The following is a 57,671-nucleotide window of genomic DNA, read 5'->3' as shown; positions in this document are numbered from 1 at the left end:
CCTCGCGGCCTTGGACAGCAACCGCGATGGCATCATCAATGCCGCCGATCTGGATTTCAGCAAACTGCAGGTCTGGATCGATGCCAACCAGGACGGCATCAGCGGTGCAGGCGAACTGCGGTCGCTGGCCGAGCTGGGCATCCTGTCGCTGGACCTCAACGCGAAGACCGGCACGGACATGGACAACGGCAACCTGCTGGGCCTGGTGTCGAGCTACACCAAGGTCGACGGCTCCACCTACGCGATGGCCGACGTCTGGTTCCACCGTGACACCACCGTGTCGCAGGATGGCTTGGCGGGCCTGAGCACAGAAGATGTGCTGGCCGGGCCGGGTCAATCGGCGGCACTGGATGCCTTGTCATCGTCCGTGCCGAGTACCACGGCCACCTCCGGTGCGGCCACAGGTACGGCGGCGCAGGCGAACACGACCACATCCACAGCGGGCGGCACGGCAGAGCCCTCGCATGCAGCCGACACCACGACGACGGCGGCAGCGAGCACGACGACCACGGAGGCATCCTCGGTCAACGTGTCGCTGGCGGTGGATCCGACCAAGGGATTGCTGGATGACAACAACCAGAACAATCTGCTGATCTGAGTCTGCGGCCGGTTCACACCGGCCGGCCCTCCGTGCCTCGCGCCAGCGGGGCAGGGGGCTGGCAGGCGGGCGCTACTCCTTCGGGAGAGCGCCCGCTTGTGTTTTCAGGCCCAGCCACGCGTGGGCCACCTGGGCCAGGTGTGCTGGATCGGCGCTGGACCACAGCCGCACGCCGCCGGTGCTGGCCCCTGTACGCGCGGGGTGGTTGGCGGGCAGGTCCCGCACCAGGCGCACGGTCTGCCGCGCCACGGCCTCGGCGGTGTCGATGATGCGCACCCCATCGCCCAGGGCCTGCTGGAACAGCGGGGCCACGAAGGGGTAGTGCGTGCAGCCCAGCACGGCGGTGTCCACGCCCGCGTCGGTGAGCGGCTGGCTGAATTGACGAACCAGTTCACGCAGCGCAGCTGAATCCAGCTCGCCCTGCTCGATCTCCCGCGCCAGCCCGGGGCAGGGCTGCAGCACGATGTGGGCCTGCCCGCCATGCCGTTCGAGCAAGGTGCGGAACTTCTCGCTCTGCAGGGTGAAGGGCGTGGCCAGCACGCCGATGCGCTGGTTGTGCGATTGCGCCACCGCGGGTTTCACGCCGGGCTCCACGCCCACCACTGGCAGCTCTGGCCAGCGTTGGCGCAGGTGGTGCACGGCCGCCGCCGTGGCCGTGTTGCAGGCCACCACGACCACCTCGGCCCCCTGCGACATCAAAAAGCGGCAGATGTGCTCCGAGCGCTCGCCGATGAACTCATCGGATTTCTCGCCATAGGGCGCATGTCCGGAATCGGCCACGTACAGCAGATCCGCCTGCGGCAGATGGCTGCGGATGGCGCGCAGCACCGACAGCCCGCCCAGCCCCGAATCGAAGACACCGATGACGGCGCCACGCCCTTCGGCACCTGTGGCATCAGCGCCACCGGCGCCGCTGTGTGGAACGCTCATGGGTGTGGGGGAGGGCAAATCGGCTTGAACAGGCATGTCACCACCAGGGAAAACAATATTTTCTCCTCAAGGCAGGTGGATTGTTGTAGGGTGGCGCACGAAGTCGCGCTAGAATCGAACGATCGTGCTTTTTTAGGCGCGCACTCTTTAATCAACTCTTCCTCATGACGCAGGAGAACATCGCATGAAGGTTCTGGTTCCGGTCAAGCGGGTTGTGGACTACAACGTGAAGGTTCGCGTGAAGTCCGACGGCTCTGGTGTCGACATCGCCAACGTCAAGATGAGCATGAATCCCTTCGACGAAATCGCCGTCGAAGAGGCCACCCGCCTGAAGGAAAAGGGCGTGGTCACCGAGATCATCGCTGTCTCCGTCGGCCCCACCCAAGCCCAGGAAACCCTGCGCACGGCCATGGCCATCGGTGCCGACCGTGGCATCCTGGTGGAAACCGCCGATGAGGTGCAGCCCCTGGCCGTGGCCAAGGTGCTCAAGGCCCTGATCGACAAGGAAAAGCCTGATCTGGTCATCCTGGGCAAGCAAGCCATCGATGACGACAGCAACCAGACCGGCCAGATGGTCGCCGCCCTGGCCAACCTGCCCCAGGGCACGTTCGCCTCGAAGGTGGAAGTCGCTGGTGGCAAGGTCAACGTCACGCGTGAAGTCGACGGTGGTCTGGAAACCGTGTCGCTGAGCCTGCCGGCCGTGATCACGACCGACCTGCGCCTGAACGAGCCGCGCTACGTCACGCTGCCCAACATCATGAAGGCCAAGAAGAAGCCCCTGGAAACGGTCAAGCCTGCCGACCTGGGTGTGGATGTGGCCCCCCGCATCAAGACCCTGAAGGTCTCTGAGCCGCCCAAGCGTTCCGCTGGTATCAAGGTGCCCGATGTGGCCACCCTGGTAGCTAAGCTGAAGAACGACGCCAAAGTGATCTGAGGAGACAACGAATCATGACCGCTCTCGTCATTGCTGAACACGACAACAACAGCATCAAGTCGGCCACCCTCAACACCGTGACGGCCGCCAAGGCCCTCGGTGGCGATGTGCACGTGCTGGTCGCTGGCGCCAACGCCGGTGCCGCAGCAAGCGCTGCTGCTCAAATCGCTGGTGTGGCCAAGGTGCTGCACGCCGACGGCGCCCAACTGGCCGAAGGCCTGGCCGAGAACGTGGCTGCCCAAGTGCTGGCCATCGCTTCCAGCTACAGCCACCTCGTGTTCCCTGCCACAGCCGCCGGCAAGAACGTCGCTCCGCGCGTCGCCGCCAAGCTGGACGTGGCCCAGGTTTCGGAAATCACCAAGGTGGTCTCGCCCGACACGTTCGAGCGCCCCATCTACGCCGGCAACGCCATCGCCACCGTGCAATCGGCTGATGCCGTGAAGGTGCTGACCGTTCGCGGTACCGCTTTCGACACTGCTGCCACCACCGGTGGTTCCGCCGCTGTTGAAACGCTGGCTGCCGTGGCCGACTCCGGTTCCTCGTCGTTCGTGGGCCGTGAAGTGACCAAGTCCGAGCGTCCTGAGCTGACCGCCGCCAAGATCGTGGTGTCGGGTGGCCGCGCCCTGGGTTCCGCCGAGAAGTTCAACGAAGTCATGTCGCCCCTGGCCGACAAGCTGGGTGCCGCTCTGGGCGCCTCGCGCGCCGCCGTGGACGCTGGCTACGCCCCGAACGACCTGCAGGTCGGCCAGACCGGCAAGATCGTCGCGCCCCAGCTGTACATCGCTGCCGGCATCTCCGGCGCGATCCAGCACTTGGCCGGCATGAAGGATTCGAAGGTCATCGTGGCCATCAACAAGGATCCCGAAGCCCCGATCTTCCAAGTGGCTGACTACGGCCTGGAAGCCGACCTGTTCACGGCCGTGCCGGAACTGGTCAAGGCACTGTGATTTGAGAAGAAAAACATTTCATGCAGACCTCTGATGTCTGACTGAAATCACTTCCGGGGGCGTCTTTCGAGACGCCCCCTTGTCGTTTCCCGGAGATATTCATGACTTACCGCGCCCCCGTCAAAGACCTGCTGTTCTGCGTCAAGGAACTGGCTGGCATCGACCACGTTGCCCAACTGCCCGGCTTCGAAGATGCCGGCTTCGAAACTGCCCAGGCCGTGATCGAAGAATCCGGCAAGTTCAACGATGGCGTGGTGGCCCCCCTGAACTGGGCCGGTGACCAGACCCCGGCCAAGTGGAACAACGGCGTGGTCACGACCACGCCTGGCTTCAAGGAAGCCTACAAGTCGCTGGCCGAAGGTGGCTGGCTGGGCGTGCACCAGCCCGTCGATTTCGGCGGCCAGGGCTTGCCCAAGACCATCGGCGCGGCCTGTATCGAAATGCTGGTCGGCTCGAACCTGAGCTTCTCGCTGTGCGCCATGCTGACCGGCGGCGCCGCCGAAGCACTGATCACCGCTGGCAGCGAGGAACTGCAACAGCGCTACCTGCCCAAGATGATCGACGGCACCTGGACGGGCACGATGAACCTGACCGAGCCGCAGGCCGGTTCGGACCTGGCCCTGGTGCGCTCCAAGGCCGTCAAGCAAAACGATGGCACCTACCGCATCAGCGGCCAGAAGATCTTCATCACCTACGGTGAGCACGACATGTCCGAGAACATCGTGCACCTGGTGCTGGCCCGCACGCCCGACGCGCCCGAAGGCGTCAAGGGCATCAGCCTGTTCGTGGTGCCCAAGTTCCTGGTCAATGACGACGGCTCCGTCGGCAAGCGCAACGACGTGTTCTGCGCCTCGCTGGAGCACAAGCTGGGTATCCATGGTTCGCCCACGGCCGTGCTGGTCTTCGGCGACGGCAAGGGTGAAGTCGGCGAGGGCGCCATCGGCTACATCGTCGGTGAAGAGAACCGCGGCCTGGAATACATGTTCGTGATGATGAACGCCGCCCGCTACGACGTGGGCTTGCAGGGCATCGGCCTGTCCGAGCGCGCCTACCAGAAGGCCGTGGCCTACGCGCGTGACCGCGTGCAGTCGCGCCCTGTGGACGGCTCGCAGCCTGGCTCTGTCGCCATCATCCATCACCCCGATGTGAAGCGCATGCTGCTGACGATGCGCGCGCTGACCGAAGCCGGTCGTGCCATGGCCATGGTGGGCGCCGCCGCCTACGACTTCTCGCACAACAGCCCGGACGCTGAAGTGGCCAAGCAGAACAAGGCCTTCTACGAGTACCTGGTGCCCCTGATCAAGGGCTACGGCACCGAGAACAGCGTGGAAGTGGCCTCGCTGGGCGTGCAGGTGCACGGCGGCATGGGCTTCATCGAAGAAACCGGCGCGGCCCAGTACTACCGCGACGCCCGCATCCTGCCGATCTACGAAGGCACGACCGCCATTCAGGCCAACGACCTGGTCGGCCGCAAGACCGCCCGTGACGGTGGCGCCGTGGCCAAGAACATCGCTGCGCAGATCGCCGATCTGGAAGGCGTGCTGAACGGCCGCGACAGCGCCGCCGGCAAGACCCTGGCCAAGCGCCTGAAGGCAGCCCGCGAAGATTTCCTGGCCGTGGTGGATTTCGTGGTCGCCAACTTCAAGGCCAACCCGAACGCCGCCTTCGCTGGCTCGGTGCCCTACCTGTTCCTGGCCAGCCACCTGGTCGGCGGCTGGCAAATGGCCCGCGCCCTGATCGTGGCCGAAGACAAGCTCAAGGCCGGCGAAGACACCGAGTTCTTCACCGCCAAGGTAGCCACGGCCCGCTTCTTCGGCGACCACATCCTGACGCGCACCAGCGCCCTGCGTGCTGCCGTGCTGGAAGGAGCCGACAGCGTGACGGCCCTGCCGGCGGATCTGTTCTGATCCGCGTCATCGTCTTCGCGATGACCGCCTGACGACACACCGAGATCGGCCGCTTCATGCGGCCGATCGTTCGTCAGCCCCTCACACCCGTCATGCCGGTTGACGCAACTTCACCGGCTGTTTTCAAGAGAAGCAAAGGTTACGAAGTCATGTTGCCTCCCGTTTTGCAGAACGTTCCCTTCCCGGTGATCGCCTCGCCCATGTTCATCCTCAGCAACCCCAAGCTGGTGATCGAGCAGTGCAAGGCCGGCGTGGTGGGCTCCATGCCCGCGCTGAACGCCCGCCCCGCGGCCTTGTTCGAGGACTGGCTGGCCGAGATCACCGAGACGCTGGCCGCCTACAACGCCGCCAACCCGGACAAGCCGGCCGCGCCGTTTGCGATTAACCAGATCGTGCACAAGAGCAATGACCGTCTGGAGCACGACCTGGCCCTGTGCGTGAAGTACAAGGTGCCGGTGATCATCACCTCGCTGGGTGCCCGCACCGACGTGAACGAAGCGGTGCACAGCTACGGCGGCGTGGTGCTGCACGACGTGATCAACAACAAGTTCGCGCAGAAGGCGATCGAGAAGGGCGCCGATGGCCTGATCGCCGTGGCGGCCGGTGCAGGCGGCCATGCCGGCACCACCAGCCCCTTCGCGCTGATCCAGGAGATTCGCGAGTGGTTCACGGGGCCGCTGGCCCTGTCCGGTTCGATCGCCACGGGCCGCGCCATTCTGGCCGCGCGCGCCATGGGGGCTGATTTCGCCTACATCGGCTCGGCTTTCATCGCCACCGAAGAAGCGCGTGCCGCCGAGGCCTACAAGCAGATGATCGTCGACAGCAACAGCGCCGACATCGTCTACAGCAGCAAGTTCACCGGCGTGCCGGGCAACTACCTGCGTGGTTCCATCGTGGCGGCCGGGCTGGATCCGGAAGCGCTGGGCAACGGTGATCCGAGCCAGATGAGCTTCGGCAGCGGCGAGAGCAGCGCCAAGGCCTGGAAGGACATCTGGGGCAGCGGCCAGGGCATTGGCGCGATCAAGAAGATCGTGCCCACGGCCGAACTGGTGGCCCGCCTGAAGGCCGAATACGCCGAGGCGCGCGCCAGCCTCTGAGCCCCAGGCTCAACGTCGGCCGGAGGCCCGCCATGCCGAGAATCGGTTGGCGGCCCGCTGATCCTGCGCCTGCAGCATCTGGCTGACGGCGATCACGGCCTGGGTGCGCGAGCTCACGCGCAGGATGCGCAGCACCGAGGCGACGTGGTCCTTGATGGTCTCGACCGACAGCTCCAGCTCGCGGGCGATCAGCTTGTTGGGCTGGCCTTGCAGCAGCAGCGCCAGCACCTGCGTCTGGCGTTGCGTGAGGCCCAACTGGGCCAGCGATGCGGTCTGGAAGCCCGCGGCATTGGCCTCTTGCTGCACCGAGCCCGCGGCGCCAGCCAGCGTGGTGCCCATGCTCAACGGGGGCACGTACACGCCTCCGGAAATCACCTGCCGCAGTGCGTCCACCAGGGTTTCGTTGCTGGCACGCTTGGGCACGAAGCCCATCGCGCCCAGGTCGATCGCGCGGATGACGTCAGACGTGCGGTCCGAGGCCGACACCACGACCACTGGCAGACCCGGGTAAGCGCCGCGGAACTCAGTCAGCAGATCGAAGCCGTCGGCATCGCCCAGGTGCAGGTCCAGCAGGACCAGATCGAACGTGCTGTCGGCCTGGAGCATGGCCCGCGCGCTGGCACCGCTGGCGGCCGCCGCAACCTCGACATCATCACCCAGCCCCTGGATGACGGATTGCAGGGCCGCCAGGATCAGAGGGTGGTCGTCGATCAGCAAAACCTTCATCACAGCTCCTAGATTGTCTATACCGGGGGGTTTTCCGTGCTTATTTGACGCTTGGGCGCCCGTACAGTGTTGATGATAGGGCAGTCCCCCTGTATGTAACGCGCTGCGGGATCAATGATTGAAGGTCGATTTTCTTTTGCCTGACGAAATGCCCATCCCGACCCCCCGACCGTTGAGCGGCGCCACCACCATGGCAGCGCAGCCTACGGCTCAGACGGCCGCTGCCAGTGCGTCGCTCAATGCGGAGTCCGTGGCGGCGGTGCTGGGCTGCCTGCGCACGGCGCTGGACGCAAAGGATTGGCAAGGCAGCGCGGCAGAAGTGGTGTCCGAGATCGGGCAGCGGCTGAAATGCCTGCGGGTGTCGATCGGCTGGGTGGCGGCGGGGCAGTTGCGCATCGTTGCTTTGTCCGATGGGGTGGTGCTGGCCGAAGGGCAGGCCATTCCCGAACTGAACCAGGCCATGCTGGAGGCTGTGCACCAGCACACCACGCTGTCGTGGCCCCAGGCCACGCGTAATGCCGTGCGCATCACCCTGGCCCACCAGAGCCTGTTCAAGTTGCAGGGCCTGGGTGGCGTGGTCAGCGTGCCGCTGGCACACAAGGGCCGTGTGATCGGGGTGATCACCTGCGAGCGTTCCGTCACGTCCGATCCGCTCGCGGTGCGGGTGATCGACGAGGTGGTGCGGGTGGCCTTCGAGCCGCAGGAAGTCCGCTGGCTGGAGCAACTGGCCGAAGGCCTGGCGCCCTTGCTGTACTTGCGCTACAAGCTGGATCGGCCCTTGTCGGAGCGTGTGCGCGCCAAGGCCATCGTGTTGAGCTATCGCCTGAAGGATCCGTCCGAGCGCCGCCTGCGCTGGTCGATGCTGTCGGCCATCTTTTTGTTGACGGTCGGGCTGCTGTGGCCCATGCCTTATCACGTGAGCGCGACGGCCCGCCTGGAAGGCGCTGTGCAGCGCGTGCTCAGTGCCGCCCAGGATGGCTACCTGCGTGAGGTGCACGTGCGCCCGGGGGATGTGGTCAAGGCGGGCCAGGTGCTGGCCGAACTGTCCGACGATGAGTTGCAGACCTCCCGCCGAGCACGGCAGGCCGAGGTGGCGCAGCAGGAGAACTCCTTTGCGGAGGCTTTCGCGCGTGGTGACCGCGCCCAGGCGGCCCAGGCCCAGGCCAAGCTGGCCGAAGCCAAGGCGCAGTTGGGACTGGTCGAGCAGCAACTGGCGCGCGTGCGCCTGGCGGCGCCGTTCGATGGTGTCGTGATCCAGGGGGATCTGCGCCAGCAACTGGGTGGCCCCGTCAAGCGCGGCGAGACCCTGCTCACGCTGGCCCCTGGTCTGGATTGGCGCGTGATTCTGGAGGTGAGCGAATCCGACGTGGCGCAGCTCGAGCGAGGCCAGCCCGCGTCGCTGCGCCTGGCGGCCATGCCAGGGCAGCCCATCGCGCTGGTGCTGGCCCGTGTCACACCCGTGGCCCACAGCACCGCCGATGGCGTGCGCTACGAGGTCGAGGCCTGGCCGGCAGGCAAGGGCGCTGGCCTGGCGGGGCTGCGGCCCGGCCTGGAAGGGGTGGCCAAGGTCGAGCTGCCTGCGCGGCCTTTGCTCACCCGCTGGTTCATGCGCGCCTGGGATTGGCTGGGCATGCTGACCTGGTCGTGGTTCTAAGCCGCGGGGCGCATCATGCAGGACACCCTCCTGTCTCCCTACTGGTACCGCATCTCGGCGCTGCACCCGCGGCTCAAGCCGCACGTGTCGGTGCGCATGCAGACCACGCGCGGCCAGGCCTGGTACGTGATGTTCAACCAGGCCACCGGGCGTTATCACCGCGTCAATGCCCAGGCGTATGAGCTGGTCGGCCGGCTCGATGGCCGGCACAGCGTGGATGAGGTCTGGAGTGTGTTGCTCGATCAGTTGGGCGACGAGGTCCCTTCGCAGCACGACGTGATCCGCATCCTCGGCCAGATGACCGATGCTGGCCTGATCCAGGCCGAGGTGGCGCCCGATGTGCGGCAACTGGTCAAGGATGGCCACGAGCGCCATCGCAAGGAAAAGCGCGCCCGCCTCAACCCCTTGTCGTTCAGGCTGGGACTGTTCAACCCTTCGGCCATGCTCGAGCGCCTGGTGCCGCTGGGCAGGCTGTTCTGGAACAGCTGGGCCACGGCCTTCTGGTTCCTGCTGGTGATCGGGGCCACCTGGGCCGTGCTGGTGAACCTGTCCGAAGTGCTGGCCTATGGTCGCCATTACTTCATGTCGCCGGGCTATCTGGCCGCGGCCTGGGTGATCTACCCGCTGATGAAGGCCCTGCACGAACTGGGGCATGCACTGGCGCTGCGGCGTTATGGCTGCGAGGTGCCCGAGGTGGGGGTGAACTTCTTCATGTTCGTGCCCATGCCTTATGTGGATGCCAGTTCGTCGAACCGGCTGGTCAACCGCTGGCAGCGGGCGCGCATCAGCGTGGCGGGCATCGGGGTCGAGCTGGCCCTGGCGGCCTTGGCAGCCATCGTGTGGCTGAATGTCGAAGACGGCTGGGTTCGCCAAGCCAGCTTCGTGGTGATGAGCCTGGGTGGCCTGTCCACGCTGCTGTTCAACGGCAACCCCTTGATGAAGCTCGACGGCTACTATGTGCTGTGCGACACGCTGGACCTGCCCAACCTTGCGGGCCGAAGCGGCCGCACGATGGGACAGGTTTGGCGGATGCTGTTCATGGGGCTGTTGGGCGTGCGGCGCGATGCGTTCGACAACAACGTCACCGCGGCCGACGCGTTCGAGCGCTGGGCCTTGTGGCTGTATGCGCCGGCCTCGTGGGTGTACCGCGTCGCGGTCAGTGCGCTGATCGTGAGCTGGGCGGCCGACAAGGCCACCTGGCTGGGCGTGGGCGTGGCGGCGTGGTCCTTCTGGACCCTGTTCGCCCAGCCCATCTGGGCGTGGACGCAGGCGCTGGCATCCCAGCCCAGCGTCACGGCGCTGCGTGGGCGGCTGGTCACGGCCGTGGGCGGGGCGGTGGTGCTGGGCGGGGCTGCCGCGATGCTGGTGCCGTTGCCTTCGTCGATGGTGGTGGAGGGCATGGTCTGGTTGCCTGACGATGCCCTGGTGCGGGCCGCCGCCGATGGCGAGGTCGAAACGGTGTGGGCGCGCAGCGATACGCCGGTGGAAGAGGGCGCCAAGCTGGTGTCGCTGAAATCCCCCACGCTCAGTGCCCAGCGCGAAGTGCTGCAGGCGCAAATCGAACGCTCCGAAGCCGAGTTCAACGCCTCGTTCGGCAGCGAGCCCTTGAAGATGCGCAATGCCCAGGAAGCCCTGGCGCGTGATCGGGCGACGCTGGCCCAGGTCGACCGGGATCTGGCAGCCAATGTGCTGCGTGCGGGCACATCCGGCAGGTTCGTGATGTCCCGCCAGGAGGATCTCGAAGGCCTGCAGGTGAACCGCGGCCAGGTGCTGGCCCATGTGCTCAACGACCGGCCGGCGGTGATCCGTGCCGTGGTGCCCCAACGTGACATCGACAGCGTGCGCCACCGCTTGCGCACGGTGCAGGTGATGCTCGACGAATCCCCGGGCCATGCGATGCCGGCGCACCTGCTGCGCGAGGTGCCAGCGGCCACCGACCGCCTGCCCCAGGCCACCATGGGTGACCGCAAGGGCGGACGTGTGCCCACCGATCCGTCCGACGAGGAAGGGTTGCGCCCCATGGAGCCCACCTATGTGGTGGACGTGCAGCTCAACCACGGGCTGGCACGCGCGGGTGGGCTGGCGCGTGTGCGGCTGGATCTGGCGCCGCAAAGCCTGCTGGACACCGTGCTGCAGCGCCTGCGGCAATTGCTGCTCAAGCACTTCTCGGATGTGAGGGCATGACACCGCTGCCTGCCAAGGCCGAGTCGCCTCGCGCTGGGCACCTCACGCCTCACGCGATCTGGTCCGAGCGCATCGCCCTGGGGGCGCACCTGCCCGTGCCTGGCTCCGTGCTGGGGGCCTATCCGGAGCGCGAGGTGCCCGCGTTGTCGGCCAGCCCGACCTGGGCCTGGCTGCAGGCGCGGTGGCGCATGCCTGGCCGTCCGTCGGCGGGGCGCACGCGACGCTTCGTCCAGAGCGTGCGCGAGGCGCAGGCCCGGTGGACAGCCTTGGCGCCGGCTGAACTGGATGAGCACGTGGACCGCCTGAGGGCCGCGCTGTCGGTGCAAGGCTTCACCGATGCCCTGGCCGCACGGGCGATGGGCCTGGTGTGCCTGCGCGTGGCACAGCAGCGCAACTGGCAGGTGCACGATGTCCAGCTCTCGGGCGCCTGGTGGATGCTGGGGCGCCGGCTGATCGAGATGGCCACGGGGGAGGGCAAGTCCCTGACCGTGGTGCTGGCGGCGGGCGTGGCCGCGCTGGCCGGTGTACCCGTGCACGTGATGACGGCCAACGATTACCTGGCACGGCGCGATGCGGAGCAGTGGGCTGCACTGTATGTCGCGCTGGGGCTGAGGGTGAGTTGGATCACCGCAGCCAGCACCGCCGCCGAGCGCCGCCTGGCCTATGAGCACGACGTGCTCTACGTGACGGCCAAGGAAGTGGCCTTTGACCACCTGCGTGATCGTGCCGCGCGTGCACAGGGCCAGGAGGGGGACGTGGTGTTGCGCGGCTTGTGCATGACCGTGATCGACGAGGCCGACAGCATCCTGATCGACGAGGCCTGCACGCCCCTGGTGCTGTCGCAGGCTCTGCCATCCCGCCAGACCGAGCAGCAGCACCGGCTCTCGCTGTTCCTGGCGCGCCAGATGCAGGCGGGGCGGGATTTCGAGTGGAGGGCACAGCACGAGCTGACATGGCATGAGTCGGGCCAGGAGCGCCTGGCCTCACTGTCGGCCAATCTGCAAGGCGCCTGGAAGCTCAAGCGCTACCGCGAAGAGCAGGTGAGCCTGGCGCTCACGGCGTTGCACGTGCTGCAGCGAGACGCGCACTACCTGCTGCGCGATGGCGAAGTGCACATCATCGATGGCCCCACGGGGCGCCTGGCCATCGGCCGGGCCTGGTCGCGCGGGCTGCACCAGATGGTCTGCATCAAGGAGGGGCTGGTGGCCACGCCGGAGACGGAAACCGTGTCGCAGACCACCTACCAGGAGTTCTTTCCCCGCTACCACCACGTGTGCGGGCTGAGCGGCACCCTGTGGGAAGAGCGGCGCGAGCTGCTGGCCATCTATGGCCTGCCGGTGCTGCAGGTGCCGCTCAAGCAGCCTGGCCGCCGGCAGGATCTGGGCATGGCGCTGTGCGCGGATGCCCGCGCCAAATGGGCGCTGGTGGCGCAGCGTGTGGCGCGGCAGGTGGCGCAAGGCCGTGCCGTGCTGGTGGGCACCGACACCGTGGCCGATTCCGAGCGCCTGTCTGCCGTGCTGCAGGCGCAGGGGCTGGCGCACCGGGTGCTCAATGCGCGCCATGACGGGCAGGAAGGTGAAGCCGAGCGCGATGTGATCGAGCAGGCAGGCTTGGCTGGCGCGATCACCGTGGCCACGCACATGGCGGGGCGCGGCACCGACATCCACGTCACGCCGCCCGTGCTGGCGCAAGGCGGGCTGCACGTGGTGAACACGCACCTCAATGCCTCGCGCCGCATCGATCGACAGCTGTACGGGCGGTCGGCACGGCAAGGGCAGCCAGGATCGTTCGAATGCGTCCTGGCCCGTTCTGACGACGCGATCCACGCCTGGGCAACGCAGGGCTGGAAAGCCTGGCTGTTGCGCGTGGCCGCAGGCGATCAGGCGGAGGCGGGTGCCTTGGCCAGGGCGCTGTGCGGCTTGATCCAGCACCAGGAAGGGCGCCGCGCCTTCTGGCGCCGCTGGCATTTACTACAGATGCAGTGGGCCATGCGGCGCCAGTTGGCGTGGGCAGGGCGCGACGGCGGGGTCTGAACCCTGCACCTTTGGCGCGCTCAGCAGGGTTTTTCGCCTTTTATCCCGCGTTACGGAGCGCGATAAAGGTACAACATCAAATTGTGCGGTAAGCCTTGGCGCCCAGGTCTTTTTGAGAAGGGCTCAAGTTTTGCCGTGGCATGCCGATCAGTACCATGAGATGAAAACCAGATTCGCTTTCAAGCGGGCATTGCCTACGTGAGCCAAGCCTGAACATGTCCTTCCTCAAACCCCTGATGACGTTGATGGCCAGTGCCTCGGTGCTGGCATCGGCGCATGCCGAGGTGATGGGCTGCCTGGTCGAGCCCGACCGCGTGGCCGATGTCGGCAGCCAGTTCATCGGCGTGCTTGAACGCATGCTGGTCGAGCGAGGGGATCAGGTGGTGTCCGGGCAGGTGCTGGCACGCCTGTCTGCCCAGGTCGAACGGGCATCGGTGTCGATTGCCGAGGCACGCTCCGAGGCGGACGCCGAACTGCGCCAGGCCATCGCCGCGGCGGAACTGGCGCAGCGCAAATGGCAGCGCGCCAAGGATCTGCTCAAGCAGGAGTTCGTCTCCGACCAGGCCGTTGACCAGGCCGATGCCGAGTACCGTGTGGCCGAACAACGGGTGTCGCAGGCCCGTGAATCCCAGAAGGTGGCCCAGCGCGAATACCGCTTGTCGGCCGCGCAATTGGGCCAGCGCGATGTGCGCAGCCCTTTCGATGGCATCGTCATCGAACGCTACCGCACCGAAGGTGAGCGCATCGAGCGTGAACCGGTGGTGCGGGTGGCCCGCATCGATCCCTTGCGTGTCGAGGCCATCGTGCCGGCCTCGCAGTTCGGCAGCATCGCCATGGGCCAGGTGGCGACGATCCGCACCGATCTGCCCAACTTCAACGCGCTGTCCGCCAAGGTGGTGCTGGTGGACCGGGTGATCGACCCAGCCTCCAACAGTTTCCGCGTGCGGCTGACACTGCCCAATCCCGACAACCGCATCCCCTCGGGCTTGCGTTGCCGGGTGGATTTCGCTTCATCGTTGCCGCCGGCTGCGCCTTCTGCGCCCGCGCAACCCGGCGCGGTCACGCCCACCAAGGCGCCACTGCCCGCCAAGCCGCCCAAGACACTCCCGACACCCGTCGCCGCCACGCAGCCGACGCGGGTGCAGCAAGCTGTTTCCCCTCAGACGGTGCCAGACCAGGCGCGGCCCGTCTCTCAGCTGTCCACACGCCTGGCCACGGCCTCACAGGCCCCCGAGCGGATGCTGGTCAAGCAATACCTGACGTCGAAGGAGCCCCGGCTCTCCATGTCGTCCCAGTTGTCCGTGCCACGTTTGTCGTCACTGGATACTGATCGCCCCTTGCTGTCCTTGCGATGAGGTTCCTATGTTCTGGGAGTCGTCGACATGTCGGCAACGACTGGATGTCGAGGCCCGCGCTTCGTGTTCGAAGAACTCGAGGCACGGTTGCTCTATTCCGCGGACCTGGCCCAGGCCGTGGGCTTGCCTTGCCCTGCGCTGAGCACGGGACAGCCGCCTGATCACGCCTCTGCTGCGGCATCGCTGAGCCTGCAGTACATGCTGGCGCCTTTGAGCGGGGGCCATGCGGCGGGGTATGTCGCCCAGCCCGAAGCGCCAGCCGACACGGCTGCTTCGCCCGTGCGCCATGAAGTGGCCTTTGTGGACATGAGCATGGACGGTGCCGGAGACTTGCTGGATGCGCTGCGCCAGGTTGCACGGCAAGACTCGGGGCGCGACCTGCAGGTCGTGGCGATCCCGGCGGGTGAGGATGGCCTGGCCTTCATCACCGCGACGCTGGCTTCGATGCACCAGATGGATGCCGTGCACATCCTGGCGCATGCGGATGCACAGGGGCTGCAACTTGGCACCACCCGGATCGACGCTTCCACCCTGGCCGGGCAAGCCCAGGCGCTCACCTCATGGAGCACGGCGCTGAGCGAGCATGCCGACCTGCTGCTCTATGGCTGCGACCTGGCTGCCACGCCGGCCGGCCGTGCCCTGGTGGCCGACATGGCCTTGCTGACAGGGGCCGATGTCGCGGCCAGTGATGACCTCAGCGCCAATGCCGCACTGGGTGGTGACTGGGTGCTCGAGCACCACACCGGCCCCATCGAGGCGGCCGGCCTGATGGGCGTGGGCGGCGTGGAGACATGGACAGGGCAGTTGCTGGTGCAAGCCAATGGCGGCCAGACCGCCGCCCACACGGCCACTGCGCTGGTGGCCGAGAACACCACCGGGCCGCGCAGCGTGGCCATGGATGGGCAAGGGCGGTTCACGGCGATCTGGAACACCGGTGGCGACGTGGCCTACCAGCGCTACAACGCCGATGGCAGTGTCGATGCCACCATGTCAGGGACGGTGAACAACATGTACACCGCTTACGGCTCGGCCGTGGCGGGCAATGCGGGTGGGCGTACCGCCGTGGCCTATTTCGAGTACTACCCAGGCGTGCTGGGCCTGGTGCTGGCCGATGCCCATGTCAAGCTCGACGTGTTCGATGCGTCCGGCACCCGCACGGCGAGCATTACCGTGGCGGGTGCCAACCTGCTGGAAGGGCTGCTGGGCAGCGTGCTCACCGGCAACCCGCAGGTCACACCCGCGGTCGCCATGGATGCCAGCGGCAATACGGCGGTGGCCTGGAACATCGGCAACAACGTGGTGCTGGCCTGGCTGGACAGTGCCGGCACGCTGCTGGGTTCGCAGGTGATCAATGCGGGCGCTGTGGCCAGCCAGGTGGCCGTGGCCATGAGTCCTTCCGGCACGGTGCTGAGCTGGACGGGTGGTGGCGACGGGGTGTTCGCGCAGTTCTACGACAGCAGCCGTGCGGCGATCGGCAGCCCGGTCACGGTGCCGCAAGGCAGCGTGGGCACGCAATCGGAATCGAGCCTGGCCGTGGACGGCAATGGCCGCGCCTTGCTGGCATGGACCAGCACGCAGGATGGCAGCAGCGACATCTTCGGGCGCTGGTTCTCCGTGGGCAGTGGTGCAGCGCTGGGTGCCGAGTTCAAGCTCAACACCACCACGGCCGATGCACAGACGGCGCCTAGCGTGTCGATGGACAGCAGCGGGCGGGCGGTCGTGGCCTGGCAGAGCCAGGGGCAGGACGGCTCAGGGGCCGGCATCTACTGGCGCGAGATCCTGACCGATGGCACCTTGGGCGATCCCGAGGTACGCGTCAACACCACCACGGCCGGCGATCAGGTGCGGCCCAGCGTGGCCAGCCAGGGCGCCCAGGCCGTCGTGGTGTGGACGGGCACGGACACGGGCATCTCCACCGGCGTGTTCTTCCAGCGCCAGATCCTGGCGGGCAACCAAGCGCCCATCATCACCAGCCTGGGGGGCGGCGCCAGCGCGGTCGTGTCCATGGCCGAGAACAACACCCAGGTCATCACCATCACCGCCACGGACGCCGATCTGGGCGCTGGCCAGTTGAGCTACAGCCTGGCCGGTGGGGCAGATGCCGCGCGTTTTGCCATCGATGCCGTTACGGGTGTGCTGCGATTTCTGGTGCCGCCGGACCATGATGCCCCGCAGGATGTGGGCGCGGACAACGTCTATGACGTGATCGTTCAGGTCAGCGATGGATCGGCCATCGACACGCAGGCCATTGCCGTCACGGTGACGGGCGTGAACGACGAGGTGCCGCGCATCACCAGCCTGGGCGGCGGGGCCGCGGCCACCGTGAGCATCATGGAGACGCTCACCACGGTGACCACGGTCACGGCGGTCGATGCCGATCTGCCCTCAACCCCGCTGGTCTACAGCATCAGCGGCGGTGTCGATTCTGCCCGTTTCGTGATCGATGCGGCGACGGGCGCCGTGCGCTTTGTGCTCCCACCGGATTACGAGTTGCCAGTCGATGCCGATGGCGACAATGCCTATGAACTGATCGTCCGTGTCAGCGATGGCACCTGGCATGACGAGCAGGCCATCACGGTGCGGGTGCTCGATGCCTCGTCGCAACTCGTGGTGAGCACCACGGCCGACACCAATGACACCGGCCTGGGTAACAGTTTCACGATCGAACAACTCAATGCACAGATGGGTACGGATGGTGCGGTATCGCTGCGCGAAGCCCTGATCGCGGCGAACAACACGCCGGGTGTGGACACGATCCGCTTCGCCTTCACCGGGACGGCCGGCAGCCTGGGTGAATACACGATCGTGCTGGGCAGTGCACTGCCGACCATCACGCAGGCCGTGGTGATCGATGGCCTGAGCCAGCCTGGAACCGGCAGCCACCCCTTGATCGTTCTGGATGGCAACGGCGTCACGGGCAACGGCATCACGCTGGGCGCCACGGCCGATGGCAGCACGGTGCGTGGTTTGGTGATCAGGGGCTTCAATGGCGATGCGATCCACATCGACGCGGGCTCGGACAACCACGTCATCACAGGCAACTACCTCGGCTCGTTCAATGCGGATGGCAGTGATGCGGGCGCAGGCAAGCGCAACCTGTCCGACGGCATCGAGTCCTGGGGCAACCAGGTGCGCATCGGCGGCGCGACGCTGTCCGAGCGCAATCTGATCGGTGGCAACGCGGAGCGCGGCATCTACCTCGATGGGTTGACCGCAGGGACGCGCGTGCTGGGCAACTACATCGGGACGGATGCCGCCGGCATGGTGAGCGTGGCCAATGGCTGGGGGGTGGCCCTGGCGGGGCTGGGCACGGCCACGATCGGTGGAACAGGCGTGGGCGAGGGCAATCTGATCTCCGGCAACACGCTGGGTGGTGTGCTGGCCGCCAACCAGCGCACGGTGCTGCAGGGCAATGTGGCGGGGCTGGATGCTTCAGGCAGTGCAGCGCTGGCCAACGGCGGTAACGGCGTGGAGATCCGCACACTGGGGGCATCGCTGGTCGGTGGCGGCGACGTAGGTGCCGGCAATGTGCTGTCAGGCAATGCCGGGGCTGGCGTGGCCTTCTATGTGTCGGCGGTGTCGCTGGCTCAGCATGTGGTGCAGGGCAATCTGATCGGCACCGACCGCAGCGGTGCCGTGCTGCGCGGCAACGGCACGCAGGGTGTGCTGGTGGCCGCATCGAACGTGATGGTGGGCGGTGTCAACCCGGGCGAAGGCAATGTCATCGCAGGCAATGGCGGTGCGGGCATCGGCATGCTCAGCGGTGTGGGGGGCAGTTTCCTGGGCAACAGCCTGTACGGCAATGGGGCCCCGGGCATCGATCTGGGGCTGGATGGCCCCACGGCCAATGACGCGGGCGATCTGGACAGCGGCCCCAACTTTCTCAACAACACACCGATGCTGCTCACCGCTGTGAGCAACGGCACGGTCACCGTGGTGAGCGGGCAGGTGCAGGTGTCGGCCCTGGTCCTGGGTGTGGCCCGGGTGGAGTTCTATGCCAGCGGTGGCACGGGCGGGCAAGGGCAGCGCTACCTGGGCTCGACCCTGGTCACCCCGGTGGCGGGTACGGCCAGTTTCAATGTGAACAACCTGGCCGGCGTGCTGGACGGCGAATGGGTCACGGCCACGGTCACCCTGGCCGGTGATTTCCTCGGCACCAGCGAGTTTTCCAATGCCTTGCAGGTGTCCTTCACCAACGCGCAGCCGCAGATCACGTCTGGTGGTGGAGGTGCCACGGCCAGCCTGTCGGTGGCCGAAGGCAGCAGCGTGGTCACCGCCGTCACGGCGCAGGACGCGGACGAACCCTTGCAGACACTGAGCTATGCCATCACCGGTGGCGCCGATGCGGCTCGCTTCACGATCGACGCCACCACGGGCGTGCTGCGCTTCGTCGCCCCGCCGGATCGGGAGAACCCGACGGATGCTGACGCGGATGCGGTGTACGAGGTCATCGTCGGTGTCAGTGATGGCGTGGGTGGGGCAGATGCTCAGCAACTGAGCATCACGGTGCTGGGTGTCAATGAATACGCGCCTGTGATCACCAGCCAGGGCGGCGGTGCCACGGGCCATGTCAATGTCGTGCAACTGGGACTGGACGTGACCACGGTGACAGCGGTGGATGCCGATCGGCCCGCTGCGGTCTTGAACTACAGCATCTCCGGTGGTGATGACGCGCTGCTCTTCACCATCGACGCAGGCACTGGTGCCTTGCGCTTCCTGGCCCCACCCGTGTGGGCCGTGCCGTTGGACAGCAATGGCGACAACATCTACCAGGTGCAGGTGAGCGTGTCGGACGGGCAATTCACCGACAGCCAGCTTCTGTCCGTGGCCGTGCTGCCCAGCAACCTGCATGCCCCCAGCATCACCAGCGCCAGCGCGGTGGACGTGACCGAGAACAGCGCCACGGTGCTGCAGGTCACGGCGCAGGATCTGGATGTGCCGGTGCAGCGACTGAGCTTCAGCCTGCAGGGCGGTGCCGATGCTGCGCTGTTCTCGATCGACACGGACACGGGTGAACTGCGTTTCCTGCAGGCGCCGGACCATGAGCAGCCCCTGGATGCCGACCAGGACAACCTCTATGAAGTGAGCGTGCTGGTGAGCGATGGCCTGCTGAGCACCCAGCAAAACCTGCTGTTGCGGGTGCTGGATGCCAATGACCAGGCCCCAGTGTTCACAGGGGGCGCCGCCTTTGTCGTGGCAGAGAACACCCAGGCCGTGACCGTGCTCAGTGCAGTCGATGCTGATGCCACGCCTCCGGTGGGTGGCTTGGTCTACGGCCTGGTGGCGGGGCAGGATGCGGCCAGTTTCATGGTCGATGCTGCCACGGGCGCCTTGCGCTTTGCCTCTGCGCCGGACCACGAGGCGCCGCTCGACGCCGATGCAGACAATGTCTATGAGCTGACCGTGCAGGTGAGCGATGGCGTTTTCACGACCTTGCGGCAACTGTCTGTGCGTGTGAGCGATCTCAACGACACCGCGCCGGTGTTCACGGGCGGGGCGCTGTTCAGCGTGAACGAGAACAGCACGCTGGTGGGCCAAATCACCGCAACCGATCCGGATCTGCCCCCGGGCGGGGCCTTGAGCTTCAGCCTCACCGGTGGCGCGGATGCCTCGTGGCTGCGCATTGATGCCGATACCGGCGTGCTGTCCTTTGCCAGTGCGCCTGACCATGAAACGCCGATGGATGCCGATGGCGATAACCTCTACGAGGTGCGTGTCCAGGTGAGCGACGGGCAGTTGAGCACCTGGCGTGACCTGGTGGTGCGCGTGGACAACGTCAACGAAGCCCCCGTGGCCGTGAATGACCGCTTCGTGCTGGACGAGGACGCCACGCTCTTCGGCACCCGCCTGGATCTGCTGGGCAATGACGTGGATGTGGACAGCCCCGCGCTGTCGATGAGGCTGCTGCAAGGGCCGGCCCATGGCACCTTGAACATCGAGGTCGATGGCAGCTGGAGCTACCGGCCTGATGCCGACTACCATGGCAACGACGCCTTCACCTACGTGGCCAGTGACGGCCTGCTCGACAGCCAGGCCGCCACGGTGCAACTGCAGATCAACGCAGTCAACGACGCGCCTGCGATGACCGCTGGCGTTCTGAACCTGGCGATAGGCCCACAGGCGCAGTGGACCTTGAGCGAGCTGACCGCCCAGGCTGCAGACGTTGAAGGCGACACCTTGAGCATCCGTGTCGTGCAGGGGCCGCGCCACGGCCAGCTCAGCCTGGACCAGGCCGGCGTGCTGCGCTACCAGGCCGATGCAGGCTTCTCCGGTCAGGATGACTGGGCCTATGTCGTCAGCGATGGCCAGAGCGACAGCGCACAGAAGCTGGTGGCCCTGAGCGTGAGCCAGCCAGGGCCCCAGCCAGAACCTGAAGAGCCCGTGCCTCAGGCCCCTTCACCCGCCCCGGGGTTTTTGCCTGTTCTTCCGGCAGCCTCGTCAGGGCTGGCTCCATTGACTCCATTGACTCCATTAACGCCTACGGTGGCCACCTTCAGCCTGCTGTCGCCTCCTATGGCGGCCGACACCGTTTCCGCACTGTTGAGCGCTACGGAGCGTGTGCCGACATCAACCGGCCAAGCGCGGGAGGGCGGGACGGGCGATGCACCCACCGACGGAGAGAGCGATGTGGCCACAGCCCTGGCCAGCGAGGCGCTGTCGCCATTGCCGGCCGCCTTGCCTTCGGCCCTTCCCACGGGTTTGGGGCTGATGCTGCCTGCGGCGGCCGGGCCGTTCGCCGCAGATGGCCTGCCCGCAGCCCCCGCCCTGGATTTCCAGATCGGGCTGAACATGCGCCCGCCCTTCGATGCTCCCACCAACGGCTCGACGCTGTTGCAGTTGCTCGAGCGCCTGAACCTGGACCTAAAGGACAGGGGGCGCCTTACCCTGCAGCTGCAGCCCATTCCGGGTATGCAGGGGGGCACTTTCCCTACACGGATTCCGTTCAATGCGCAATCCGTGGAGGAATCCCGTTTGGTGGTGCTTGATTCTCCGGTCATGCAGGGCTCGAGTGTGGCATTGTCGGTGGGCGCGGTGTGGTGGACTGCCCGGGCGGCCGGCCTGATGACCAGCATGATGGTCACCGTGCCTGCCTGGCGCACCATCGACCCGATGCCGGTGATGGGTGGGCCGGTGCCGCCCGACGCCGACGGCGATGGCGATGGGAGCAATGGACTTGACAGAGGCCAGGTCACCGACGAGCAAAGCGTCATGGAAGCACAGGCGGCCGATTTGTTCAGCTCCGTCGATGTGTTGAAGGGTGAGACGGAAGGGATTGGATGAAGCTCAAGGACAAGCTCCGGCGCTGGTCGCTCAGCCCGACGGCGCGCATCAGCATGGGGCTGGTGTCGTTGCTGGTGGGCCTGCTGATGGTGCTGGACCTGGTGTTCAAGCTGCTGCCCGATCAGCGCACCATGACGCAGACGGTGCGCGAGCAGGTGGCTGTGCACCTGGCGCTGCAAGTCAAGCGCATGCTGCGCGAGCCGCAGTCGCTGCCGCTGATCCAGCCAATGTTCACCGATCTGGTCGAGCACTCTGCCGACGTGCAGACCGTGGCCATCCGCCGGGAAGACGGCACCCTGGTCGTGGCCACGCCTCAGCATGAGCAGCACTGGCAGCCACCCTCCATGGGGCTGTCGACCATCACCAGCGTGGTGGTGCCGCTCAACACCAACAATGGCCGCTGGGGCCAGCTCGAAGTGGGCTTTGACTCCCCCTGGCCCAAGACGGTGACCGGCTGGCTGATGCAGCCTACGGTTCAGCTCGTTGCCATCCTGAGCACCGTCAGCTTCATCGCCTTCTACCTGTACCTGCGGCGGGTACTGCAGCACCTGGATCCCTCCAAGGCCATCCCAGAGCGCGTGCGGGTGGCCTTCGACACCTTGACAGAAGGCCTGCTGGTGCTCGATCTGGATGGTCAGATCCTGTTGGCCAACTCAGCCTTCCGCAGCTTCCACCCGCAGGCCAGCGCCGTGCTGCTGGGGCGTTCCATCGACCAGATGGAATGGCTGATCCAGGGCCTGCGCGACGAATCCGACATCCCGCCCTGGAAGCGCGTGCTCAACATGAGCGAGCCCATCCTGGGCGTGCATGTGGACCTGACCGACACCATCGGCGAGCCGCGCCGCGCCTTGCTCAACTGCGCCGCCATCCGCGATGCCACCGGCAACGCGCGCGGCTGCCTGGTCACCCTGGACGACATCACTGCGCTGGACCGCGCCAATGCCAAGCTGCGCGCGGCCCTGGCCGAGCTGGAAACCTCGCGTGACCAGATCCAGAAGCAGAATGAAGAGCTGACCATGCTGGCCAACTGCGATCCGATGACGGGTTGCTTCAACCGCCGCGCCTTCTTCGCGCGGGCTGAGGGCCTGATGGCGCATGCGCAGTCCAGTGGTGAGCCGCTGACCTGCCTGATGACCGACATCGACAAGTTCAAGAACTTCAACGACACCTATGGCCACGCCGTGGGTGATCTGGTGATCCAGCAGGTCTCGCGCCTGCTCAAGCGCGCCATGCGCACGCAGGATGTGCTGTGCCGCTTCGGGGGCGAGGAGTTCTGCGTGCTGCTGCCCGGCTTCAACCTGGAGCAGGCGGCCGACGTGGCCGAGGCCATCCGCTACGCCATCGAGATGGAGGCCGGATCCTCCATCGACACCGTGCCCAATCTGCGCATCACCTCCAGCTTCGGGGTATCGCAGCTTGGGCTGGGTGATACCCAGAACCTGCTGCAGCTCATCGAGCGTGCCGACCAGGGCCTGTACGCCGCCAAGGAGGCCGGCCGCAACCAGGTGCAGTCGCTGGACTGGAAGGTGCTGCACAGCATGGCCTGAGCCGGCTGCCAGCCTGGCGATAGCCCCGTCAGGTTCGCCAGATGCGGGGCGTGGCGGGCGGCAGATCCCAGGCCAGTGGTCGCCATGCGGCCCAGATGCCCGACAGCAGGCGCATCAAGGGCTCGACCCGATCCGCCAGCGCGCGCACCACCACGGGCTCATGCGGGCTGGTGGCGCCAGCGCGTACCGTGCCCAACGATGGATCGATGCCGTCGATCAGGGCGCGGGCCGTGTCCAGCAAGGCCTCGCGTCGTTCACGTGGCAATGCCTGCCCCGCTGCAAACCACAGCGTGCCCATCACCCGGTGCCCGGCCCAGCCCAGCGGGCTGTCCAGCAGCAGGCGGTCGGTGCTGCGCACGGTGCCCTGTTCCAGCCACACGCCGGGCAAATCGATGCGCTGGGTGTAGAAGCCCGTGCCGCCCGGGTCATTGTCGAAGGCTTCGCCGGCCGCGGGCAGCCCCAGCGCCAGCACGTCCCAGCCCATCATTTCCGCGCCGGGCGCCAGCTCGAAGCGCATCTCGTTGCGTGCGCGGCAGGTGCGGTAGGCGATGGTTTCCAGCGGCAGCCACTCCAGCCGGGCACCGTCGGCCACCCGCGCCGTCACGGATTGCAGGGCCTCGGGGCCGGCGCTCTTGTAGAAGCGCGTGGCGCCCGGGGTGGTGATCAGGGCATGGCTGCCGGCCTCCAGCGTGGCCTGCACATCCAGCACGTCGCCGCCCACGATGCCGCCGGGCGGGTGCACCAGCACGTGGTGGCAGATGCCCGGGCCTTCCGGGTACAGCCGTTGCAGCACCCGAAGGGGGCCGTCGTGGCGGTCATGGGCGGTGGTGCGTTCGCCGTCGCGGCGGTAGTCCAGGGTCAGGTGGCCGTGCCAGCTCATCGGGGCCTAGGCGTCAAGTGGACGCGGTTGTGGTGGAACTGCAAGGCGCCAGTGTAAGGGTGGGCTGCGGGCGGGTTGAGGGCGCGTCATGCCCCAGCATGGTGCTCTGCCATGCCGCGCGTCATCTGGACAGTCGGCATGAAGCTTGCGACAATGCTGGCGCGGAGTAGAAGCGTTCAAGCAGCCCCCAGCCATCCATGATCGGCAGGGCCCGGCCAGGAAATTGCTCCCTCGTGTTCAACCGCGGCGCCCAGCCCCAAGGCGCTTCAACGAGGAGCCTGCTCATGCTCACCACCCAACAGCCCATCTTCCGGCGTTTCTGGCACGCCGTGATCCCGCTCAGCCAACTGGCCGACAGGCCCCAGCCCTTCACCCTGCTTGGTGAGAACATCGTCCTGTTCCTGGACGAGCACGGCCAGCCCGCCGCCCTCAGGGATCGCTGCTGCCATCGCACGGCCAAGCTCTCCAAGGGCTGGTGCAACAAGGGGCGCCTGCAGTGCGGCTACCACGGCTGGGTCTACGACCGCACCGGCCGCGTCGTCGAGATCCCCCAGTACGAGGAAGGCCGCCGTATCCTGCCTGACTTCAAGACCACGGCCTACCACTGCGTCGCTCGCTATGGCTACGCCTGGGTGGCGCTGGAGGATCCCGTCACCGACATCCCCGAGATCCCGGAGTTCGAAGCGCCTGGCTGGCGCACCATCTTCCAGTTCTACGAGCGCTGGGAGACCAGCCCGCTGCGCGCTTTGGAAAACTCCTTCGACAACTCGCACTTCAGCTTCGTGCACCGCGCTACCTTCGGCGTGGCCGCCCAGCCCAAGCCCAGCAAGTACGAGCTGGTCGAGAACGACACCGGCTTCTATGCGGAAACCGTGATCGACGCGGCCAACCCGCCCCAGTACCAGCGCGTCAGCGGCGTGACCGACCCGATCACCACGCGCCACATGCGCAATGCCTACTTCCAGCCCTTCTCGCGCCGGCTGGACATCGAGTACCCCGGTGGCGTGCGCCACATCATCATCAACTGCTTCACGCCCATTGACGATGGCTCGATCCAACTGTGCCAATGGCTGTTCCGCAACGACACGGAAGAAAACTGCCCGGCCCAACTGCTGATCGACTTCGACGAAGTGATCACGCGCGAGGACAAGGACATCCTCGAATCCACCGACCCCGATGCGCTGGTGGACGTGCGCCGCCGCGGCATCGAGTTCTCGATGGACAGCGACCGCCCCGGCATGCTGATCCGCAAGAAGCTGATGGCGCTGCTGGCCCAGCACGGCGAGGCCGAGGTGCACCGTGGCCTGCCCGGCGCGAAGATCATGCTGAGCCGTGAAGGCGTCCAGACCGGCTGCGGCGCTGCCTGTGACAGCGGTCCAACGCTCAGCCCCACGGGGACGGCAGCCGAGGCCGCCTGAGCGGGATTTTTCCCGGAATTACCGGGCGTTTCTGCGCTTGCGCGAGGGGCGCAGTCTGCATACTGTGCCCTCATGGCAAGCACCTTCGGGCTCGGTGAGAGATGAGCGCGTCTGGCGGGCAGGGCACAAGCCCTGCGCTGGACGATGACATCACGCGCGTGATCGGCACGCCGCGTGTGCCGGAGCGCGCGCCTGAGGACGACCCCGAGAAAACGGTGGTCAAGGCCCCGACGATCCCTCGGCCACCAATACCAGCTGCACAGGCGCCAGTACGTACCGTGCCCGTGCCGCCGCCCACCGCGCTGCGCCCCTTCAAGCCCAAGACCGGCACGGCCCTGGCCTTGCCGCCCGGCTTTCGCCTGCACGAATACCGCATCGACCGCGTGCTGGGGCAGGGCGGCTTCGGCATCACCTACCTGGCCACCGACGTCAACCTCAACACCAAGGTCGCCATCAAGGAGTACCTGCCCGAGGACATTGCCTTCCGCACCTCGGGGCAGACCGTGTCGGCCCACTCCTCGCGCTTTCGGGACCGCTACCGCAGCGGCCTGGACAGCTTCCTGGTCGAAGGCCGCACGCTGGCCACCTTCCGCCACCCCAACATCGTGCGCGTGGCGCGCTTCTTCGAAGCCCACCAGACCGCCTACATGGTGCTGGAGTACGAACGCGGCAGCCCCTTCAAGACATGGTGGCCCGAGCATGCCCAGATCGGCGAGAAGGAACTGATGGGCCTGATCCAGCCCCTGCTGGACGGCCTTTCGGTGGTCCACGGCATGGGCTTTCTGCACCGCGACATCAAGCCGGACAACATCCAGGTGCGCCGCCGCGACGGCAGCCTGGTGCTGCTGGATTTCGGCTCGGCGCGTCAGGCCGTGAGCACCGGCACACAAGATGATGTGGCCGTGACGCCGGGCTACGCGCCCATCGAGCAATACGAGGATGGCGACCAGGGCCCCTGGACCGACATCTACGCCATGGGCGCCACCCTGTACTGGACGGTGACCGGCAAGAAGCCGCCCGACGCGATGGACCGCGCCATGGCCGTGGGCCGTGGCGGTGCCGACCCGCTGGAGCCGGTCACCGTGGCCGCCAAGGGCCGCTACAGCGAATCCTTCCTCAAGGCCATCGACTGGGCCCTGGCCCTGCAAGCGGCCGATCGCCCGCAGGACATCGCCCAGTGGCGCGTGGCCCTGTTCGCCTCGCATGCGGCCAGCCTGGGCCTGCAGGAAGCACTGCGCGCTGGCGACGCGGCGGACGACCCGGCGGACCATGTGCCCCATCACCACTTGGCCTTGCGTTCGGTACCGCGCCGCATCGCCTTCGGTGTGTGGCGTGGCGTCCGCCGCGTGGTGCGCCCCGGCTCCTGGCCCATGGCGATCAAGATGTCGCTGGCGATGGTACTGGCTGCCTTGCTGCCCATGCTGATCACCGGCTACTACAACCTGCAGGGTAGCCTCGCGGCCGTCTCCGATGGCGAGTTGCGCAACCTGCAGCAACTGGCCCGCAGCACGGCCGGGCGTGTCTCGCAACTGATTGGCGACAGCCAGAACCTGGCGCGCACCCTGGGCACGGACGAAGCCTTCGTGCAGTTCCTGGCCAAGCCCGATGAGGCCAGTGCCGAGACCATGCGCAACAAGCTGGAGCGTCTGGTCAAGTCCAACCCCGACATCGGCCTGATGATGCTGATGGACACCAAGGGCACGGCCATCGTTTCCAGTGACCCCAAGGTCACGGGCAAGAACTTTGCCTTCCGCGAATACTTCCGTGAGGCCATGAAGGGCCACCCGCACATCACCGGCATCGTGGTCGGCGCGGCCACAGGTGCGGCGGGCATGTTCTACGCGCACCCGGTGTTCGGGCCGGATTACGAGGTGATCGGCGCCGTCGTGCTGCGCATCCGCTCGGCGTCTTTCGATGGCATCCTGGAGCAGGTGGGGCAGGGCGCACCGCTCACCCCCTTCATGGTCGATGGCGATGGCGTCCTCATCTACCACCCGGATGCGAAGGTGCTCTTCAGCAGCCTGACGACACTGCCCGCGCTCACGCTCGACAAGATCCGGGCGGACCAGCGCTTCAAGCGCGACACCGTCACCTCCCTGAACATGCCGGATCTGGCACGTGCCATGGTGGGGGCGAAGGAACAAGGCCACATCACCTACAAGTCCACCATCAGCAGCACTGAAGAGATCGCGGGTTTTTCGCCCGTGGTGGGGAACGACTGGGTGGTGGGGGTGGCCGAGCCACGTTCCGCCTTTGAGGCGCCGCTGAACAAGCTCTTCACGCAACTGCTGTGGAGCGTGCTGCTGATCGGCCTGCTGTTCACGGGGCTGGCCTTGATGTTCGCGCGCAGCATCGTGCGCCCCATCAAGGCACTGACCGGTGCGGCCGATGCCCTCAAGCGTGGTGACTATGCCGGTGCCAGCCTGCAGGTGCGCAACCGCGATGAGATCGGGCAGTTGGCGCGCACCTTCAACGTGCTGATCGATGTGCTGCGCCAGCGTGAGCGCGAGCGGGGGCAGAACCAGCGTTCGTCATGAGCCTTGCCGAAGGGCTTGGGACTGTTCAGCGTGGCTCGAAGCCGGCCGGTGCGGGCAGGCACCGTACGGCATCGCCCACCTTCAGCGAGCCGCCTTGCAGCACGCGCGCATTGAGCCCGCCATGGCCGCGCATCGCGTTGTAGCCGCCCGGGCCCAGCAGCTCTTCCATGCGGGAGCAGGGATCACAAGGCCCGGTGATCTCCAGGATCACGTCGTTGCCCAGGTGCAGCACCATGGGTTCGTTGCGGAACAGGGCGCGCGTGGCCAGTAAATTCAGGCCCGAGACAAGCAGGTTGCGGCGCAGCAAGGCCGGATCCACGGCGGGCAAGGCAGCGAAGGCCGCGATCACGGGCAGGTGCTCTGCCTGGATCAGGGTGACCTGCCGTTTGCTGCCGCCGGGGCGCCAGGGTGTTCGCGCGGCGATGTGGTCGCCTTCCAGGCCGCGGTCCACCAGGGCCTGGGTGGCGGGAACATGGATGGCCGGTTCACGCCGGGCAGGGCGCAGGCAGATCGCTTCGAGGCGGCCAGGGCGCGGGAACTGCTGAACCAGCCAGTGAAGATCACGGGGTGTACCGGGAAGCGGTTTGGCCGTCAAGAGAGCATCCTGCAAAGGGAGAGGAACGGGGGCATCATGCAAAGTGCTCGCTGATCGTAGCGACCATGCCGCGCTGGGGCAATCCAGCCGGGCCGGCGACAATGGCGGCCATGAGCCCCATCCACGATCCCGTCATCGAGCAGACCCGCGACTGGTTGGTCCGCGCCGTCATCGGCCTGAACCTGTGCCCCTTTGCCAAGGCGGTGCACGTCAAGCAGCAGATCCGCTACGCCGTGACCGATGCGAGCACGCCGGCAGCGCTGGCCGATGCCCTGAGGGATGAACTGGCCCTGCTGCGTGACGCGGATCCGGCGCAGATCGACACCACCTTGCTGATCCATCCTCAGGTGCTGGCCGACTTTCTGGACTACAACGATTTTCTGGATGTGGCGGACGACCTGCTGCAGGAGATGGACCTGGAAGGCGAGATCCAGGTGGCCAGCTTCCATCCGGATTACCAGTTCGCCGACAGCGATCCGGACGACATCGAGAACTTCAGCAACCGATCGCCGTACCCCACCTTGCACCTGCTGCGCGAGAGCAGCATCGACCGCGCGGTGGAGGCCTTTCCGGAAGCCGAGGACATCTACGAGACCAACATGGACACCTTGCGCCGCCTGGGTCATGCCGGCTGGCGCAAACTGTTCAGCGAAGGCTGAAGCCTCAGGCCAGGTCGTCGCCTTTAAGGCCAAGCTCATGGCTCAGGCGCTCGACCAGCGCGCGCAGCGAGGCCAGTTCTTCGGCCTGCCGTTGCTGCTCGGCTTTCAGGGCGGCCAACTCGTCGGCCCAGGCGGCAGCCTCGCTGCCGGATGACAGGGCCTGGCTTGGGCCAGATGCGGTTGTTATCGCGGCCTCACCGCACAGCAGGTGCGCCCAGCGTGCTTCACGCTCGCCTGGCCCTTTGGGCAGCCGCACCACGCGCGCGGGCGTCTTGGTGCTCAGTTCATCCAGAAAGCCGTCGACCGACGACAGGTCCGCAAACCGGTGCAGTCGCTCCGTGTGCAGGCGCAACTCGGCCGAGGTCTGCGGCCCGCGCAGCATCAGCATGGTCAACAGCGCTACCGATTGGCTGGGCACGCCCAGGCCACGGGCCGCGTTGTGCTCGAAACGCACCACGCGGTTGCCGCTGACCTCATTGACCAGGCTGATCTCTTTCAAGCCATTGATGCCTTGAAGCACCTCGGCCTCGCTGAGCTGCATGACGGGTTCACGCGCCGTCTTTTGGTTGCACCCCAGCGTGAGGGCGTTGAGCGACAGCGGGTAGCTGTCCGGCACGGTGTGCTGTTTTTCGACCAGCACGGCCAGCACGCGGGCCTCGGTGGGGGTGAGCGTTCGGGCAGTCAAGGCGGGGCTCCTGGCAGGGCGGGATGATCGGCAAGGGCGCCGACATTACCACGCCCCTCACCACGCCAGGGGCCCCGGGTGCATCACAGCGCCAGCGTCAGGGTCGGCGCGAAGATGGCGATGGTGATGGCCAGGCCCACGCCCCACACCAGCGAGCGCAGCGCGCCCTGGTTGGCCAGGTAGATGGCGATGTAGACCAGGCGGGCAACGATGAAGGCGATGGCCAGCATGTCGGTGCGGCCCTGGTCCAGCCCGGCCTGTTGCGCGGCCAGCACCGCAAACACGAAGAGCGGCAGCGCCTCGAAGCCGTTGTGCTGAGCGGCCGCGGCGCGCGCCTTCCAGCCTTCCTGGCGGGCAGCCCAGTCACGCGGGTTGCGGTTGTCATAGCCGCCTTCGCGCACCTTTTTGCCAGCAGTGCTGAACTTGGCCAGGCCCATGGTCACCACCGGCAGCACGGCAGCCACCAGCACGCAAGTGTTTGCGATCGTCATCTGTGTTGTCTCCACGTTGTGTCAGAAGCCCGGCCATTCTATTTTTTGACAACGATTCGTGTCAAATGATGCAAGTCCGCGACAGTGCACGGTCCATGAAGGGAGGGATCGCATCGAGAAGCCAGGGATTTGGTCAACGGCCTACACTGATTCATCCGTTTGCCCGAGGTGTTGTCATGAAGATCGATTTTGTCTCCGATGTGTCCTGCCCATGGTGCGCCATCGGCCTGAATGCCTTGGAGCAGGCCATTGGCCGCCTGGGGCCTGATCTGAAGGTCGATCTGCATTTCCAGCCCTTCGAGCTGAACCCCGACATGGGCCCTGGTGGCCAGGACATCACCGAGCACCTGGTGCAGAAATATGGCATCACGCCCGAGCAGGCCGACAGCAACCGCGATGCGATCCGCCAGCGCGGGCTGCAGGTAGGCTTCGGGTTCAACATGGAGCGCCGAGGCCGCATCTACAACACCTTCGATGCCCACCGCCTGCTGCACTGGGCGGGCCTGCAGGGCCAGCAGCTTGAACTCAAGCATGCGTTGTTTGCGGCGTACTTCACCGAAGGGCGCGATCCCAGCGATCGGGGTTTGCTGGTCAGCCTGGCCGGGCAGGTGGGGCTGGACGAAGCCCAGGCGCGCCAGGTGCTGGAGGAAGACCGCTTTGCCCAGGAAGTGCGCGAGCTGGAGCAGTTCTACGCAGGGCAGGGCATCCGATCGGTGCCCTCTGTCATCATCAACGACCGGCACCTGATCCAGGGCGGGCAGCCCGTGGAACTGTTCGAGCAGGCCTTGAGACAGATTGCGGCGGAAGGCTGATGAGTTGAGTCAGCCGGTTGCCACGCTGCGCCAAAGCCCCTTTAATGCTCGTCCAGCAGGGTCTTGAGTGAGGCCAGATCCTTGCGTACCCAGTTCTGGTCGTCCTGGAACTGCTCGTCCGTCACACCCGGCTGGCGCAGCAGGGTGAACAACAGGATGCAGGCGTTGCCGCCGGCATCGTGCACCAGGCGCATCGGGTTGTAGTTCTGCTCGCCACCGGGCAGTTGCACGGTGTGATCCAGCACCCCGAGGCTGTTGGGTGGCTCGAAGCGGATGGTCACACGGCCCAAAGGCCCTTCCGCGATCCACCCCCCGTCCTCTTGCGTCATCGAGTCACCCAGCCCGGATGCCCAGCGCGGCATGTTGGCTGGTGCGGACAGGAAGGCGTAGGCCTTGTCCCAGGGGCAGGCCAGCGACACGCCCAGTGTCACCGAATCAGTCAGGAAAGCGTCATGTGCCATGGTGCAAGCCGGGCAATCCGCATGCCCGAGCCAAACCAACCCCCACGCCTCACTGCGCCTTGAAGCGCGACTGCGGCACCGTTTTGAGGTCGCCGCCCAGGCCGCCGATGTAGTTGGACAGCTGCTTCAGCTCGGCATGCGTGAACATCTTGGCCTGCGTGGCCATGATGGCGTTGTTGCGTCCGATCTGTGGGTTCTTGTCGACCTGGTAGGACTTCATCGCCACGTAGAGGTAGTCCTTGTGCTGACCGGCGAGCTTGGGGTAGCTGGCGTCGATCGGCTTGTTGAGGTTCTCGCCGTGGCAGGAGATGCAGTTGCCGCGCTTGAGCAGGGCGTCGATCTCGGCGCTGGTGGTGCTGACCTTGGCAGGCGACGGCGGCAGGGCCTTGCCGTCGGCCTCGTAGTAGGCGGCGATGTCGGCCATGTCCTGCTCGCTGAGCGAGGCGGCGATGCCCTTCATGGTGGGATGCTTGCGGTCACCCTTTTGATAAGCCTGCAGGGCGGCCACGATGTATTTGGCGCTCTGCCCGGAAATCATGGGCACCCGGTGGATTTCCGGAAAACTGGCCTGATAGCCTGGGATGCCATGGCAACCAATGCACATGGCCACCTTTTTGTGCGCCGCGGCCGGGTCTCCCGGCTTGACGTCCTGCGCCCGGGCGGAGGCAGCAAGGAAGGTGATGGACAGCAGGCCGGCAAGGGCGAGGGGCAGACGCAGTGCTTTCTTCATGACTCGGCAATGGGGATTTTGCGTTAAGAGAAATACACGAAGCTCGGGCCATTATAGGGAGGCCCCTATACTGCGTCTTAGTATCTACCCCGACTGAGCTGGATCATGAAATTCCAAGGTACCGACCAATATGTGGCCACCGACGACCTGAAACTGGCCGTCAATGCCGCCCTGTCCCTCAAGCGCCCGCTGCTGGTCAAGGGCGAGCCAGGCACGGGCAAGACGATGCTGGCCGAAGAGGTTTCCGAGGCGCTGGGCCTGCCGCTGTTGCAATGGCACATCAAGTCCACCACCAAGGCGCAGCAGGGCCTCTACGAATACGACGCCGTCAGCCGCCTGCGCGACAGCCAACTGGGCGACGAGCGTGTCAAGGACATCCACAACTACATCGTCAAGGGCGTGCTGTGGCAGGCTTTCGAGGCCGACCAGCCCGTGGCCCTGCTGATCGACGAGATCGACAAGGCCGACATCGAGTTCCCGAATGACCTCCTGCGCGAAATCGACCGCATGGAGTTCTACGTGTATGAGACGCGCCAACTGGTCAAGGCCAAGCACCGCCCGCTGGTGATCATCACCTCGAACAACGAGAAGGACCTGCCGGACGCTTTCCTGCGCCGCTGTTTCTTCCACTACATCCGCTTCCCGGACGCGGACACGATGAAGCAGATCGTGGAAGTGCACTTCCCGGGCATCAAGCAGGAGCTGCTGTCGGCCGCGATGAAGCAGTTTTACGAGGTGCGCAACCTGCCGGGCCTGAAAAAGAAGCCCAGCACCTCCGAGCTGATCGACTGGATCAAGCTGCTGGTGGCCGAGGACATCCCCCTGTCGGCGCTGCAGAGCAAGGACGACAAGGTTGCGATCCCGCCGCTGGTGGGCGCGCTGCTCAAGAACGAGCAGGATCTGAGCCTGTTCGAGAAGCTGGTCTTCATGGCGCGTAATCACCGCTGATTCACGCCGCTGATCGGCCGGCGGAGGGCGCTGCGTTTCGCCAGGCGCTCAGGCCACGTTGAGGAAACGGGCCGCCACCACCCGGTTGCGGCCATCGGCCTTGGCCTGGTAGAGGGCTTGGTCGGCACGCTGGATGATGGCGTCCAGCGTTTCTTCCGGGTTGTCTGCCGTGGCCAGGCCGGTGCTGATCGTTACCGAGATCACTTCGTCGTTCCAGGGGATCGACACCAGGTTGATGGCCTCGCGCAGGCGTTCGGCGGCCTGCAGGGCGCCTTCGTGCAGGGTGTGGGGTAGCAGCACGCAGAACTCCTCGCCGCCGAAACGGGCCACGCGGTCCACCTCGCGTGCATGGGCCTGCAGGGTCTGGGCTACGGCGCAGAGCACGGCATCGCCGGCGGCATGGCCCAGGCGGTCGTTGATGCGCTTGAAGTGGTCGATGTCGAGCATCAGCAGCGAGAAGTGCTCGTTGAAGCGCTGCAGGCGCTGGGCTTCGCGGGACAGCAGGTGCTCGATGGCGCGGCGGTTGAGCAGCCCGGTGAGCGAGTCGTGGTGCGAGAGGTGCTCCAGGCGGCTGACCAGCCGCATGATCACCATGTAGCCTGCCAGGAACGAGGTCAGGATGGACATGGTCACGTGGGAGAACACGAAGGTGAAGAGCGCCGTGTCGGCCGGCATCAGATGCCAGATGCCCAGCAAGGCCGGCACCGGCAGCATGACGGCCGTGGCGCCGAAGGTGAGGCCGGCGGTGCCCAGCAGCACGCTGTGGGCGCGGGCCACACCTCGTCCGAATTCATGGGTCAGGGGCTTGTGGTTGTCGTAGGCGGTGCGCCACAGGAGCAAGGCGATGAACAGCGAGCTGACGCTCTCGCCCAGCGTGGTCCATCCCATCGGGAGGCAGACCAGCAGATTGAACACCACGACCGAAACACCGAGCATCACATGAGAGACATCCGTATGCGGCAGGCGCAGGAAGCTCTGCAGGCCCCGGCGCATGGAAATCAGCCCCAGCATCACCAGCACATTGGCCAGCAGGATGTGGTTCGTCAGCGAGAGCATGGGCTGCAGCGGCAGCAGCGAGAGGGCCACCCCATTGGACAGCGCGGCGATCATCCAGTGCGAGGCGGCACGACGAGACAGGCCCAGCCAGTTGGCGGCCATCCACCACATCAAGGTCACCAGACCATGCACCAGCAGCACACAGGCCAGTAATACAGCGTTGACATCCATGCTTCACCCCAGTCGGCGCATGCCCCAAAACCCCACACGCCGACGCCTGCGTGTGCGGCAGGGCCGACAACACGACACAATAGACATCAGTTCGCAGGACTGCATATGCTCATCGACTTCTTCTTCGCGTTGCGCTCCGCGCGGCTGCCAGTGACCATTCCAGAGTACCTGGGGCTGCTCGAAGCGATCAAGGCCGGGCTGATCGGCCCGTCCATGGATGAGTTCTACCACCTGGCTCGCATGTCGTTGGTCAAGAACGAAGCGCACTTTGACAAATTTGACCGCGCGTTTTCCACCTATTTCGGGGGGAAAATCGCTGCCGTCGATCTGACCAAGGACATACCCTTAGAGTGGCTGCGCAAACAATTGGAGCGTGAACTCAGCGCCGAAGAGCGCGCCGCGATCGAAGCCATGGGCTGGGACAAGCTCATGGACCGCATCAAACAGTTGCTCGAAGAGCAGAAGGAGCGGCACGAGGGCGGCAACAAGTGGATCGGCACCGGTGGCACCTCGCCCTTCGGTGCGCACGGCTACAACCCGCAGGGTATCCGCATCGGCCAGGAAAAGTCGCGTAACCGCAGTGCCGTCAAGGTCTGGGACAAGCGCGAGTTCAAGGATTACGACGACAGCGTCGAACTCAACACCCGCAGCATCAAGGTGGCCCTGCGCCGCCTGCGCAAGTTCGCCCGCCAGGGCGCGGCCGAAGAGCTGGCCCTGGACGACACCATCCACGCCACGGCGGCTGCTGGCGGCATGCTGGACATCAAGATGGTGCCCGAGCGGCACAACAACGTGAAGGTGCTGCTGCTGATGGACGTGGGCGGCACCATGGACGACCACATCCACCGGGTGGAGGAAATGTTCTCGGCCGCCAAGTCCGAGTTCAAGCACCTCGATTTCTACTACTTCCACAACTGTGTCTACGACTTCATGTGGAAGAACAACCACCGCCGCTTCTCGGAGAAGATCCCCACCTGGGACATCATCCGCAAGTACAACAAGGACTACAAGCTGATCTTCGTGGGCGATGCCACCATGAGCCCCTACGAGATCCTGCAGCCCGGCGGCAGCGTGGAGTACAACAACGAAGAGCCCGGTGCCGAGTGGGTGCAGCGCCTCACGCACGCCTTCCCGCACCACGCCTGGATCAACCCCGAGCCGGCCGGTGTGTGGCAGTACCGCCAGAGCATCGGCATCATGCAGCAGTTGCTGGGCAACCGAATGTTCCCGCTGAGCCTGCAGGGCCTGGAATCGGCCATGCGCCTCTTGAGCAAGTAAAACAATGGACATCATCCCGGGAGCTGGATGCTGAGGGTCTTGAGGTGCACATGGCGCGTGCCCGTGGCTGTCGCGGGCGGGTTGTTGACGCTGGTGGCGCAGGCGCAGGTGTCTGGCCCCGGACAGGCGCAGGGTGCCGGTGGCGGGGTGAGTGTGCCCAGCCCGGCCGCGAATGGTTCGGCCAGCGCGGCACCTGCTGTGGCGGCATCGGGCGCACGACGGCGAGCACCGCTGGCCTGGACGCTGGACATCGATGCGCCCAAGCCGCTCGATGAGCTGCTGCGCAGCTACCTGGACATTTCCCGCTACCAGGCGCAGGTGAGTGAAGCGGCGCGCAAGCCTGCGGCGGCGACGTCGACGGGGGCGCCCCAGGATGCAGACGACGGCCTGGATGCCGAGGCCCCGACCACGGGGGCGCAGATGGCACCTGCGGACTCCGGGCCAACCCAGCCACCGACATCAGCACTTGCACCTGCACCAGCACCAGGATCGGCTCAGCCCCTCGGCACAGGCGTGAGCATCACCCGCAGCGAACTGCGCCGTCTGGTGGCAGCCTCCCCGGAGCAGGCGCGTGCCCTGCTCGAAGCTGAAGGCTATTTCGCTTCCGAGATCAAGGTGTCGCTCTCTGACGAGGTCGAGGGGGCGCCGGTAGTGGTCAAGATCACCGTGCGGCCAGGCCCGAAGGCCACAGTCGAGCAGGTCCAGCTGGTGTTCGAAGGCGAGCTGGACGTGCAGGCCGAAAAGGGCGATCGTGATGCCGTGTCGCTGGTGCGCAAGATCAATCAGCAATGGCCGCTGGCGGTGGGTAAGCCCTTTCTGCAGGCGACGTGGTCTGCCGCCAAGAACGCCACCCTGGCCTCCATGCGTTCCGAAGGCTATGCGGCGGCGGTGTGGTCCGGTACGGCCGCCACCGTGGATGCGGAGACCCAGAAGGCCAAGCTGTTCATCGTGGCCGACAGCGGCCCGCGCTTTTTCTACGGGCCCTTGACGATCGAGGGGCTCAAGCGCCAACCGGAATCGGCCATCCGCAACACGGCGGGCTTCCGGCAGGGCCAGCCTTACCGCGAGGCCGAGGTGCTAGATTTCCAGGAGCGGCTGCAGAAGCTCAACCTGTTCGAGAGCGTGTTCGTTACCTTGAACGACGACCCGGAGCAGGCCAAGAAGGCAGGCGTCACCGTGCAGGTGCGCGAGATGCCCTTGCAGCAGGCCACCTTCGGCGTCGGCGTGAGCAGCGACACGGGGCCGCGTGTGTCCGTGGAGCATCTGCACCGCCTGCTGTGGGGGCTGCCGTGGCAGGCCAAATCCAAGGTCCAGTTGGGCCGGGAAGAGTCCGTGCTGCAAACCGACCTGACCTCGCACCCCAATGCCGGGCGCAAGCGCTGGCTGTTGTCGCTTCAAGGCTCCCGCCAGCTCGACACGGACGATGCCCTCACGCTGAGCTACCGGGCGCGCGCCGGCCAGTCCGATGAGGGGGATCGGCTTGCGCGACTGACCTACGCCGAGTTCTTGCGTGCCAAGGTGACCTCATCCGATGGCCTGGACCTGTCCGATGCGTCGGCGCTGTCGGGCAACCAGCAGTTGATCTGGCGCGACGTGGACAGCCAGATTCTGCCCACGCGCGGCTTCACGGCCAATGTGCAGGGCAGTGTCGGCCACACCTTCTCGACCATGGAAGAGGCCGGCTGGTTCGGTCGCGCCTACGGGCGCTTGACTTGGTACCGCCCGCTGCCGGGGCAGTGGTACGCCTCGCTGCGCGCGGAAGGCGGGCATGTGTTCGCCGCCGACAATGTGAGCGTGCCGGACACGCTGCTGTTTCGCGCGGGCGGCGACGAATCCGTGCGCGGCTATGGCTACCGAACTTTGGGCGAACAGCGCAATGGCGTGACGGTGGGCGCGCGCACGATGGTCACCGGCAGTGCCGAACTGGCCCGCCCGATGTGGCAGCGCTTTCCCAGCCTGTGGGGCGCCGTGTTCATCGATGCCGGGGACGCGACGGACCGTTGGGCCGATCTGGATCCGAAGCTGGGTTATGGCATGGGCGTGCGCTGGCGCAGTCCCGTGGGACCGCTGCGCCTGGATCTGGCCTATGGCCAGGAAGAGCGCCAGTACCGCCTGCACTTCAGTGTGGGGATCACGCTGTGAGCGAGACCGCACCGCCGTCGCGCATCTGGCGCTGGCTCAAGCGCAGCCTGCTGGCCTTGGTGCTGATCGTCATCATGGTCGTGGTGTCGGCCGTGGGCGGCGCCTGGCTGGCATTGCGCAGTGAAGACGGCACGGCCCGGTTGCTGGCCTGGGTGCCTGGCCTCAAGGTGGTCGAGCCCAAAGGCATGCTGTGGGGTGATTTCCGTGCACGGCGTGTCGAACTCAGTCTGCCGCGTGGATCCCGTCTGACCTTGATGGAGCCCGAATGGCGTGCGTTGCGTTGGGAGCGTGCCGCAGGATCGGCCTGGGGCTGGCAGTTGCATCTGGATCGGCTGCAGGCCCAGAGCGCTGATCTGCATTGGGTGTCCGCGCCGTCGCAAGGGCCGAGTACGGCGCCAACGGCGGTGGACCTGCCGTTCGGTGTGCGCATCAATGCCTTGTCGGTCGGGCGTTTCCAGAGCAATCTGCTGGGCCCCCAGCCCTTGACGGCACTGACCGGGCGGCTTGCGCTGCAGGAGGTGCGTGGCGGTGCGGCGCCTTCGCACGAGGTGGTGATCGAGTCGCTGCGTTGGCAGAACTGGTCGCTCGAAGGCCGTGCACGCATGCAGACCCGTGGCGACATGGCGCTGGACGCCTCGCTGACCGCAGCATCCACGGGCGCGCCGAAGGGGCAGGCACGCCTGACGGCGCTGGGCCCCTTGCGCCTGTTGAAGGTGGCCGCCCAGGTGGAGGTGGCACAGCAAGGGGCTGCCAAGCCTGGTGACACCGCGGTTCAGACCTTGGCCGCCCAGGCCGAGGTGGCACCGTTCGCGCCGTGGCCGCTGCCCCGGGCCGATGTGCGCGCCGACCATTTCGATCTGCAGCGCCTGTGGGCCGCTCTGCCCATGACCAGCCTGACAGGGCATGTGGGCGTGGCGCCGCGGGATCTGCAGCCGGGTGCGCCTGGTTCGCGTGCGGCGGCCAGTGCTGTCCAGGCCGCCCGGGCGGCTTCCTCGGATCTGCTGGTCAAGGTAGACATCACCAACGAGCGCCCTGGCCCTTGGGATGCCGCGGCTGTGCCGGTGCAGACTGTGCGCGCCGAGGCCACCTTGCCTGCTCAGGCGGATACGGCCAAGCTCGCCACACTGGGTTTGAACGGTCAGGTCGATGCCCGTATCACCTTGCCGGCGCAGGCCGGACGGGCAGCAGGCACTGTCGGGCTGCAGGGGCGCTGGAACCTCGAGCAGCGCCGCGAAACGGCCTTGGTGCTGACCCTGCAGGGCGTGGACACGCAGATGCTGCATGGCCAGGCACCAGCCCTGCTGCTCAAGGGTGAGGCGCAAGTCAACGGGCAGGACGACGACAGTTGGCAGGTCCAGGCCCGTATCGATGGGCGCGATGCCGGCGGGCGCAAAGGGCAGGTGCTGCGTGAAGCGGTGCAGGCCGTGCTGGCGGGGCGCTGGCAACCTGGGCGCTTTGACCTGGCCGATCTGTCGCTCACGGCGGGCGAGGCCCGGGCGCAGGCCAAGGGCCAGTGGCTGGCTTTGAGCACGCAGGCGGCGTCGGCGTCTGGCGGCGCTTCAGGGGCCGCCCCTGGGGGGGCTTCTGCGCCAGCGGTGCCTGCCTCAGGTGCCCAGGCGGCCACCTCTACTGGCAATGCATCCCCTGACAGCGCATCGCCCTGGCAAGCCAAGCTCGATCTGCAGGTCAAGAACTTCGATCCCGCCGTGTGGCTGCCCTGGCCGCGTCCTGCGGGCGATGCCGTTCAGCGCACGCGTCTGAATGGCCAAGGCCAGATGGCGGTGACCATGCCGGGCCGCTGGGATGCGCTGGATGGTCAGGCCAATTTCAAGCTGGCAGACAGTCTGCTGCTGGGCGTGCCGGTGGCGGGTGATGTGAGCGCCGAGCAGGTGGGGTCTGCCAAGGCCGTGGTGCTGGGTGCCAAGGCGCAATTCAATGCGGCTGGCAATGAAGTCCGCGCCGATGTGCGTTGGCCCGGGGGGCTGTTCCCTTCTGAAACGGCCAAGGATGAAGCGGGTGCGAAGGTGCAAGCCGAGATCAAGGCGCCAGCGCTGGATGGCTTGCAGGCCTGGGTACAGCCCATGGGGTGGCGGGGTCTGAAGGGCTCGGTCCAGGGGGAGGTGCTGTTGGAAAGCCCTGGGCCAGGCCGTTGGAGCACCACCGGCGAGCTCGATGCCAATGGCGTGCAGGCGGATTTTCCCGGTGGAGGCCAAGCCCTGCTGAGCGATGCCCATGCCAACTGGAGCATGGGCCTGGGCGATGCCCCGGCCACGGCCAAGCCCTGGCGGCTCGATGCCCGCTTGGGACGAGGCCAATGGGGCCAGTGGGGCGTTCAGCAGTTCAAGATGCTGATCCAGGGCATGGCGGCCCAGCACCAGTGGTCATGGCAAGGGCAAATCGACATGCCTGCGCGCCGCAACGAGGCGGGCGAACCGGTGAGGGAGTCGGCGATCGCGCAGGCCCGCGGTGAATCCGGCTGGAGCGGCAATCTGCTGCGCGACAGTGACCGCGCCTGGCATTCCAGGGTGCAGACATTTCAGGTGCAGCCCGTGGCGCCCGCAGGCGCCAAGCCCTGGGTGCAGGCACAGCCCTTTCAGCTCGATTGGCGACGTGATCAAAAAGGGCAGCGCCTCACGGGCACCCCGACCCGCATCGACCTGTTCGGTGCGGTGCTGGCCTTGCGCGAACTGGTCTGGGACCAGCGTGGGCAAGACCAGGGCCGCAGCGATGTCCTGATCGAACTGGAGCCCTTGAAGCTGGCCGAACTGCTGGCCCGCCTTCAACCCGAGGTGGGTTGGGGGGGCGATCTGCTGCTGGCTGGCCGGGTCAAGGCCTCGCACCAGCCTGGCCAGCCGTGGGTGGTGGATGCCGAGCTGGCAAGGCAGCAGGGCGATTTGAGCCTGACCGAGCAAGACATCGAAGGCACCACGGCACAGCGTCTGGGTGTGCGGGAGATGAGGTTGGCGCTGCAGGCACGTGATGGCGTCTGGACTGCGACCCAGAAGATGGAGGCCCGGGTGTCTGGCAGCATCGATGGTCGGCAAGTGATCCAGGTGCGTGATCCGAGTGCCTTGCCCGGTGCGGATGACCCGATCAGCGGCCAGATATCGGCGCAGGTAGCCAACCTGCGCGCCGTGGGCGTGTGGGCGCCGCCGGGCTGGCGCCTGTCAGGCAAGCTCGATGCGCAGGCGCAGTTGTCGGGCACGCTGGGCGAGCCCCAGTATGAAGGGCAGGTGCGCGGGCAGGATCTGGGCGCCACCCAGACCTTGATGGGCGTGCACCTGGCCGACGGCACGCTCGACCTGCGCCTCAAAGGCGATCGGGCCCGGCTGGAAAGCCTGACGGCGCGCGATGGCGAAGCCAATGGCGGCAGCCTGCACCTCAGCGGTGATGCGGTGCTGGGCGCCGAGCCCACCGCCAATCTGCAACTGCGGGCCGAACGCTTTGCCTTGCTGCAGCGTGTGGACCGCCGCGTGGTGGTGTCTGCAGAGCTGCAGCTGGGCCTTACGCAGGAGGCCCTGTCGGCGCAAGGGCAGGCCCGTGTCGACGAGGGCCTGGTGGACATCTCGCGCTCCGACGCGCCGACCATCGGTGACGATGTCAACGTCATCAACCGGCCGGGGGTGTCAGATGCGGAGGATGCTGCAGCTGCAGCAGCCGCGGCCGCACCCAGACGCAAGCTGCAGGTGACGCTGACAGCCGACCTGGGCAACAAACTGCGCCTGCGCGGGCGGGGCATCGACACGCACCTGCGCGGCGCCCTCAAGCTCACCACGCCCAATGGGCAGCCCTACATCACCGGTACGGTATCCACGGTCGACGGCACCTACGCGGCCTATGGCCAGAAGCTGGTGATCGAGCGCGGTTCGATCTCCTTCACCGGGCCGATCAACAACCCCCGTCTGGACATCCAGGCCATGCGGCTTCAGTCGCCGATGGCCTCTGCCAGTGACGTGAGAGTGGGGGTGCTGATCACTGGGACGGCTCAGGATCCGCGCGTGCGCCTGTACTCCGAGCCGACCATGTCGGAGACCGAAAAGCTGTCTTGGCTGGTGCTGGGGCGTGGCTCCAATGGCCTGGGTGGCGCCGACATCGGCCTGCTGCAGACCGCTGCCGTGGCGCTGCTGGCGGGAGAAGGGGACTCGCGCACGGACAACGTGATCTCGGCCATCGGGCTGGATGAGCTATCCGTGCGACAGAGCGGCGGTGCGGTGCGTGACACGGTTGTCGTGGTCGGCAAGCAGGTAGCCAACAAGTGGTATGTCGGCTATCAGCGCAGTATCAACGCTACCGAAGGCACCTGGCAGTTGATCTACCGCCTGGCGCAGCGCTTCACCGTGCGGGTCCAGTCGGGTGACGACAACGCCGTCGACCTGATCTGGTGGCTCAGGTGGAATTGAGCGCCATGGACACAGGCATGGCCAAGGGCCTGCTGGTGCTGCACGGCAACCGGCTCGAATGGCTGCGCGATGCCGTCTTCGACTGGACCGGCCGTCACCCCCTGCATCCGCTGGAGGAAGAGATCTTCCTGGTGCAGAGCAACGGCGTGGCCGAATGGCTCAAGATGGCGATGGCCTCGGCACGGGGCGTATGTGCCGTCACACGCGTGGAGTTGCCTTCACGGTTTTTGTGGCGGGTGTACCGGCAGGTGCTGGGCCGTGCCACGGTGCCCCGGAGCTCGCCGCTGGACAAGGGGCCGCTGTCGTGGCGGCTGATGCGCGAGTTGCCGGCCCGCCTGGACGCCCCGGGTTTTGAGCCCCTGGCCGAGTTCCTGGCCGATGGGGATGTGGCCCGCCGATGGCAACTGGCCCAACGCCTGGCTGATCTGTACGACCAGTACCAGGTCTACCGCTCGGACTGGCTGGAGGCCTGGACACACGGGCGCGATGTGCTGGCCCCGGCGGCGCTTGCATCAGGGCGGGGCGCGCAGCCCGTGCCCGACGACCAGCGCTGGCAACCCGCGCTCTGGCGCGACGTGCTGGCCCAGTTGGGCGATGGCGAGCATGATCTTTCGCGTGACCGCATCCACCGCCGCTTCGTGAAGGCGCTGGAGGTGGGCGATCCGGCGCGCCTGGCGTCCTTGCTGCCCAGGCGCGTGGTGGTGTTCGGCATGGCGCACCTGCCATCCCAGACGTTGGAGGCCCTGGTGGCGCTCTCGGCCCATACCCAGGTGATCCTGGCCGTGCCCAATCCCTGCCGCTTCCATTGGGCCGACATCATGGATGGCCGCGAGCTGTTGTTCACGCAACGTCGGCGTCATCCCTTGCGCCAGGGTGTGGCGCTCGACGCATTGCCGCTGGAGGCACTGCATGCCCACACCCATCCGCTGCTGGTCGCGTGGGGACGTCAGGGGCGCGATTTCATCCGGCAACTCGATGCGTTTGACGATGCCGGCGCATCCCAGCAACGCTTCGAACTGCCCCGCATCGACATGTTCGATGAGGCACCGGGTGAGACCTTGCTGGAGCAGGTCCAGGCCCGCATCCGCGACATGAGCCCTTTGTCCGAGCATCCGCAGGCCCTGGGCCAGGTGGATGCCGAGGCGCTCGCGGCTGACCGCTCCATCATCTTCCAGGTGGCGCATGGCGCGCAGCGTGAACTGGAGGTACTGCATGACCAGCTTCTGGCGCTGTTCGCCCACCCGCCAGGGGGCGGCCGGCTGAGCCCGCGTGATGTGGTCGTGATGGTGCCCGAAATCGACACCATGGCTTCGTCCATCCAGGCGGTGTTCGGGCAGTACCCGCGTCATGACCCACGCCACATCCCTTTCGAGATCGCCGATCAGCGGCAGCGGGCGCACAACCCCCTGATGGTGGCAGTGGACTGGCTGATGCGCCTGCCACAGCAGCGCTGCACACTGGCCGAGGTGCGTGATCTGCTCGATGTGCCGGCTGTGCGGCGCCGGCTGGGCCTGTCCGAGGATGATCTGCCGCAACTGACCGAATGGCTGGGCGGGGCACAGGTGCGATGGGGACTGGACGCTGCCCAGCGCACATCGCTGGGGCTGGCCGCCTGTGGTGAGCAGAACACCTGGCTGTTCGGCCTGCGCCGCATGATGCTGGGCTATGCCAGTGGTGATGGGCTGGACTTTGCCGGTATCGAGCCCTACGGCGAAGTGGCCGGGCTGGAGGCCGAGCTGGCGGGGCGCATGGCCGAGCTGGTCGATCGCCTGACGCATTGGGCGCTTGAAGTGGCCCAGCCGGCCACACCCGCGCAATGGGGCGTTCGCATCCGCCAGTTGCTGACCGAGCTGTTCACGGCCGTGGACGAACATGACCGCCTGACGCTGGCCGAACTCGACGATGCCTTGGGCCAGTGGCTGGAGGCAGCGGGTGACGCCGGCTTCGAAGATGACTTGCCGCTGACCGCCGCGCGCGAAGCCTGGCTCTCGGGCGTGGACGACATGGCCCTGAACAAGCGCTTCATGGCCGGTGGTGTCACCTTCTGCACGCTGATGCCCATGCGGGCCGTGCCGTTCGAGGTGGTCTGCCTGCTGGGCATGAACGAGGGCGACTATCCCCGGCAATCAGCGCGCAATGACTTCGACCTCATGGCCCAGCCTGGCCAGCGTCGCCCAGGTGACCGTGCCCGCCGCGATGACGACCGCTACCTGATGCTGGAGGCCGTGCTGTCGGCGCGGCGCCTGCTCTACATCAGCTGGGCGGGGCGCAGCGTGCGCGACAACAGCGAGCAACCACCCTCGGTGCTGGTGGCCCAGTTCAGAGATTACCTGGCCGCGGGCTGGGGTGATGAGGTACCTGCCCAGCGCACCACCGAGCACCCCTTGCAGCCGTTCAGCCGCCGGTACTTCGAGGCAAAGGCGGGGCAACTACCGGCTTCAGGGTTGTTCACCTATGCGCGTGAATGGCAGTCGGCCCACCAGGCCGGGGAGCCTCCTGCGCTCAGCCCGCCCCTTGAAACCACAGCTGCCAATGCACCCGAGATGTCAGCCCAGCCCAGCCTGCAGGTGAAAGACCTGGTGGCCCTGCTGCGCAACCCGGTCAAGGTGTTCTTTCAGCGGCGCCTTCAGGTGGTGCTGGACGATCCCCGGGATCAGCCCGAAGCGCTTCTGGACGATGAGCCCATGACCTTGGGCGGGCTGGATTGGCACCAGGCCCTGCAGGCCTGTGTGCAAGAGGCGATCAACGTATCGGCCCAAGGAAGCTCGGCCGGCCTCGATCAGCTCGTGGACGACGCCTCGCATCGCCTGCAGCGTGCGGGCAACTTGCCGCTGGGCGCCATGGGTGATCTCAGCCGCACGGGGCTGGCGGCCGAAGCCTTGCCCGTGCTCGACCAGTGGCGCGCATGGATGCAGGATCATCCTCCGCTGGAAGGGCGCCATGCGCTGACGTTCCAGCATGGTGGCCTGGCATTGCATGACTGGCTCGATGGTCTGCGCGCACCCTCCGCAGCCGACCAGCACGACCTGGACGGGGCGAGACCATGGCGTTTCGATCTGGCCCTGTCACGCCTGGCTGGCAGCACCAAGGATGCCTTGCGCGCTGATCGTCTGCTGGGCGCCTGGGCCTGGTCCTTGTTGGCCAGCGCCTGTGATCGTCCGATCAACACCCTGATCCTGGGACGTGACCGGGTGGTGGTGACACGGGCCATGGACGCCGACCACGCCCGCGCGGAACTGGCCAAGCTGCTCGATGCCTGGCAGCGGGCCTTGCAGGCACCCTTGCCCGTGGCATGCCAGACCGCACTGGCCTGGCTGGACAAGCCCGAAGAGGCCTATCGCAAATACAACCCAGGCGACCACGGCCGGGCCGAGGGTGATGATGTCTACCTCAAGCGCCTGTACCCCGATTTCGACGCCTTGATGGCCGATGGGCAGATGCCTGCCTTGGCGGAACAACTGTATGGCGCCTTCCGCCAATGGATGGGCAGCCATGTCACGGCCGTGCCGCTCGTTTCCGATGAAGGCGAGCCGGGTGATGACGCAGATGCCGCGGGGAGGGCAGCATGAGCGATCTGCTCGACCCCTTGCGCCTGCCCCTGCGCGGCAGCCGATTGATCGAGGCCAGTGCCGGCACTGGCAAGACCTGGACCATCGCCGCGCTCTACCTGCGCCTGGTGCTGGGCCACGGCGATGAGGCGAGCGCGCCGCAGCGGCCGTTGCTGCCCGCCGAGGTGCTGGTGATGACCTTCACCCGCGCAGCCACGCGCGAGCTGTCTGACCGCATCCGACAACGCCTGATGCAGGCGGCGCGTTGTTTTCGCGGTGAAGAAGCCGTGCCTGACAGCGATACCTTTCTGGCGGATCTGCTGCAAAGCCATGCCCCAGGGCCTGTGCGTGAACAGGCGGCCTGGCGCCTGGCCCAGGCCGCCGATGCGATGGACGAAGCCGCCGTCCACACCATCGACGCCTGGTGCCAGCGCATGCTGCGCGAACATGCCTTCGACAGTGGCCAGTTGTTCGACGAAACCCTGCTGGCAGATGAGCAGGCCTTGCGTGAGCAGGCCGTGCGCGACTACTGGCGCGAGGCCATGTACCCGCTGGATGCGCAGACCCTGGCGCTTGTCCAGCAGGTATGGCCCACGGTGGAGGCCCTGGACAAGGATGTGAAGGCCTTGCTGCCACGGCTGGAGGCCGCGCCGCTTGTTCAGCAAGAGGTGTCGCTGGAGGATCTTGTCCAGCAATCACACAGGCAGTGGCTCGATGAGCTGGCCGTGCTCAAGGCCGGGTGGCCAGCGCGCATCGAGGCCATGCGCCTGTGGCTGGATGAACAATGTGCGCGCAAGCCTAGCCCTTTCAACGGCACACGCCTGCGCTCCAGCTACTACCAGCCCTGGTTGGTGCAACTGGACGCCTGGGCACAGGATGAGTCCGCCGCAGACACGGGCCTGCCGCCCGCCGCCCGCAAGCGCCTGACCCAGGCCGGCATGGAGGAAGCGCTCAGCGACAAGGCCCCCATCGATGCCTGGCCGGATCACTTCGAGCGCTTCGGCACCTTGCTGTCGGCCTTGGAACAATTGCCCAACCCCATGGCGCCTGCACGCTGGCATGCCGCACGGTGGGTTCATGCACGCCTGCAGGCGCTCAAGCGGCAGGCCGGTGTCTACGGCTTTGCCGACATGCTGCAGCGCCTGGTGGATGCCTTGCAGGGCCCGCACGCCCAGCGCCTGCGCGAGCGTATCCTGCTGCAGTACCCGGCCGCGCTGGTCGATGAATTCCAGGACACCTCGCCTCTGCAGTACCGCCTGTTCGACCTGCTCTACCGTGTGGCAGAGAACGATCCAGCCCGTGTGTTGCTGCTCATCGGGGATCCCAAGCAGTCGATCTACCGGTTCCGGGGTGCGGACATCTACAGCTACCTCCAGGCCCGCCAGGCCACGGAGGGCCGGCATGCGGTGCTGGGCACCAACCACCGCTCCACCCAGGCCCTGGTGGCGGCCGTGAACCGGGTGTTCCAGCAGGCCGAGCGACAAGCGCCACGCGGGGCCTTCGCGTTCAAGCGGCCGGATGGCAGCTCTCTGCTGCCGTTCGAGCCGGTGGGCGCCAAGGGCCGCGCCCAGGAGCTGCGCCATCACCGCGAGGTGCTGCCGGCCATGTGCCTGGTCGTCGATGAAGAAGCTTCCACGAAGGAAGCCGCCCACACGCGCATGGCCGGACATGCCGCCGAGTTCATCGTCGATCTGCTGTCCGACGCGCAGGCCGGTCTGTACGCGCCTGGTGATGCCGTCAAGCAGCAACCCGTGCGACCGGGCGACATCGCGGTGCTGGTGCGCAGCGGTACCGAGGCCGAGCTGGTCCGGCATGCCCTGGGCCGGCGCGGCGTGGCTTCCGTCTACCTGTCTGACAAGGACTCGGTGTTCGACAGCCAGGAAGCGCTGGACCTGCTGGTCTGGCTGCGCGCCGTGGCCTCACCCCGCGATCTGCGCCTGGCGCGCGGGGCCTATGCCAGCGCCACCATGGGCCTGACCCTTCATGAACTGCTCGCACAGGCCCACGATGACGCCCTGTGGGACGAGCGCCTGATCGATCTGCGCCGTCTGCAGCTCATCTGGCAGCGGCAAGGCGTGCTGGCCATGCTGCGGCAGACCATCCACCTGCTGGGCCTGGCCGCGCGCTGGCTCTCCACCCCGCAGGGCGAGCGCCGCATCACCAATGTGCTGCACCTGGCCGAGCTGCTGCAGGCCGCCAGTGCGCAGGCCCAGGGCGAGCAAGGCCTGATCCGGTGGCTCGCGCAGCGCGTGGGTGACCATGGCGAGGGCGATGAGCGCATCGTGCGCCTGGAAAGCGATGCCGACCTGGTGCAGGTGGTGACGGTGCACAAGTCCAAGGGGCTGGAGTACCCCGTGGTGGTGATGCCGTTCGCTGCGAGCGTGAGGCCGGTCGAGCGCAAGCAAGGGCTGTTTGATCTGGTCGATGACACGGGGCGGCGTCACATCGCGCTGCAGGCTTCGGCCACGGACCTTGAGGCCGCCGATCTGGAACGCCTGCGCGAAGACCTGCGCCTGATGTACGTGGCCTTGACCCGCCCGCGCCATGCACTGTGGCTGGGCGTGAGCGCGGTACGCCAGAGCGCCAAGACCCTGACGCTGCCGCGCAGTGCGCTGGGCTACCTGCTGGGCGCATCGGAGCAGTTGGCGCCTGGCGCTATTGGGCAGCTCGTGTCCCGTTGGTGCGATGAGCAGGGCAGTGTGGCGGTGCAGACGGTGTCAGGCGATGCGGGCCTCTCGTTCTGGCGGGTTGCGGGCGATTCAGCAAACGACCTGATCGCAGCGCCCGTGTACTGCGCCTCTTTCGAGCGTGACTGGGCCATCGGCAGCTTCTCCAGCATGGTGCGCGACATGCCGGCGGGGCTGCAAGGCGGCGGGCATTGGCTGCCCACCTCGGCCCGCCAGGAAGCACTGGTGACGACCGATGCTTCTGATGAGGCGCCAGGCGCCCGCGAGCTGGTGGCAGCGTCTGCGCCGTGGCACCGCTTCCCCAAAGGGGCCTTGCCTGGCAACTTCCTGCACGAGCAGATGGAGTGGCTGGCGGGCGAAGGCTTCGCCCTGTCCACATCGCCTTATCTGGCGCAGGCGCTTCAGCGTCGTTGCGAGCGTCAGGGCTGGGGCCACTTGGCCGGCGACGTGCTGCAATGGCTGCAGGCCGTGGCTGCCGTGCAGATCCCGCCCTTGGGCGCTTCGCTGCAGGAACTGAGCGGCATGGTGCCCGAGATGGAGTTCTGGCTGCCCAGCGAGGATCTGGCCGTTGCCCGCGTAGACGCCCTCTGTCAGGCGCACCTGTGGCCCGGACAGGCCCGGCCGGCCTTGCCTGAGCGCCATCTCAAAGGCATGCTGATGGGTTTTGCCGACCTGGTCTTTGAGCATGCAGGGCGCTATTGGGTGATGGACTACAAGTCGACCACCTTGGGCACCCGCGATGAGGCCTACGATGCGCCCGCGCTGACCTCCGCCATGCTGCGCCACCGGTATGACGTGCAGGGCGCGCTCTATCTGCTGGCCTTGCACCGCCTGCTGCTCAGCCGCCTTGGCCCGGCGTATGACCCTGCACAGCACCTGGGGGGCGCCATCTTCCTGTTCATGCGCGGTGTGGCCGGGCCGGAGCACGGCTGTTGCGTGCTGCCTGCCTTGCCCGCGCTGCTCGACGGCCTGGGGCAGGCCTTGCTGGGCGATCAGCCGCAAGGCGATGCCAACATTGAAGGGAGGCCCGCATGAGCGACGGCACGGTGCACGGCCTCCTGCAGACACTGCAGCACTGGCGCGAGCAGGAGTGGATCGGGCCACTGGACCTGGCCTTCGCCCGCTTCACCCATACCCTAGTGCCGCCGAGTGACGAGGGTGCGCCAGTCATCCTGCTGGCAGCCCTGGTCTCGCACCTGGAAGCCCGTGGACACACCTGCCTGCCGCTCGATGAGCTGGCCGCACGCCCGGCCGAGTTGCTGGGGTGGCCTTCGGAGGCCATGCAGGCGTGGATGCTATGGAACGCACAACGGGCTCAAGCACTGCTGAGCGTCTGGCTGTCGGCGCTCCAAACAAGCCCGGTTGTCGATTCAAGCGCGCTCGCGGAGGGGCATGAGCCGCTGGTACTGCATGGGCAGCGGCTCTATCTGCGCCGCTACTGGCGGCAGGAGCGCGCGGTGGCCACCCAGGTGATGGCCCGGGTGTCATGCCAACTGCCGGTGGATGAAGCCGCTGCGCGCACAATCCTGCGCACCTTGTTCGCTGAAGCCGAGCAGCCAGGCGCCGAGCCGGACTGGCAACAGGTGGCCTGCGCCGTGGCCTTGCGCGCCGGCCTGTCGATCATCACGGGCGGGCCGGGCACGGGCAAGACCTACACAGTGGCCAGGCTGCTGGCCTTGCTGCTGCGGCTGGCCGATGGCGCGCAGCCGCCGCGCATCACGCTGGCCGCCCCGACCGGCAAGGCGGCAGCCCGGTTGCGCCAGTCCATCGAACAGGCGCTGGTCACCCTGGGGCCGGATCTGGCCCAGCACATCGGACCGGCCCGAACCCTGCATGCCTTGCTGGGCGTGCAGCCTGGCACGCGTCGTTTCCGTCATGATGCGGCCCATCCCCTGGAGCTGGATGTGCTGGTCGTGGACGAAGCCTCCATGGTGCACCTGGAGATGATGTCAGCCCTGCTGGAGGCCCTGCCGCCCGACACACGCCTGATCCTGCTGGGCGACAAGGACCAACTGGCATCGGTGGAGGCCGGCGCCGTGTTGGGTGACCTCTGCCGCGAGGCCGATCAAGCAGCCTATGACCAGGACACGCTGGGCTATGTCGAACGCCTGACTGGTCAACGGTTGCCGGCCGTTGCACCGAGCACGCGAGACCCGGCCGCAAGCACCGCACCGCGGTCGGCGCAAGGTGATCTGTTCGATCAGCCGAGCCCGGTCGCCACCGAAAAGCACCCTGAGGTAGATGGCACCGCAGCGCCACCCGCCTTGCTTCGGCAAACCGTCATGCTCAGGCACAGCCGGCGCTTTGGCGGCCCCATCGGGCAGTTAGCCATGGCTGTCAACGCGGGTGATGCAGACCGGGCTCTGACAGTGTTGCGCAGCACGGCCGCCACGTCGCCGGACCAGTCACCCGCACCCCTGTCGCTGCATCTGCCGACCACCACAGAAGATGTGGTGCGCCTGGCCGCGGGCGCTGTTGACCAGGGCGGAGGCTACCGAGACTACCTTCAGCGCTTGGCCCACAGGCCCGCTGGTGATGACCTGGACACGCTGAAGGCCTGGGCACTGCAGGTGCTCGACGCCTTCGACCGCTTCCGCGTGCTGTGCGCTGTGCGTGAAGGCCCCTGGGGCGTGACCGGCTTGAACCAGGCCATCGAGGATGCACTGGCCCGCCATGGCCTGCTGCGCAGAGGTGGCGAGTGGTACGAGGGCCGCCCCGTGATGATCACCCGCAACGACCCTTCGCTGGGTGTGTTCAATGGCGATGTCGGCCTGGTGCTGCGCTGGCCTTCTGGCACGCTGGAGCGGCCACCCACGCTGCGGGTGTTCTTCAAGGATGGCGGCCAGCTGCGCTCGGTGCCGGCTGGGCGCCTGGCCGATGTCGACACGGCCTTTGCGATGACGGTGCACAAATCACAAGGATCCGAGTTCGGCCACGCTGTGCTGGCCTTGCCGGACGACAGTCGTGGCACCATCACGCGCGAGCTGGTCTACACCGGCATCACGCGAGCGCGTCAGGCCTTCAGCCTGGTGACGGCGCGTGCCGACGTTTTCACTGCCGCCATTGGGCGGCGCACCCGGCGCCACAGCGGGCTGGCCGACGCGCTGGTGCAACTCTCTGCGGAGCCCTGATCCATGTGTGAACTGCTTGGGATGAACTGCAACGTCCCGACCGACATCGTCTTCAGCTTCTCGGGCTTTTCCAAGCGGGCCACGGAGCATGCCGATGGCTTCGGCATCGCCTTCTTCGAGAACAAGGGCGTGCGGTGCTTCGTCGATGCGCAGGCGGCTGATCAATCCCCCGTGGCCGAACTGGTGCGCCGTTACCCGATCCGCAGCACCCACGTGGTGGCCCACATCCGCAAGGCCACGGTGGGCCATGTCGCGCTGGAAAACTGCCACCCCTTTACCCGCGAACTCTGGGGCCGCTACTGGGTGTTTGCCCACAATGGTGACCTCAAGGGCTATGACCCTTTGCTGCATGCCGCATTCCGCCCCGTGGGCGACACCGACAGCGAACGGGCCTTTTGCTGGCTGCTGCAGGAAATGGCCAAGAGCCATGCCAGCGTGCCCACGCCTGAAGAGCTGACCAACACGCTGCGCGAGCTGGTACCCATGGTGGCCCGCTACGGCACCTTCAACTTCATCATGAGCAACGGGCAGGCCCTGTGGGCGCATTGCTCCACCAAGCTGCATTACCTGGTGCGCCAGCACCCCTTCCAGCAGGCCCGCCTTCAGGACGACGACGTCACGGTGGACTTCGCGCAGGTGACGGGCAGCAACGATCGGGTCGCTCTGATTGCCACCCAACCCCTGACGGACAACGAGGCCTGGATACCCTTTCAATCAGGCGAGCTGCATGCCTTTGTGGATGGCGTGCCGCTGACCTGAGTGTGGATGCGCGCGGCGGGGCGAGTCAGCCCTTGCGCGCGTGCTTGGCAGCGGCTTTCGGGCGCCGCGTGGGGGCATCGGTGACTGGCGTGGCGCGTGGGGCACGGGCTTGTACGGGCTCTTGGTGATCAGGCTGGGGTGGCGGGGGCATGACCTGCCCCACCTTGCCCTGAGCCGTCCAGTCCACCGGTGGCACGAAGGTGGCGAACCACCACTGCCACCATTGCTGTGAAGCCTGCAGGGAGTGCGTCCACCACTGCGCGCTCATCTCGGGCAGGGATTCAGCCGAGCCGGCCACGCCCGTGGCCGCATCCAGGCTGCGTGTCCAGAACTGGTGCCAGGGATGTTGCGGCAGGCTCATGATGGGTCTCCGTGGTGAAACATTGGAAGGATGGGCGCAGGTGCCTTGCTGTCGATCCAGCATAGGCTGTTGAGCAGCCCTTGCCAAGCACTCAGGTCAAAGTGGTTCCCCTTGGCGTGTCGAGTTTTTGACGCTCCTGCCAGGAGAGAAGTTGCTGGATCACCCAGGGTGCATCATCCAGGGGCAGGTCATGGCCTGCCGTGGGGTGCCGTTGCCAGTCCACGCCCCAGTGCCGGGCCAGCGACTCGGAGCAGCGCGGGTTCACCAGCCCATCCGCTGCGCTGAAAAGCACCAGCACAGGCACGTCAGGGCCTTGGAGCGGGGCACAGTAGGCCATGGCCGCACGCAACTGGCGCCAGGCGTTGGCCAGCGTGACGGGATGGCGGTGCCGCAGTTCAACCCACTGGGCCAGTACCGATGGGGTCTGCGGCGGGTGCCGGGTGGTCATGCGCATCACCGCCTGCTCCAGTGCCAGGGCATCGGGGCGGATCAGCGCCAGGCGCAAGATGGTGGCGTAGTTGCGGGGCCGAAGTCGTTCCCAGAACCGGCTGAACGGCCGCACGCTGGTGTTGATGAGCACGCAGGCTTGCAGCTCCCGTGGATATCGGTGCGTCCATTCGATGGCCACCATGGCGCCCAGGGACATGGCCAGCAGCCGGTACGGCGGCGCGTGTCCCGCTGCAGACAGGTCGGCGCGCAGCGCCTCGACCATGCCCGCCACCGTGTCCGGGCTGGTCTGCTCATGGCGTGCGCCGTTGCCCGGAAGGTCAGGGCAAAGCAGGCGGGCATCGGCCGGCAAGGCCTGGCCCAACTGGGCCGGGAAGGCGCCCCAGTGGCCTTGTTCGCGCGTCAGGCCGCGTAGCAGCACCCAGCATGGGCTCATGGGGTGTCTCCCTTGGCACGCGCCGGGTGGTCGATGGGGTACCAGTGGGCCAATGCAGCTTCGTGATGTCGCACTCGCTCGCCGCCTTCAGGTCGCCAGTGTCGGTGGCTGCAGGCTGCACGGGCCATGAAATCCAGCAGGCCCATGTGGCGCCGCAACACGCGTTCCTGTCGATGGCGGATCAGAGGGTTGAAGATACCGTGCCGGCTGAACAGTTGCCGGGGGTTCTTCTTGACCCAGAGCCAGGAGCCCATCTCCAGCGTCAGCGGCAGGAAAGTGTTGTGCGCATGGTGAAGCCGCGATTGCAGGTAGAGGTGATCCCACAGGTCACCGTGCGTGAGGTACTGCTGGCTCTGCGGCTCGAACACGTAGCGGTGGTAGCAGTGCGCCTGGTCGAAGATCTCGCGCAGTGCGTGCAGTTCCGCGAGGTGATCGATCGGCATGCTGGTGTGTGCGTACGGAAACCAGATGCGGTCGCTCACCCCGAAGCCGGAGTGGCAGTCCACCGCGATGCTGAAGGGGTGGGGTAGCAACTCCTGCTCGACCACCTCGCACAACGCGGTGCTTTCGGGTTGCATCGGCAGGCGGGGCTGCCCCCGGTACCAGGGCAGTGTGGGGCTCAGGCGCTGGCCGCCGATGAGCCAGGGCACGGGCTCGATGGCGTCCACGGGGGCATTGCGCATCAGGTCCACCCCTTGAGGGTTTGCACGAGTGCCCAGCCAGTAGCCGCCGGGGTTGACCAGGGGCATGAACACCAGGCGCAACTGCTTCAATTGATCGCGCAGCAAACCATCCCAACTCAGGCGCCGCACCAGGCTGCCCAGGTAGGCGATGACCACCTCGGCCCCGATGCGTTCTAGCCCGTGTACGCCACCGAAGAAGCCCACCGCTGGCGCATCATGGCCGCCTTGCCCCAGCGTGATCACGTGCACGTCGAACCGGCGGCCACGGACCTCCACCTCGCAGACCACCCGGGTGTTCAGGTGGTCGGCACCTTCGTCCAGCAGACGAAGCAGCTCATCGATGTCGGGCAGGGGTGTGGGCACGCTGGTCGCGCTGTGGCATGGTCGCAATCGACGGACCATAGCGGCAGGGCATGACAGAAATGCGAAAAACGGACCGGGAGGGTGTCACGGTGCTGTCATCCAAGGGCCATAGCCTGCGGGCATCTGCCCTACGCCCTCAGCCATGACACAGCCTGCCCGCCGTCACCGCCCGCTGCTGAAGCTTGTCGCGCTGGCCTTCGCCGTGATGGGCGGGCTGCTGGAGTTCCTGGCCCTGTGCCGCACCAGGCTGCCTGACGCTGTGTTCCGCCACGACTAGAAGGTCGCGCCGGCTGAATGCCTACGGGGCGGGCACATGACGAAAACGAGCAAGCGCATGCAAATTCCATCGTTTTCGTCCAGGGTAGGCCTTTGTATCTTTCGGGTGACCGCACCAAGTTGGTCGGTCAGTCTGGAAAGATCACACGATGAGCATCAATGGCGCGGCCCTGGCCGAACACCCACATCCGGTTGCTGGCCCCTGGGCCCTGGGGGCAACGTTCCAGCCACGCCACCCACACGCCATCTTCCATCGCTCAGTGAAGGTGCCGTGTCGGCGCTGGTGGGCGCGAACCTGCGCTGGCTGCGCAAGAAGCATCGCTGGTCGCTCGACGAGTAGTCCCTGCACAGCGGCGTCTCGCGGGCCATGCTGGGCCAGATCGAACAAGGCAAGAGCGTGCCCAGCATCCGTCCTCTGTGGCAGGTGGCGCAGGCCTTCAAGGTGTCCGTCAGTTGGTTCCTGGAGGCCCATCACGGCTCGCGCGTGGTCGTGATCCGCCCGGCCGCCGAAACGGGGGCGCTGCTGTCCAGGGGCGAAGGCGAGCTGCGTCCGCTGCACCAGGCCCATGATGGCCAGGGCGACGCGTTCTACGAGCTGCGCCTGGCTGCCGATGCCGCGATGTTGTGGTCCGTGGCGGTGCATGCACGGCGCGTGCACCTGAGCGTGGCCCGGGGCACGTTGGAAGTGCTGATCGAAGGTCAGCCCCATGCCTTGCATCCGCGTGAATCCTTGCAGTTCGAAGGCACGGATTCGCTGTCGATCCGCAATGTGGGCACGTCGGAGGCGCAGTCCTTCGTGGTGATACGCCCGGTGCCTGCGCCAGCCCGCTGAGCGATCATCCATCGCTGACACAAACCCAAAGGCCCGGACCGCCTTCTCAGGTGGTCCGGGCCTTTTCTTTTAGCTGTGCCTTACAGCGCGGCGATAGAGACCTCGGTGGATTTGACGAGGGCGATGACCTCCTTGCCCACCACCAGGCCCAGTTCCTTGACGGAGCGGGTGGTGATGACCGAGGTGACGATCAGCCCGGAGGGGGTCTCGACGTCGATCTCGGAGACGACCGGACCTTCGACGATTTCCTTGACCTTGTCGCGAAACTGATTACGGACGTTGATCGAGGTGATGCTCATGATGTGTGCCTTTCTGTGTCAGGTGTGAAAGTGTTGAACAGTGGGTTCAGCCTAACCAGCCGGCCCCCAAGCGTGAAGCAAGGAAATTGCAGGCCGCCCTGAAGGAAACGGATATGGGTAAGGAGCTCTGTGCAAGGGCTCAGACGGCCCTGCGCAATTGCTCCACGTGGGCGATGCCGAGCAGCTCTGCAGCGCCGGGTTGTGTGGGCGGACCATCGTCTGCATCAGGCTGCTGCAGCACGCGCTGCAGGATGCGGTCTTCCAGCGCAGCGAAGGCCTGGTGCCCTCGTCCAGGGCCACAGCCTCGGAGACATCGTGGGTGACTAGTGTCCTGTCCTGCAAATGATCGGCATTAATCATGCAGGCCTTCGCGGTACCCTGACAACGGAGATACCGTGATGAGAACAGGCAGACCGAAGACTGAATTGTTGCTGACAGCCGAGGAGCGTTCGCAGCTTCAATCCTTTGCCCGCAGCCGCTCACTGCCAGCGGCATTGAGTGCCAGGGCTCGCCTTGTTCTGCGCAGCGCCGATGGCGAGCCCAACAACTCGATTGCCGAACGCATGGAAATGAGCAAGGCAACCGTAGGCAAGTGGCGCTCGCGATTCATTGAGCGGCGTATCGCAGGGCTGTACGACGATATGCGCCCGGGCGCGCCGCGCACGATTGACGACGAGCGCGTAGCCGAACTCATCAAAACGACGTTGCACACCAAGGCGGCCGATGGCTCAACCCACTGGAGCGTGCGTACAGTGGCTGCCGAGACAGGTATCTCCAAGACCAGCGTGCAGCGCTACTTCCAACTCTTTGGTCTGCAGCCTCACCGCAGCGAAGGATTCAAGCTATCGACCGATCCGTTCTTCATCGAGAAACTGCGCGACCTTGTTGGCCTGTACCTGAGTCCGCCGGATAACGCCCTGCTCATCTGCGTGGATGAGAAAAGCCAGTGTCAGGCGCGGGAGCGCACCCAGCCCATGCTGCCGATGGGCTTTGGCTACGTGGAGGGCGGGCGTCACCCACGACGACAAGCGCCACGGCACGACCACGCTGTTTGCTGCTCTCAACGTGCTCAATGGCGCGGTGCTGGCCAGTTGCAAGTCACGCCATCGGCATCAGGAGTTTGTGGAGTTCTTGCGAGAGATTGACAAGGCTGTGCCCAGCGAGCTTGATGTCCACTGCATTGTCGACAACTACGCCACCCACAGTCACCCCAAGATCAAGGCTTGGTTGACGGCCAGGCCACGTTGGCACATGCACTTCATTGCCCCTACAGTTCCTGGCTCAATCAGGTGGAGAGATTTTTTGCCCTGATAACCGACAAGACCATCCGGCGCGGATCCTTCACCAGCGTCACGCAACTTGTGCAGCGCATTGATCACTTTGTCGCCGCATA

General features: G+C 66.4%; 38 protein-coding genes and 1 pseudogene (1 of these 39 running past the window's edge). 26 read left to right on the top strand and 13 right to left on the bottom strand.

The features are described 5' to 3' along the window. A protein-coding gene (locus tag WAQ08_RS16955) for a beta strand repeat-containing protein (RefSeq protein ID WP_422193163.1) crosses the window boundary here: on the top strand, positions 1–598 show its final stretch. The gene continues 8,576 nt to the left of window position 1, outside the view; 598 of the gene's 9,174 nt are visible here — the last part of the coding sequence; the start codon falls outside the window, past its left edge; it ends in the stop codon at positions 596–598. 72 nt (positions 599–670) lie between these two features. Here WAQ08_RS16955 and murI read toward each other — a convergent pair whose 3' ends face one another. Further along, the gene (murI, locus tag WAQ08_RS16950; protein WP_422193162.1) at positions 671–1,528 is read right to left on the bottom strand and encodes a glutamate racemase; all 858 of its coding nucleotides are present in this window, start codon (positions 1,526–1,528) and stop codon (positions 671–673) included. 184 nt (positions 1,529–1,712) lie between these two features. Between murI and WAQ08_RS16945 the strand changes: the two genes are divergently transcribed. The 4 genes from WAQ08_RS16945 to WAQ08_RS16930 all read left to right on the top strand — a co-directional run bounded on the left by WAQ08_RS16945 (position 1,713) and on the right by WAQ08_RS16930 (position 6,413). Further along, positions 1,713–2,462 carry an electron transfer flavoprotein subunit beta/FixA family protein gene (locus WAQ08_RS16945; protein ID WP_422193161.1) on the top strand — a complete coding sequence of 250 codons (750 nt, stop codon included), beginning with the start codon at positions 1,713–1,715 and terminating at the stop codon, positions 2,460–2,462. Between the two features lie 14 nt (positions 2,463–2,476). Then, complete coding sequence (locus WAQ08_RS16940) at positions 2,477–3,409, top strand: electron transfer flavoprotein subunit alpha/FixB family protein (protein WP_422193160.1); 933 nt, start codon at positions 2,477–2,479, stop codon at positions 3,407–3,409. A gap of 101 nt (positions 3,410–3,510) precedes the next feature. Further along, positions 3,511–5,316, top strand: a complete 1,806-nt coding sequence (locus WAQ08_RS16935) for an acyl-CoA dehydrogenase (protein WP_422193159.1) — start codon at positions 3,511–3,513, stop codon at positions 5,314–5,316. Between the two features lie 149 nt (positions 5,317–5,465). Next, positions 5,466–6,413, top strand: coding sequence for an NAD(P)H-dependent flavin oxidoreductase (locus tag WAQ08_RS16930; protein ID WP_422193157.1), 948 nt, complete (start codon positions 5,466–5,468; stop codon positions 6,411–6,413). A 9-nt stretch (positions 6,414–6,422) separates the two neighbouring features. Here the strand turns inward: WAQ08_RS16930 and WAQ08_RS16925 are convergent, their stop codons facing one another. Continuing rightward, positions 6,423–7,139 (bottom strand): response regulator, encoded by a 717-nt coding sequence (locus WAQ08_RS16925; RefSeq protein WP_422193155.1) that lies wholly within the window; start codon positions 7,137–7,139, stop codon positions 6,423–6,425. A gap of 190 nt (positions 7,140–7,329) precedes the next feature. Here WAQ08_RS16925 and WAQ08_RS16920 point away from each other — a divergent pair, with 190 nt between their 5' ends. The 6 genes from WAQ08_RS16920 (at position 7,330) to WAQ08_RS16895 (ending at position 23,193) form a co-directional block, all read left to right on the top strand. Further along, positions 7,330–8,793: an efflux RND transporter periplasmic adaptor subunit gene (locus WAQ08_RS16920; RefSeq protein ID WP_422193153.1), complete on the top strand. Its 1,464-nt coding sequence runs from the start codon at positions 7,330–7,332 to the stop codon at positions 8,791–8,793. Positions 8,794–8,808: 15 nt separating this feature from the next. Beyond that, positions 8,809–10,977, top strand: a complete 2,169-nt coding sequence (locus WAQ08_RS16915) for a PqqD family peptide modification chaperone (protein WP_422193151.1) — start codon at positions 8,809–8,811, stop codon at positions 10,975–10,977. After that, positions 10,974–13,010, top strand: coding sequence for a DEAD/DEAH box helicase (locus tag WAQ08_RS16910; RefSeq protein ID WP_422193149.1), 2,037 nt, complete (start codon positions 10,974–10,976; stop codon positions 13,008–13,010). Before WAQ08_RS16915 ends, WAQ08_RS16910 begins: the two co-directional genes overlap by 4 nt. 215 nt (positions 13,011–13,225) lie before the next feature. Next, the gene (locus tag WAQ08_RS16905; RefSeq protein WP_422193148.1) at positions 13,226–14,365 is read left to right on the top strand and encodes an efflux RND transporter periplasmic adaptor subunit; all 1,140 of its coding nucleotides are present in this window, start codon (positions 13,226–13,228) and stop codon (positions 14,363–14,365) included. A 27-nt stretch (positions 14,366–14,392) separates the two neighbouring features. Then, entirely contained in the window at positions 14,393–21,646 is a 7,254-nt protein-coding gene (locus tag WAQ08_RS16900) for a cadherin domain-containing protein (protein ID WP_422193147.1), read from the top strand. Then, the gene (locus tag WAQ08_RS16895) at positions 21,643–23,193 is read left to right on the top strand and encodes a diguanylate cyclase (protein WP_422193145.1); all 1,551 of its coding nucleotides are present in this window, start codon (positions 21,643–21,645) and stop codon (positions 23,191–23,193) included. The genes WAQ08_RS16900 and WAQ08_RS16895 overlap by 4 nt, the downstream gene beginning before the upstream one ends. A 28-nt stretch (positions 23,194–23,221) precedes the next feature. On the opposite strand, the gene WAQ08_RS16890 is transcribed toward WAQ08_RS16895, so the two are convergent. After that, a complete protein-coding gene (locus WAQ08_RS16890) occupies positions 23,222–24,073 on the bottom strand; it encodes an urease accessory protein UreD (protein ID WP_422193143.1) in 852 nt (283 codons plus the stop codon). Between the two features lie 284 nt (positions 24,074–24,357). Between WAQ08_RS16890 and WAQ08_RS16885 the strand changes: the two genes are divergently transcribed. Continuing rightward, complete coding sequence (locus WAQ08_RS16885; protein ID WP_422193142.1) at positions 24,358–25,491, top strand: Rieske 2Fe-2S domain-containing protein; 1,134 nt, start codon at positions 24,358–24,360, stop codon at positions 25,489–25,491. Positions 25,492–25,592: 101 nt separating this feature from the next. After that, entirely contained in the window at positions 25,593–28,028 is a 2,436-nt protein-coding gene (locus WAQ08_RS16880) for a protein kinase domain-containing protein (RefSeq protein WP_422193140.1), read from the top strand. 25 nt (positions 28,029–28,053) lie between these two features. On the opposite strand, the gene WAQ08_RS16875 is transcribed toward WAQ08_RS16880, so the two are convergent. After that, positions 28,054–28,623, bottom strand: a complete 570-nt coding sequence (locus WAQ08_RS16875) for an MOSC domain-containing protein (RefSeq protein ID WP_422193138.1) — start codon at positions 28,621–28,623, stop codon at positions 28,054–28,056. 101 nt (positions 28,624–28,724) lie between these two features. Between WAQ08_RS16875 and WAQ08_RS16870 the strand changes: the two genes are divergently transcribed. Then, positions 28,725–29,282, top strand: a complete 558-nt coding sequence (locus tag WAQ08_RS16870; RefSeq protein WP_422193136.1) for a DUF1415 domain-containing protein — start codon at positions 28,725–28,727, stop codon at positions 29,280–29,282. Between the two features lie 4 nt (positions 29,283–29,286). Here the strand turns inward: WAQ08_RS16870 and WAQ08_RS16865 are convergent, their stop codons facing one another. Continuing rightward, complete coding sequence (locus WAQ08_RS16865) at positions 29,287–29,967, bottom strand: YceH family protein (RefSeq protein ID WP_422193134.1); 681 nt, start codon at positions 29,965–29,967, stop codon at positions 29,287–29,289. An 83-nt stretch (positions 29,968–30,050) separates the two neighbouring features. Next, positions 30,051–30,458: an MAPEG family protein gene (locus WAQ08_RS16860; protein ID WP_422193132.1), complete on the bottom strand. Its 408-nt coding sequence runs from the start codon at positions 30,456–30,458 to the stop codon at positions 30,051–30,053. 176 nt (positions 30,459–30,634) lie between these two features. On the opposite strand from WAQ08_RS16860, the gene WAQ08_RS16855 reads away from it, so the two are divergent. Further along, positions 30,635–31,270: a DsbA family oxidoreductase gene (locus WAQ08_RS16855; RefSeq protein WP_422193130.1), complete on the top strand. Its 636-nt coding sequence runs from the start codon at positions 30,635–30,637 to the stop codon at positions 31,268–31,270. A 41-nt stretch (positions 31,271–31,311) separates the two neighbouring features. Here the strand turns inward: WAQ08_RS16855 and WAQ08_RS16850 are convergent, their stop codons facing one another. Beyond that, positions 31,312–31,731, bottom strand: coding sequence for an SRPBCC family protein (locus tag WAQ08_RS16850; protein WP_422193128.1), 420 nt, complete (start codon positions 31,729–31,731; stop codon positions 31,312–31,314). A 49-nt stretch (positions 31,732–31,780) separates the two neighbouring features. After that, on the bottom strand, positions 31,781–32,461 hold the full coding sequence (locus tag WAQ08_RS16845) for a c-type cytochrome (protein ID WP_422193126.1): 681 nt from the start codon (positions 32,459–32,461) through the stop codon (positions 31,781–31,783). A gap of 105 nt (positions 32,462–32,566) precedes the next feature. On the opposite strand from WAQ08_RS16845, the gene WAQ08_RS16840 reads away from it, so the two are divergent. Continuing rightward, positions 32,567–33,409, top strand: coding sequence for an AAA family ATPase (locus WAQ08_RS16840; protein WP_422193123.1), 843 nt, complete (start codon positions 32,567–32,569; stop codon positions 33,407–33,409). Between the two features lie 48 nt (positions 33,410–33,457). Here WAQ08_RS16840 and WAQ08_RS16835 read toward each other — a convergent pair whose 3' ends face one another. Further along, positions 33,458–34,636 (bottom strand): diguanylate cyclase, encoded by a 1,179-nt coding sequence (locus tag WAQ08_RS16835; protein WP_422193121.1) that lies wholly within the window; start codon positions 34,634–34,636, stop codon positions 33,458–33,460. A gap of 105 nt (positions 34,637–34,741) precedes the next feature. On the opposite strand from WAQ08_RS16835, the gene WAQ08_RS16830 reads away from it, so the two are divergent. From WAQ08_RS16830 to WAQ08_RS16800, 7 genes are read left to right on the top strand one after another with little or no spacing between them, the layout of a single operon-like run. Further along, positions 34,742–35,914 carry a vWA domain-containing protein gene (locus WAQ08_RS16830; protein WP_422193119.1) on the top strand — a complete coding sequence of 391 codons (1,173 nt, stop codon included), beginning with the start codon at positions 34,742–34,744 and terminating at the stop codon, positions 35,912–35,914. 57 nt (positions 35,915–35,971) lie between these two features. After that, positions 35,972–38,056, top strand: coding sequence for an autotransporter assembly complex protein TamA (locus tag WAQ08_RS16825; protein WP_422193117.1), 2,085 nt, complete (start codon positions 35,972–35,974; stop codon positions 38,054–38,056). Continuing rightward, complete coding sequence (locus WAQ08_RS16820) at positions 38,053–42,456, top strand: translocation/assembly module TamB domain-containing protein (RefSeq protein ID WP_422193115.1); 4,404 nt, start codon at positions 38,053–38,055, stop codon at positions 42,454–42,456. Before WAQ08_RS16825 ends, WAQ08_RS16820 begins: the two co-directional genes overlap by 4 nt. Positions 42,457–42,461: 5 nt before the next feature. After that, positions 42,462–46,025 carry an exodeoxyribonuclease V subunit gamma gene (recC, locus tag WAQ08_RS16815; protein ID WP_422193113.1) on the top strand — a complete coding sequence of 1,188 codons (3,564 nt, stop codon included), beginning with the start codon at positions 42,462–42,464 and terminating at the stop codon, positions 46,023–46,025. Further along, positions 46,022–49,726: an exodeoxyribonuclease V subunit beta gene (recB, locus tag WAQ08_RS16810; RefSeq protein ID WP_422193111.1), complete on the top strand. Its 3,705-nt coding sequence runs from the start codon at positions 46,022–46,024 to the stop codon at positions 49,724–49,726. Before recC ends, recB begins: the two co-directional genes overlap by 4 nt. After that, entirely contained in the window at positions 49,723–51,822 is a 2,100-nt protein-coding gene (gene recD / locus WAQ08_RS16805; RefSeq protein ID WP_422193109.1) for an exodeoxyribonuclease V subunit alpha, read from the top strand. Before recB ends, recD begins: the two co-directional genes overlap by 4 nt. 3 nt (positions 51,823–51,825) lie before the next feature. Next, a complete protein-coding gene (locus tag WAQ08_RS16800) occupies positions 51,826–52,581 on the top strand; it encodes a class II glutamine amidotransferase (RefSeq protein WP_422193107.1) in 756 nt (251 codons plus the stop codon). A gap of 25 nt (positions 52,582–52,606) precedes the next feature. On the opposite strand, the gene WAQ08_RS16795 is transcribed toward WAQ08_RS16800, so the two are convergent. From WAQ08_RS16795 to WAQ08_RS16785, 3 genes are all read right to left on the bottom strand, one after another. Further along, positions 52,607–52,942, bottom strand: coding sequence for a hypothetical protein (locus WAQ08_RS16795; protein WP_422193106.1), 336 nt, complete (start codon positions 52,940–52,942; stop codon positions 52,607–52,609). A gap of 91 nt (positions 52,943–53,033) precedes the next feature. After that, on the bottom strand, positions 53,034–53,825 hold the full coding sequence (locus WAQ08_RS16790; RefSeq protein ID WP_422193104.1) for an alpha/beta fold hydrolase: 792 nt from the start codon (positions 53,823–53,825) through the stop codon (positions 53,034–53,036). Then, on the bottom strand, positions 53,822–54,910 hold the full coding sequence (locus WAQ08_RS16785) for a M14 family zinc carboxypeptidase (protein ID WP_422193103.1): 1,089 nt from the start codon (positions 54,908–54,910) through the stop codon (positions 53,822–53,824). The genes WAQ08_RS16790 and WAQ08_RS16785 overlap by 4 nt, the downstream gene beginning before the upstream one ends. 103 nt (positions 54,911–55,013) lie before the next feature. On the opposite strand from WAQ08_RS16785, the gene WAQ08_RS16780 reads away from it, so the two are divergent. Continuing rightward, on the top strand, positions 55,014–55,148 hold the full coding sequence (locus tag WAQ08_RS16780) for a hypothetical protein (protein WP_422193101.1): 135 nt from the start codon (positions 55,014–55,016) through the stop codon (positions 55,146–55,148). Between the two features lie 342 nt (positions 55,149–55,490). Beyond that, positions 55,491–55,979: a helix-turn-helix domain-containing protein gene (locus WAQ08_RS16775; RefSeq protein WP_422193207.1), complete on the top strand. Its 489-nt coding sequence runs from the start codon at positions 55,491–55,493 to the stop codon at positions 55,977–55,979. 80 nt (positions 55,980–56,059) lie between these two features. On the opposite strand, the gene WAQ08_RS16770 is transcribed toward WAQ08_RS16775, so the two are convergent. After that, positions 56,060–56,278 carry a TOBE domain-containing protein gene (locus tag WAQ08_RS16770; protein ID WP_422193099.1) on the bottom strand — a complete coding sequence of 73 codons (219 nt, stop codon included), beginning with the start codon at positions 56,276–56,278 and terminating at the stop codon, positions 56,060–56,062. A gap of 398 nt (positions 56,279–56,676) precedes the next feature. Between WAQ08_RS16770 and WAQ08_RS16765 the strand changes: the two are divergent. Then, a pseudogene (locus tag WAQ08_RS16765) lies at positions 56,677–57,671 on the top strand (IS630 family transposase); the annotation flags it as partial.

This window comes from Aquabacterium sp. (genome assembly GCF_049274795.1).
GTDB lineage: Bacteria > Pseudomonadota > Gammaproteobacteria > Burkholderiales > Burkholderiaceae_C > Aquabacterium.
This window is presented reverse-complemented; position numbering and strand designations above follow the sequence as displayed.

Excerpts from the sequence above, each read along its gene's own strand:
- WAQ08_RS16850 (WP_422193128.1), bottom strand. The coding sequence starts at position 31,731 with ATGGCACATGACGCTTTCCTGACTGATTCGGTGACACTGGGCGTGTCG.
- WAQ08_RS16940 (WP_422193160.1), top strand. The coding sequence starts at position 2,477 with ATGACCGCTCTCGTCATTGCTGAACACGACAACAACAGCATCAAGTCG.
- WAQ08_RS16945 (WP_422193161.1), top strand. The coding sequence starts at position 1,713 with ATGAAGGTTCTGGTTCCGGTCAAGCGGGTTGTGGACTACAACGTGAAG.
- WAQ08_RS16890 (WP_422193143.1), bottom strand. The coding sequence starts at position 24,073 with ATGAGCTGGCACGGCCACCTGACCCTGGACTACCGCCGCGACGGCGAA.
- WAQ08_RS16885 (WP_422193142.1), top strand. The coding sequence starts at position 24,358 with ATGCTCACCACCCAACAGCCCATCTTCCGGCGTTTCTGGCACGCCGTG.
- WAQ08_RS16835 (WP_422193121.1), bottom strand. The coding sequence starts at position 34,636 with ATGGATGTCAACGCTGTATTACTGGCCTGTGTGCTGCTGGTGCATGGT.
- WAQ08_RS16860 (WP_422193132.1), bottom strand. The coding sequence starts at position 30,458 with ATGACGATCGCAAACACTTGCGTGCTGGTGGCTGCCGTGCTGCCGGTG.
- recB (WP_422193111.1), top strand. The coding sequence starts at position 46,022 with ATGAGCGATCTGCTCGACCCCTTGCGCCTGCCCCTGCGCGGCAGCCGA.
- WAQ08_RS16920 (WP_422193153.1), top strand. The coding sequence starts at position 7,330 with ATGGCAGCGCAGCCTACGGCTCAGACGGCCGCTGCCAGTGCGTCGCTC.
- WAQ08_RS16870 (WP_422193136.1), top strand. The coding sequence starts at position 28,725 with ATGGCGGCCATGAGCCCCATCCACGATCCCGTCATCGAGCAGACCCGC.
- WAQ08_RS16935 (WP_422193159.1), top strand. The coding sequence starts at position 3,511 with ATGACTTACCGCGCCCCCGTCAAAGACCTGCTGTTCTGCGTCAAGGAA.
- WAQ08_RS16915 (WP_422193151.1), top strand. The coding sequence starts at position 8,809 with ATGCAGGACACCCTCCTGTCTCCCTACTGGTACCGCATCTCGGCGCTG.
- WAQ08_RS16840 (WP_422193123.1), top strand. The coding sequence starts at position 32,567 with ATGAAATTCCAAGGTACCGACCAATATGTGGCCACCGACGACCTGAAA.
- WAQ08_RS16790 (WP_422193104.1), bottom strand. The coding sequence starts at position 53,825 with ATGAGCCCATGCTGGGTGCTGCTACGCGGCCTGACGCGCGAACAAGGC.
- recD (WP_422193109.1), top strand. The coding sequence starts at position 49,723 with ATGAGCGACGGCACGGTGCACGGCCTCCTGCAGACACTGCAGCACTGG.
- WAQ08_RS16895 (WP_422193145.1), top strand. The coding sequence starts at position 21,643 with ATGAAGCTCAAGGACAAGCTCCGGCGCTGGTCGCTCAGCCCGACGGCG.
- WAQ08_RS16910 (WP_422193149.1), top strand. The coding sequence starts at position 10,974 with ATGACACCGCTGCCTGCCAAGGCCGAGTCGCCTCGCGCTGGGCACCTC.
- murI (WP_422193162.1), bottom strand. The coding sequence starts at position 1,528 with ATGAGCGTTCCACACAGCGGCGCCGGTGGCGCTGATGCCACAGGTGCC.
- WAQ08_RS16845 (WP_422193126.1), bottom strand. The coding sequence starts at position 32,461 with ATGAAGAAAGCACTGCGTCTGCCCCTCGCCCTTGCCGGCCTGCTGTCC.
- WAQ08_RS16855 (WP_422193130.1), top strand. The coding sequence starts at position 30,635 with ATGAAGATCGATTTTGTCTCCGATGTGTCCTGCCCATGGTGCGCCATC.
- WAQ08_RS16930 (WP_422193157.1), top strand. The coding sequence starts at position 5,466 with ATGTTGCCTCCCGTTTTGCAGAACGTTCCCTTCCCGGTGATCGCCTCG.
- WAQ08_RS16900 (WP_422193147.1), top strand. The coding sequence starts at position 14,393 with ATGTCGGCAACGACTGGATGTCGAGGCCCGCGCTTCGTGTTCGAAGAA.
- WAQ08_RS16800 (WP_422193107.1), top strand. The coding sequence starts at position 51,826 with ATGTGTGAACTGCTTGGGATGAACTGCAACGTCCCGACCGACATCGTC.
- WAQ08_RS16880 (WP_422193140.1), top strand. The coding sequence starts at position 25,593 with ATGAGCGCGTCTGGCGGGCAGGGCACAAGCCCTGCGCTGGACGATGAC.
- WAQ08_RS16780 (WP_422193101.1), top strand. The coding sequence starts at position 55,014 with ATGACACAGCCTGCCCGCCGTCACCGCCCGCTGCTGAAGCTTGTCGCG.
- WAQ08_RS16795 (WP_422193106.1), bottom strand. The coding sequence starts at position 52,942 with ATGAGCCTGCCGCAACATCCCTGGCACCAGTTCTGGACACGCAGCCTG.
- recC (WP_422193113.1), top strand. The coding sequence starts at position 42,462 with ATGGACACAGGCATGGCCAAGGGCCTGCTGGTGCTGCACGGCAACCGG.
- WAQ08_RS16770 (WP_422193099.1), bottom strand. The coding sequence starts at position 56,278 with ATGAGCATCACCTCGATCAACGTCCGTAATCAGTTTCGCGACAAGGTC.
- WAQ08_RS16785 (WP_422193103.1), bottom strand. The coding sequence starts at position 54,910 with ATGGTCCGTCGATTGCGACCATGCCACAGCGCGACCAGCGTGCCCACA.
- WAQ08_RS16905 (WP_422193148.1), top strand. The coding sequence starts at position 13,226 with ATGTCCTTCCTCAAACCCCTGATGACGTTGATGGCCAGTGCCTCGGTG.
- WAQ08_RS16830 (WP_422193119.1), top strand. The coding sequence starts at position 34,742 with ATGCTCATCGACTTCTTCTTCGCGTTGCGCTCCGCGCGGCTGCCAGTG.
- WAQ08_RS16925 (WP_422193155.1), bottom strand. The coding sequence starts at position 7,139 with ATGAAGGTTTTGCTGATCGACGACCACCCTCTGATCCTGGCGGCCCTG.